This is a genomic window from Nitrospirota bacterium, from assembly GCA_016194305.1.
In the GTDB taxonomy this organism is placed as follows: Bacteria; Nitrospirota; Nitrospiria; order JACQBW01; family JACQBW01; genus JACQBW01.
This window is the reverse complement of record JACQBW010000035.1, coordinates 1-57,671: the sequence shown is the minus strand read 5'-3', so window position 1 is coordinate 57,671 and position 57,671 is coordinate 1. Positions and strand designations below refer to the sequence as shown.

Sequence of the window (57,671 nt, the reverse complement as noted above, 5' to 3'; positions counted from 1 at the left end):
GTTATTTGGATCTGAGTTGATGGCAATCGGGGCGCCGGTAGCGGGATCATAGATATATTGGCCGTTGGCATCCTTTGTATATTCGGTACAGAGCGGATTCGCGTAAGCATCGGTCGTCACCTGACCAAGAGAGTCATGAACAAGAACTTTAAAATGATCTGGAATTGGATTTCCCAAATTGTCGAGTGTCCGGAAAGGAACCCCTTCCGTCGCAACGTCCCATTCGGCGTTGAGTGCCCGATTGTCCCAGAAGACCTGAACGGTGATCTGACCTAATGGGAGAGGATTCTTATGAAGTTGTAGCTGTACCGGAACGGGCGATCCGCTGACATTAAAACGAGTACCATCCAATTTATAAGTTCCACCATTTCGAACCTGTTGTCTGAAATAAGGGCTGCTCGGATCACCTTCACCGGCATGGATTGTGACAAAATAGTTTCCCGGAGGAAGCTGAACCACATTGCTGACTCCAAAAGTTGCAGCAGTGACCATTCCCACTGCGGCGACAGGAGAATTACTTTCCCAAAGATGGGTTGAAGGACAAGGATCGCACGCGCCGGTATCGGGATCGACTTTAGACGTGTTATCGACATTGATGACAAATTGAAAAGTGGTCAGGGACGTGGCTGTATTCCCAAACTCAACCGCCGATAAAGTCACATTCTGGCAATCGGTTCTGTTGTCGCAGATCCCGCTCTGCACAACCGCCGGAGGAGATGAGGAGGTTATGGTTGCGGCGACGACCTGAGAAGCGATACCCCCTTTTCCATCGGTCGCCACAATATTAAAATTGTAAAGCCCGGCTGAAGAGGTGCTGGTATTCCACGTTAATGCTCCTGTCGATGGATTAATGCTCAATCCTGACATGCCCATGGTGGAAGAGAGCGCATAGGAGACCACATCGCTTGCGTCTGCGTCTGTTGCCGACGCATTGCCCGAATAGGTAGACCCTGCCGCAATAGAAACGCTACCGAGCGCGCCACCAAATGCGGGATTACTGTTCACATAAACATTAAAGGTCTGGCTAACCGGACCACCATAACTATCTGAAACCGAAAGCGTCATCGGATAAGATCCGTTTGTCGCAGAATTATCCGCAAGGATGGTCGGCCAGGTTATTCTTCCTGTCGACGGGTCCACGCTCACTGTCGCGGGCGTCAGAGAAGAGACTGTACTGGGTCCCGGCACAATGGTATAAATCAATGTTGCATCAAGATGGTCGGCGTCAATCGCCACCGTATCATAGGAATAGAGATTTTCCACAGTGACCATGCCAGGTGCCGTCGATAAAATCTGAAGACCTGTCAGGGTCGAATCAATGACCCGGAGCATTGAGATCATTCCACCCGGAAATTTATCTTTATTGGTAATATCGAGTCTTCGGTCAAACAATGAGAACGTCCCCATAGCAGAAGGGGTGATCATCAGATCCCGGGTCTCCCCTGGATTCACCAACGCCGTGTAAGTATCCTGGGGGTAATTTACAGGATATCCGTCATTAGCCACTTCATGCTGAGAAATACCCTGTATGACGATGACATGATCCTGAGCACCGGCATTGAGATAACGGAGTAACATTTTGTTGCCGCTTTTGGTAATGAGATCCTGGGTTTCAGGATAGGCCTTGCCATTCATTAACCAATATTTGGGATTAAAATAGATTCCATTATACTGCTGACCACCGGAAACCGCAGCATGCCAGTCCGGGTCGATTTCACTAAGAAGAAGGACTCTTTCCTGATTGAAAGTGCTGTTTGAATCGAAATCAATTAAATTCGAAGAAGAAAATCCCGCCGGGCGGACAATCAATGCGCCGTAAAGTCCCATTTGAACCTGTTTCGCATGATTCGATCCGCTTTCGTAAAGATGGGTTCCGGGACGGACATTACTAAAGGTATAGGAGGCTGTTCCCCCGCCAGATGCCGCTTCAACCGTAAAGGATTTTCCTGTCGGAGTCGGCTGAATGGTTTGACCCGGAATCATGATTGAAACCGGCTCTGGCAGGTCATTGGACAGGTTGATCGTCAATGATCCATCTGTCACCTCTAACTGAGGTCCAGGTAGAGTGGCCGGCCCGCACGATGTAAAGGTCTCATCCGTACAAGCCGCATATCCCCAGATCGGGATCACGGCACCGTCCGGCATGGTTGCCGTTCCGGTCGTGGCCTTAAGATTGTAGGCCGCCGCCCATCCTTTCCCAGAATTCAGAAGCACGAGGCTTAATAACAGAAGCCCGCAGAACATCATTGATCGTCTCAATCCACTTCTCTTAGCCATGGTTTCCATCCCTTTTTTTCGGTTAATTCCTAATTCCGTTTTCATGTTTCATTTCCAAGACTGTTTTTAATTATAGCGCCGATCCTTTTATTGACAAGCTTGAGCACCGGGAGCGCAGATCATAATCTGGGTCATCATCCCACCCGGAGTTTCATCGAAATTGGTTAGTTCTATTTCATGGTGGCTATGAAAAATCATATAATGCTCTCCGCCATGGTTCAGACTCACCGCCGTTTCTGCGACTGGAAGGTCACCGGTTTTCCCAAGATACGGGCTGCCGCTGTAAAATGGACCATGCACTAAAGCAAGGTCTTGCGGAATGGCAACCGGAATGAGGTTATTTTGATCGTTACCATAGATATCATATCCCAGCATCGTTTCATGACTTCCACCCATTTGAGGGGCACTCGGATCATTGGCATCCCAGGACCAGATCGAATCGGCGGTTTCACCGACCGGAACAGATTGTGAAAATTGAAGGACCGCGAGGTCGGCCAAGGGTGCCGAAGAAGCGCTCTGCAGGAGTTTGCCGTTCTTTGCCAGAACCAGCGCATGGACGCCGTGATGATGAAAGGGGTGAATGTCACGATCCAGCGTAATTGTTCTGAACAATAGTTTTTCTCCGGGATAGCTTTTTACCAGCGCATTCATCGGTTGACTTTGAAATTGGGCTGATTCCGGATAGGTCTCTTCAAGTGTATCGGGAAATGAACGCCCGTTGATAAACCAATATGAGGGCATATAAGAGGTGCTCTCGTATGGAAGGCCTGCTTCAACCCGGTTATGCTGGATGGAATCGACGGCACTCAAAAGAAAGAGAAATTCCCGGTCGTATCCGCAATTTGAACAATTGGCATAGGCAATCTTGTTCGTGGCGGCATTGTACCCTGTGGGTCGGACAATGATTCCGCCGAAAAGGCCCATATCAATCTGTTCGTCCGCATGAGTCCCGCTCTGATAGTAGTAGGTACCCGCTTTGCTTGCCGTAAAAGTATAGAGGATTTCAGCTCCACCCGGGAGCGCTTCCGCCGCCATCGACCTTAACGTCCGCTTATCGCCAGGTAACGTTGTGGTTAAACCGTCGTTGGTCACATAGACAGGATCCTGATTGGAAACGCCTTCCTGTCCAAAAAAGACAATCGAAACAGGTTCAGGAACATCAATGTTCTGCAGATAGACATTGACGACTTCATTTTGGTTGACCTCGATGGTCGGACCCGGGTAGCGAAAATTCCCATCCTGGGTAAATCCCCACATGGGAACCCCGTTTCCATCCGGCTCGGTAATGAACCCCTTTTTAGCCTTGAGATGAATGTCCTGAGCCATCGAAAGGGACTGCGCCCCCCCTACGATCAAGCAGGTTAAGAAAGCGGCAAGTACGATTCTTTTTGTCTTCGAAAAATCCATGGGTCTCTCCATCACCTTAATTTAATTAATGATAATCTGAGTCATCATCCCGCCGTTGTTTTCACTCTGCGGGGCGTTCGTCAAAATATCGGTCAGACTTAAATAGCCTTCCTGGTTAAGTTCTCTCGCGTACATGAAATAGGTCCCCTTTGCAACCCCAGCCGTATCCAGAAGTATATCAGCTGTTTTGCCTCCGGCAAGTTCGATCCCGGTTCTTGAATAGGAAAGATCAAGGCCGGTCGGACCCCGAAGAATTTTCGCGTCTTCACCGATAACACGCATTGTGATTCCGGGAATCGTCAAGGTATGGGTTTTATAACCAAGATTGACCATCCGCAGAAGAACTTTTTCTCCCTGATTTGCCGTGACAAGCGCGGAGGTACTTCCGATATAATCGTGGCCGCTTGTCATCGTAGAATCATTCGGAGCGAGGAGTGTGTCCGGATAGACCCTGCCGTTTAAAATATATTGATTGGGATGGTAGTCGTGCCATTCATTCTTGCTTTCCTGAATTGTTTCATCATTGTGGTGTTTCCGGGCATCGATATCATCGATGAGGAAGTTAAAGGCTCGATCAAAATAGGTCGTGGAGGTACCGGGAGTCGTTCCGCCGTCGTTATAGGCATATCCGTTTGATGCGAATTTGAAGTCGCCAATTCCTGCTTTTGCTTTGAGCGCGGCGAGTGCGGTCGTCTGATCCGGGTAGAGGCTAACGTCCTGTAACGGATGAACATTGATCAACGCGACCATGCCCATCTGGATATGCTCAACCGGTTCCTGATGACAATGATAGGGATAGGTCCCCGGGTCGTTGAGTTGATAAAAATAGGTAAAATCCTGCCCGTCGTTCACGGCAATCGAATTATCCGGAACCCCGTCGAAAATCGCCATCGCATGAGGGAAACCGTGAAAATGAAGCGTATGCGGATCAAACAGATCGATTCGGTTACTGAAGCCAAGGTTTGTCTCTGTAATATAGAGATGTTGGCCTTCCCAAACTTCAATCATCGGACCTGGAAGATGGGCCTGGCCCTTATAATTCACGATTTCATTTTCGGGAACGCCGGTCAGATCGACAAAACCGAAAATATAGAGATCTTCCCCATCGGCCCCTTTGGTATAACCATCGGTCGCACCCAACCGAATACAGACCGCCAAAGGATCATTGGCAGGGCATTGCACAATCGCTTGCGCAACAGGTATATTATAAACGATAAAAATCGATAATATCCCTAACAGGGCCAGGAAAATGTTTTTCAATCTATTCCGCATATCCGTTTCTCCTTGTTTCAATTTCAAGAATTTAAACCTCACGACGCTAAAACTAATGACCTCATAATTTCTTTCCTAGGCTTAAATGCAATAAAACTGCCAAAATTCAATCAAAATGCCAAATTATTATGTAATTGTCTAAATAATTAGACTTAGATATCGAATTTATCTGATGTCGTATTTGTAACTAATTGTAATTAAAATAATAATAATGAAATATATTAATAATAAATAATGAATAAATATTTTTAATTTTCATATTATTAATATTTATTTAATTTTAAAACATATTTAAATATTTTTAATGAAAATATATTTACCTAAAAATATAAAATATTATCTTTTTAGGATATTAAAAGTTATTTTAGTTACTTTATTTTATACTTATATTCCACTGTAAAATATTACCATAATCAGATACTTAATGACTTTATAGGACAACATAGGCCAGATGAAGGTGATAATCGGCTGTTTCCTACAATATCGTCGTTCCGAATAAGGTGAGAGTCGAAAAGATGTTGTCGTATTTATGGGAAGAAATTCACTGTATGTCCTATGGAAAAGACAAAAATGAATTTTGTGACAGGTATTGAACGAATTTGTATCACGAATTTGTATCAGATGAAGCTTGCCAGGAGTGTGGAAAAGGGGTTCGTAAAGGAGATTTTGGGGAAGGCGGCGATCGGAATCGAACCGATGAATCGCAGTTTTGCAGACTGCTCCCTTAGCCACTTGGGTACGCCGCCCAAATGCACGAAATTGAGCGAATAGAAGTTGAACATTCTAACAAGGAGGTGTAAGATATGTCAATTGAAACTTTACCCGCAACGCTTGTCGCTGAATCTTGTAATATAAATATTACTTTTGTTTTCAATATTTTATAAATTTGTGGGGCATTCTCATCATGTTTAATATTCTTCATCTCCATCCGATGTTGGTTCATTTTCCTATTGCGTTATTTTTCACCTCGTTCTTCTTTGATATTCTTTTTCGGTTTACCCGGAAAAAGGAGTTTCAAAAAATGGGCTATTATATCCTGATCCTCGCGGTCATCACGGGTGCTTTAGCCGCTGGCGCGGGCATCCTGATCGAAGATAAAATCGAGTCGTCCGGCATTAGCGAACGGCAAATCGATGACCATAAGGGATTTGCCATGGTCGCACTCGTCATTTTTGTCGTCCTTCTCGTCTTCCGATTCTTCAAAAAAGGCGATCTTTCGGGTCAGGTTTTTAACCTCTATATCCTCCTTAGTTTCGTCGCCATTCTCCTCTTAAGCTATGCCGCGTTTAAAGGGGGAAAACTGGTATACGAATATGGCGCGGCGGTTCAACAACTCCCCGTCCCGTCGCAGACGAAATAATGTTTCGAATCTTTAGAACCAACCTGCAGAACAAGATTACCCTCTCCATTTTGACAGTCGGCTTTATCTCAACCGTCCTCGGTCTTGCGCTTGTCTACACTTTTGGGAAATCCACGCTTAAACAGACCATTGGAAGAGGCTATGCTGAATTGGCCGAAGTCACCAGCAACCGGCTTGAAACGATGATCGATCATCACCTTGAAGAGGCGCATTTTCTCTCATCGACCCTCGACATTACGAATATCGTTGAAAAATCCAATCTGTCCGGACCTGTCCGCAATCAGAAACAGATTGAGGCAAATTGGGCAAAATATACCGAGACAGATCCTGTAATCCGAACGATCATTCAAAACGAAGCCTCCCTCTATTTCAGAGGGTATGAGGCTTTCGAAAACAAAGAGAAAGAGAATTCCGGAATTCATCGATTTATCTACGCGACCAATATTGAAGGAAATGTCATCGCGTCAGACAAGAAGACCCCTCTTTATAATTACAAAAAGGAGAAATGGTGGCAGACAGCCTATGCGGAAGGGAAAGGGAAAGTCTTTATCAGCGACATCGTCTTCGACCCGGCGGTGAATGACTACACCTTTAATATCGCATCCCCGATTTACAGGAACGGCTCGATCATCGGCATATTGAATATGGTTCATAATGCCGACATCTTCTTTAAATGGGTAACTTACATTAAATCCGGAAAGAGAGACCATACGATGCTGGCCAGTTCGGACGGCACGCTTCTTTTTTGTCCCATCTTTCCGACCAAAACACATCAGCTCACCGCTGAATTGCAAAAAAATATTTTTAAGTCCGAGGCAGGATGGAGTGTCAGCAACGCGGATGTCCACTATCCCGGCAGAGAAGCCTTGAACGGATTTGCGCCTCTCGATATTACCTTTCATTCCGGACCGGATAATTTTGGCGGGAAGTCCTGGTATGTCTTTACGAGTCAGGATCCGCTAGAAACATTTGCGCCAATCTACACTTTGCTAAAATGGATTCTTTCAGCGGGTGTTCTCGGTTTTGGCGTTCTGACCTTTTTGGGATGGATCGTCTCCAAGAATCTGGTCAAACCGATTCGAGATCTGCAAACTGGCATTCAATTGATCGGAGACGGCCAACTGGATCATCGCATCAACCTCAAGACCGGGGATGAAATCGAAGATGTCGGGAATGAATTCAACGAGATGGCGAAAAAGATGCAGACCTTCTATTTCGGTCTTGAGCAAAAGGTTTCAGAGCGCACCAAGGAGCTGGAAATTCGGACCCGTGAACTGGAGCTTAGAAACAATGAAATGTATACCCTCTTTTCCATGGGCGCCACGTTGAACGAATGTGAGACCCGGGAAGAGATCTTATCGGTGACCCCGGGAAAAGTCATGGGGATGATGAAAGCCGATGGCGTCATTATTTCTCTTATGGATTCCTCCGCTGATATTTTTCTGAAAGGGATTCCTTCTTCGCTCTTGAAACAGCCCGAAAGCAAGGTCTTTTTTGAAAAAATCATGCATGTCTTTCTTAATAAGAAAGATTTTTTTATCTGCCTGAATGCAGGAGTTGAAAACGGGTCCAACGAAGTTGCGATACCCGATTCATTTGATTTCTCCACCACGGCTTCTGTTCCGCTCTTTTCTAAGAAAGAGGTCACCGGCGGCCTTACACTTCTCTTCAAAAGGCCTCATCCCCTTTCGGGACAGGAAGAAGAGTTGTTAACCGCGATCGGGCATCAGGTGGGTAACGCCATTGAGAATGTACGCAAAATTCCACCGGTTAAGAAACTTTAAATTGTCTACGCTGAACCCGGCATGACGAACCCGCTTGATTCGGTCCACCCGGACCTCTATCCCCTTCTGACCGCCTTTTCTGAAGAGATGATTCCGCTCTTCAGGGAATCCCTTTCCTCTCTGATTCTTTATGGCAGCGGCGCAGGGGTCAACTATATACCGGGAAAATCCAATGTGAATCTTCTGATGGTCATGAAAGAGCTCAAGTTTTTTGATCTTCTAAAATATCAGAAGCGGGCCCACTATTGGAAAGAGCGCGGGATCACGCCTCCACTCTTCACCTCCCTCGATTTTCTCGAACAATCCCGGGACGTTTTCCCCATCGAATGGCAGGAGATTATTTCCCATCATATCCTGCTCTATGGCCAGAATCCTTTCACATTTTCCATTGACCGTCAGGACCTCCGGAGGGAATGTGAACGCGAAGTCAGGAAGATCCAGGTCCGGTTGCGGCAGGCATTTCTCGAAACGGAGAAGAAGCCTGCGGAGATAGAACATCTCGCCATGACCTCGCTCAATTCTGTTTTTCCTGTCCTCCGCTCTCTTTTGTTGATTCAACATGAATCTCCGCCCATCGAACGGGAAAAGCTTATTGAACTCTTTTTCAGGAAACATCACCTGTCACCCGCGCCTTTCCTGAAAATCTGGGCGATCAAAAAGGGAAAGCTCATTTCCAAAGAAGAATACCTCGGCTGGTTTGAGGATTATCTGAATCAGCTGGAGGAATTATCCAAACTTATCGATCAAATTCGCCTCACTTAAATCGGATGTTTTTCCTGCTGCTCTTTATTTTCTCCGTTCTACCGGCCCATGCGGAACTCAAACAGTCCTTTCCTGCCCCAATCGGATATGTCAACGATTTTGCCGGCATGCTCGACCCCGCTTCCACCTCCGAAATGGAAAGATTGATTTCCGATTTTGAAAAGAAGACGCGGATTGAAATTTCGGTCGTGACCATTTCGACTTTTGAACCGTTTGCCACGCTCGATGAATACGCCAACGAGTTATTCAAGAGCTGGAAAATCGGAAAGGAGAAGGAGGATAATGGAATTCTCCTGATTGCCGCCCAAAAGGAAAAACGGATTCGGATCGAAGTGGGTTACGGAATGGAAGAAATCATCCCTGACGGTCTCGCCGGAGAGGTCATCCGGAGTCAGATTCGTCCTCAGTTTAAAGAGGGGAAATATGGTGCCGGAATGATGCTTGGCGTCAATTCGATCATTCAGATCGTCGCCAGCAAGAAAGGAATTCCACTTGACGGGAAAAGACAAATAGGTAAGAAATCGATTCTCGATCACCCTCTTTTTTTTAACGGGGTGGTTTTGGTGCTGGTCATCCTGTTCTTGCTGAGCCGACTCCTCTTTTCTCCCTTTTCAAGACGAAACGGACCGGGTGGTTTCTGGGGAAGCGGAGGAGGAGGATTTGGCGGTGGATTCGGTGGATTTGGTGGCTCGGGTGGGGGTGGTTTTGGAGGATTTGGAGGGGGGGGGAGTGGGGGAGGAGGCGCATCCGGCGACTGGTAAACGTGCCGATTGCTGAAAAAGCCTCATTTGCTGCGTTCTCGAAGCTCGGCACTCCTCATGTACTGATCATGTACACTCCGGGTGCCTCGCTTCTGCGGCCTTGCAACTGAAGCTTTTTGAGCAATCCGAAATTTCGCTCGGTGCTCAATCACAAATTGAAAAGAGGAGAAATATGAAAAAGTTAGTGATCGTTCTGGGCGCAATTCTTCTAATCGGGCTGATTTTTCTTTCGTCCATATTTTCCACCTATAACCGTCTGGTCCAGATGAACGAGTCGATCAAAGGCTCCTGGGCTCAGGTCGACAATCAGCTTCAACGCCGATTTGACCTGATTCCCAACCTGGTCAACACGGTCAAGGGATATGCGGCCCACGAAAAGGAGATCCTGGAAGCGGTTGCCAACGCCAGGGCAAGGATAGGAAGCGCTCAGACGACGGAACAGAAGATCAACGCCAACCAGGAGATGACTTCGGCGCTCTCCAGACTTCTGGTCGTTGTTGAAAACTATCCCAATCTAAAAGCTGACCTGACTTTTCAGAGGCTAATGGACGAACTGGCAGGGACGGAGAACCGGATTTCTGTCGAAAGAAAACGGTATAACGATAACGTTCAGACCTTCAATCAGGAAATCAAGATGTTTCCATCCAGCATTGTTGCATCCTTCTTTAATTTTAAAGAGGCGCCCTATTTTAAGATTCAGGAAGAGGCCAAATCCGTGCCCAAGGTGGATTTTTCGAAACCATAACGATAAGGCGTTGGCCCCAGACCGGGAGGGGTGAATCGGACCTCTTTTGGCCGCCGCACCTATGGATTTAATGCCGCGGCGAGACAAAAGCGGAGGGCGTCGAGCACCGTAAGCGCAGACGCGCGTTCCGAAGAACCCTTCCCGGTGAGGCCAACGACGTGATGTCGAAATCTCGAGCGGGAAATAATTTAAACCATTCAATGACTAAGAAACAAAACAGGTTAAAACCGATTATTGGGATCACGATGGGTGATCCCTCCGGCATCGGCCCTGAAATCATCATCAAGGCTCTAGGCGATCCGGCTGTTTATAAAAAATGCCGGCCTTTTGTCATTGGAAACGAACTCATCCTGCGAAAGACCGCCGGTTCCCTTGGGATCGACATTGATATTGCAAAAAATCCGGACCTGAAACAATTTTCGCCTGACAAAGATCGTATCGCGCTTATCGATCCGGATTCTTCGACGCTTGAGTTCTCGCCGGGTGTTCCGACCATTACCGGCGGGAAATCTGTCGGCCGGTATATTGAAGAAGCGGCTAAAATGGCACTTCGGGGAGACATTGACGCTATCACAACGGCTCCGATCAATAAAGAAAACTTGAAAAGCGCGGGTTACTCCTTTCCCGGACATACTGAATTTCTTGCTTCGCTTTCCAAAACCAGGGAGTTTGCCATGATGCTGGTGGGGGGACCGTTAAGAATCATTTTCGTAACGATTCATGAACCGATTGCGAATGTGCCCGGATTAATCAAAAAAGAGAAAGTGCTCAGCTGTATTCGTCTTCTTTCCCGGGAAATGAAACAGCTGTTTGGAATCGATTCACCCCGTCTTGGCATTGCATCATTAAACCCCCATGGGGGTGAAAACGGTCTGTTTGGAAAAGAAGAACAAAATGAAATTCTACCCGCCATCCAAATGGCGAAACGCGAGGGAATTACCATTGACGATCTGAATTCTCCGGATGCCCTCTTCTACAAGGCCTATCAAGGCAAATACGACGCTGTTGTCGTGATGTATCATGATCAGGGCCTCATTCCCTTAAAAATGATCGCGTTTAAAAAATCAGTCAATTTGACGCTGGGTCTCCCCTTCATTCGGACCTCTGTGGACCATGGCACCGCCTACGATATAGCCGGAAAAGGGATCGCCGACCCTTCCAGTCTTAAGGAGGCGCTCTTTCTCGCCTCTGACCTCGCTCAGAAGAAAATCAAACATGATTATTCCTAAAAAATCCCTTGGTCAGCATTTCCTGAACGATTCCAACATTGTCAAAAAAATCATTCAAACGGCCGGGATCGTCCCCGAAGAGGACATCGTTGAAATTGGGCCGGGAAAAGGGATCCTGACCCGGCAGCTTTTGAATTGTTCCAGAAAAGTCTTTGCCGTTGAAATCGACCGTCAACTCGTCGCCTACTTAAAGAAAGAGTTTCTCTCTTTTCCCAATCTGGAAATCATTCAAGGGGATATTTTAAGAATCGATTGGAATCTTCTTCCTGCCCGATTTAAAGTGGTGGCCAATATTCCCTATCAGATTTCATCGCCCCTCCTCGGCCTTCTATTACAAGAGAGAAAAAGAATTTCATCCATGACTTTAATGGTTCAGAAAGAGGTCGCCATGAGGATGATTGCCGGCCCTGACACGAAAGAATATAGTCCCTTGTCTGTCTTCATTCAATACTACGCCACCGCCACCCCGGCATTTCATATCAAAAACAGTTCCTTTACACCGCCACCCCGTGTTGATTCGACTGTCGTCAAAATCACTCCCCTGTCCGAATCGAATTTGGAAACATTGAACGACGCCTATTTCTTCAAGGTGGTAAAGGGCGCATTTGCACACCGCAGGAAATCGATTCGAAACTCATTAAAAGACGAAGGATTTCATCAGAATGATCTGGATGAGGTCTTTAGGGAATTATCGCTTGATTCAAAGCGAAGGGGGGAGACATTTTCTCTGGTAGAATTCAGCCAATTGTCGAACCGGTTCTTTGAAATGGCTTCGAAGGGGTCTATTCTTCCATAAAGGATTTTACAAGATTTTTCCATTCAGCCAGAGAATGGCACTCTTGCTTCGAGACATGACAATAGAGGACGATCTCGACCTTGCTTTTTCGATCGAGTTGTAATAAAAAAGAACCAATTTTGGAGCTTGCGGTCACGTCATAAAAATCATAGGAGAGGTTTTCAGTTGGGGGGGGTTCCGGGATCGTTAAATCGGTCGATATTTTAATCATCATAAAACAGTTTTTTAAACTCAGATTGTAGTGACTGGAATAGGTCAGTTCCCGTTTATCGAGTTTCATTTTGCCGGTCTCTTTTTTGAAAAGTTCCTTCGCGTCATCCTCGCACAATTGTTTCAGACTATTGGATTCGACCGCAGGGGCACCCCAGCCTTCTCCTGCCATGAGAATGACCAGAATGACGAGCATCGCGGTTTTATTAAATATATTCAGGGGAGGACTCCTCAAATTCCTTTAATGTCTGTTCACTGAAACCACTGTCGGCACCCCGTATATTACCTGATGAAAGGTCGATCAGATAGAAAAAGCGCTCTTCGTTCAACTCGGAAAGGAAGGTGACTTGTACTACCCATAGTCCTTTTTTGAGCCTCCCGGCGTCCCAGGTTATATCCGTTTTGATATGGGCATCTCTTTTCTCTTCAAGCCATGACTTGAAATTGTCCCGATTTTTACCTGCACGGTAATTCTGAACCGAGTGGATCGCTTTTTGCTTGGCAAACAGGTCGCTGTAGGAATACGAAGCGACCACCACAATCAAAATGGATAACAGTAATCCGATCTTTTTCTTCATTTATTGGAACTTTGGCTGCCTTTTTTCAACGAAGGCTTTTACGCCTTCTTTCATATCGGCAGTTTCGCAGAGGAGACCAAAGTGTTTTGATTCCAGGCGAAGTCCCTCCTCCATCGATTTCTCTTCACCCGCCTGAATCGCTTCCATCGCCTTTTGAACTGCAATTTGTCCCTTGAGTGACAGCTTTTTTGCCAACCCTATCGACTGCTTTAAGAGGTCCCCTTCAGGAACGACTTTATTCACCAGTCCAATTCCCTTGGCTTCTGCGGCATTGATCATATCTCCCGTCAGGATGAGCTCGATCGCCAGAGCTTTTCCGACAATTTTCATCAGTCTCTGCGTTCCGCCGAAACCGGGAATAATTCCGAGGTTGATCTCGGGCTGGCCGAACCGGGCTCTCTCCGAGGCGATCCGGATATGGCAGGCCATTGCAAGTTCCAACCCACCGCCCAGACAGAATCCGTTAATCGCCGCAATCACCGGTTTGGTCATGTTTTCAATTTTATTTAAAATGGCCTGGCCCCGGGTGGTAACCTCCTCCCCCTTCTGAGCGCTGCTTAATGTTCCGATTTCCCGGATATCCGCTCCGGAAATAAATGCCGCGCCCGCGCCAGTAAAGACGATCACCTTCACATTCGGATCTTTTGACATTTCCGAAAAGAGCTGATCGATTTCCTCCATGACTTTCGATCCCAGAACATTCGCCGGAGGATTGTTAATGGTAACCACCGCGACATGATCTTCGACTTTGCTCGTTATGAATTGCGCCATTTTTTACTCCTCTATGTTTGGAAAGATAATATGTTGATTGAAGGTAGAGTCGGGAGAGTTCCCCGGAACGCGCGGCTGCATCATTGAAGATTAAAATGCCTTATGTCCGCTGTGGAAACGCTCCCAAAGTTAGCTCGGAGGCTCGACCGCCCTCCACTTTTGGTTCGCCGCGACATTAAATCCATCGATGCGGCGACCAAAAGAGGTCCGTGTCACCTCCCGCCTCCACCTTCTTTTTCTAAAATCCTTTTTTATGATTGCTCAAATGGGCTCATATGCCAGGCCGCAGCGACTGAGGAGACCGCAGTGTACATTATGCAGTACATGAGGATCTCCGAAGAAGCGAGAACGCCGCAGATGACCCATTTCAGCAATCACCTAATAATTGAAAAATCCCTTTCCGGATTTGACGCCCAGATACCCCGCACCCACCATCTTCTTCAATCGATAAGCGGGCCAGAAGCGGCTTCCCAATGTTTTGGAAAATTCGACTAATTTTGACAGGACGACATCGATTCCGATCTGATCGGCATAGTGGAGCGGTCCCCCCTTGTCCTGCGGAAATCCTACTCCTGCCAGCATCGCAATATCAATATCTGTGGCCGTTGCGATTCCCTCCTGCAGGGTCAGTACCGCTTCGTTGATCATAGGAAAGATCAACCGCTCCATCGTAATCGATGTTGCTTTTGAACCTGTACCCGCCTGGGCCTTCTTGATCAAATCTTCCAGTTCCTTTTCTTTCGCCGAATCCGCGCTGTAAAAACCGACGCCATTTTTCTGACCGAGTCGTTTACCCGAAACCATTTCATGAATCAGCGGGGCAGGCAACATTCTGGGGCCATAGGCATCATAAAGAATATCCGAAACCTTTTCAGAAATGTCAATACCGATCATATCCGAAAGAGTATAGGGACCCATCGGCATTCCAATCTTCATAATCATTTCATCTGCCTGTTTCATCGCCTGAATCGGCTGGGCACTTTCCCGAAGAGCAATTGCGGCTTCGTTGAGATAGGGCATCAAAAGACGGTTGACCAAAAATCCGGGGCATTCCTGCACTTTAATCGGAATTTTGCGAAGGCTCTCAGAGAGTGCCACAACGTCGTCTACGGTTTCATTAGACGTGGCTAAACCTGGAATCACCTCGACCAGCTTCATCACATGCGCGGGATTAAAAAAATGCATGCCGATCACTTTATCTTCTTTTTTTACCGCAGACGCGATGGCGGAAATTGAGAGAGAAGAGGTGTTCGTGGCAAATATCGTCCCTGCGGGACAGATTTTTTCCAACTCCTGAAAAAGTTTCTGTTTGACTTTCACGTCTTCAAAGATCGCTTCAATCACGATATCGACATCGGCAAAATCATCATAACCCGTCGCGCCGCTGACCAGAGCCATCTTTTGTTCCATTTCGCCCGACGTCATTTTTCCTTTTTCCACTCTTCCCTGGTAGATTTTCCGGATCGTGGCAATCCCTTTGTCGACCGCCTCCTGATTGACATCTTTCAGGATAACAGGAAGGCCCGAATAGGAAATGACCTGGGCGATTTGCGCGCCCATGGTGCCTGCCCCGATCACCGCCGCCTTATAAATATACATAGAGACCTCCGCTGGCTATCGATAAGGGGCAATTGGCTTCGTTCTCGAATCTCGACTTCGTCAACGTATACCCACATACGCCTCCGTCGTCTCGATTCTGCGGCCTAGCCACTTACCCCTTCTCACTCGCCAGAATTAGAAATTAGATTTTATTGAGCCCTTTTCAAAGGGTCACTTCCGTTCCAAAACCATGGCGGCGCCTTGGCCACCGCCCACACACAACGACGCAACGCCTATCGTGAGATTTCTTCTTTTCATCTCTCTTAAGAGATTGATAATCAAGCGGGCACCGCTTGTGCCAACCGGATGGCCCAATGCAATCGCGCCTCCATTCACATTCACGATTTCCCGATTCAGCTTCAATTCCCTTTCCACGGCTAGGTATTGCGCGGCAAATGCCTCGTTCACTTCAATCAGTTGGGCATCTTTTAGCGACAATCCTGCTTTCTTTAAGGCGAGTGGAATGGCAAATACAGGTCCGATCCCCATTCGCTCCGGCTCCACCCCTGAAAATGCAAAAGAGCGAATATACCCGAGAGGTTCGTAACCTAACGATTTGGCTTTTTCACCTGACATGACCAGCGCGGCTGCAGCGCCGTCATTTAACGGGCAGGCATTACCCGCCGTGACGGTTCCCCCTTCCTTGAAAATCGGGGGATAGAGCGCGAGTTGGGCCGCGGTCAATGCGACATTGGGTCCTTCATCCTGGGCAAAAAGTTCCGCCGTCACATCTCTCCCCGCCGCCTTCTTGGGAATCGAAACCGGCACGATCTCATCCTTGAATTTTCCTTCACGAATTGCCCGAAATGCCTTTTTATGGCTTTCGATTGCATACTTATCCTGTTCTTCCCTCGTAATTTTAAATTCCTCCGCCAGATTTTCAGCGGTCTGCCCCATCATCTGGCCGCAAAAAGAATCGGTCAAACCTTCCCAGAGCGCATCAATAAATACACCGGCCTTCATTCTTTTTCCCCATCTCATTTCGCGCGAAACATAGGGTGAATTGCTCATGCTCTCGGTACCGCCGATAATTTGAATGTCCGCATCGCCTGATCGGACATTCTGGTAGCCATTCGAAAACGCCTGAAGACCCGAGGCGCAGTTACGGGCAACCGTATACCCGGGTACGGTAATGGGAATCCCGGCCATCAGACCAATGACCCTTCCAATGTTTGTCGCATCACTGTACTGCCCGACACAACCAAAAATAACCTCCTCAATCGATTTCGGATCTATTTTTGTTCTGTTCATCAATTCCCGAACAGCAATTTCTCCCAGTTTCTGGGCGGTGACATCCCTTAATGCGCCTCCAAAAAGGCCCACGGGCGTTCGCACTCCGTCAACAATCGCTACCTCTTTCATAAAGATTTCCCCTGATTTAATTTTGTTTTCATAAGCTCTTCTTCCAGTAAAACCCGACGCAGGACTTTACCCACGATGGTCTTGGGGAGTTCCTTTCTGAATTCTACCATTTTTGGTACCTTAAATTTGGCGAGGTGTGTCCGGCAAAATGTGATGATTTCGTCTTCTGTCGCAGTTGTTCCTTCATTCAGCACGAGATAGGCCTTGATAATTTCGACACTGAACGAGTCCGGGAGACCCACAACAACCGCCTCCTTCACCTTGGGAAACTGAAAGAGGATCTCTTCCACTTCCCTGGGATAGACGTTTTCGCCAACTGTTTTAATCATATCTTTTTTCCGGTCGACGATGAAAAAGAAGCCTTCCTCATCCATCCTGGCCATATCTCCGGTGAAGAGCCAGCCATTTCGAAGGGTCTGGCGGGTTTCTTCCGGATGATTCCAGTACCCTTTCATAACCTGGGGCCCTTTCACAATCAATTCTCCAGCCTCGCCAACCGGCATCTCTTTTTCACCTGTTTCCAGGTCGACGATCCGGGCTTCGGTTAACGGAAGCGGAAGTCCGATTGCTCCCTTCTTGCGGATTCCGTTGATTGGATTGCAATGGGTGACCGGCGAAGCCTCCGTTAAACCGAAACCTTCCACCAATTTCCCCCCGGTCAGTGACTCAAACTGTTCCTGGACTTCAACATGGAGCGGTCCGCCTCCGCTGATGCAGACTTTAATGGAAGAGATATCACGTTTCTCAATTCCTTCAAAATGGTTGATGGCGACATACATCGCCTGGACACCGAGAAAGACCGTTGCCCTGCTTTTTTCGATATTCTTGATCACCTCTTCCGTTTTAAACTTCGGAATCAATATCATTTTAGCACCGAGAACAATGGCCAGATTCATACATGCGGTCATTCCGAATACATGAAAAAACGGAATGACGGCCAGAAAGGTCTCTTCCCCGGGTTTGAGATCCGGCATCCAGCTTCTGCATTGGAGCGTATTGGTCACGAGGTTCGAATGGGTCAACATGACGCCTTTGGCCGTGCCGGTGGTTCCGCCTGTATATTGGAGCAGTGCTATCTCATCAGGGGGAATCACCTGGTGATCCAGCAGATGAGAGGCTCCCCTGCTTAAAGGAATAAAATCGCCGATAAAGGACTCCTTGTCCACCTTAACCCGCTGACCTTCTTTCAATGCCTTGAGCGGATAAAGTAGTTTCAAAAGCGGGGGTAGAAAATCGGTGACGCGACAAATGATTATTTTTTTGAGACGGGTCCTCTCCATCACCCCTTTTATTCTGGGATAGAAGAGATCAAGGGCTACGATGATTTCTGAACCGCTATCTTTGAGTTGATGTTCGAGCTCCCGCTCCACGTAAAGGGGATTCGTCTGAACGACCACAGCACCTATTTTGAGTATGGCGTAGTAGGCGATCACACAGTGGGGCGTGTTGGGGAGCATGATCGTGACCCGATCTCCCCGTTTGACTCCAAAACTTTTGAGGACATTGCCAAAGCGATTGGATTGCTCGTCGAGTTCCGCATAGGTGACAGACTTTCCGTAGAAGTACATCGCCTGGTGGTTCGGAAACCGCTTGGCACTTTCCCGAAGAATCTCATGGAGAGGAATGGAAGGAATTTTGAGATCAGGGGAAACATCCGGATCATAGCGTTTAAGCCATCTTTCATTCATCATTTACCCTTCAGAACCTGTAAAAGGTTGATCTTTAACTGTTTTTATAATTTAGCAGAGAATGCCAACTTGTCAAATCCCGGGAAGGATACGCGGTCGCTTTACCTTGAATAGTGTTACTATATTAACTGAACTAATTAAAATTTTACAATAGAATTACCGAATGTTATAATCAGTGCGAAAAAAAATATCCCTTCTTTCCAAGGAGTCATCCATGTCATTTGTTTCAAAAATCACTTTCGCATTGCGACGCATCCCTTCGTTTTTAATCATTTTAGTTATCCCCTTTTCGGTTTATGCAAATGAAAATGAGGGGGGCATGTGGAAATCATGCAAGCCGGACGTGGAGAAGTTTTGCAAAGAAGTCAAACCGGGTGAAGGGAGAATACTTCGTTGTTTGAAGGAAAATCACGAGAACCTGTCCGGCGAATGCAAGCAGCAGATGGCCGCGGGTATGGAGAAGATGAAGGAAAAAATGGTTGACAAGATGAAAGAAGCACGAGAAACCTGTAAAGAAGATATTGAGGAGTTTTGCAAAGAGGTCCAGCCAGGCGAAGGAAGAATGATGCAATGTCTGAAGAAACATGAGGAACATATTTCCAAGAAATGTCAAAATGCTCTGCAGGAACATCAGGACAAAATGCATGACATGAAAGAAATGAAAGAACGCCAGGAAAAAGAATAATCGATTTAAATTAGAAAGGAACTGTTAAATGAAAAATAAAATAACCATCTTAACGACCTTGATTTTCGCCGGGTTGGCATTTTCTACACCTGTCCTGGCATGCAAATCGGCCGGTCCGAACAAACATGTCGGGGTCATTGTATCGATAAACGTCCTAGAACGCATCCTGGTCCTGAAAGATGCTGAAACCGGTGAAGAGATGACTTTTAAGGCGGCCGAACAACTTATCAAAACGGTTCATCCAAATCAGGAAGCGGTCATTACCTATGAAACAACAGACAAGGGAATGATCGCCACAAAAATAAAGGTGTAGGTTTCCAGGGGGTCTTTGGCTGACCCCCTTTTCTTTCTGCTCCAGCTCTCTCCGTCCGTCTTGACACACCCCAATTAAATGGTAAATTAAAATAGTATCTATCCAATTATCGTGCTTTAAAAAATGAGAGATCTCTTTCTAAAAACCGATTGAAAGGGGTCTGGTGTCGCTTCATTTTTTGGACCGGGATTTCTCATTGTTATTCGAAAGGAATGCCGACATGGAAATTGAACAAAAAAGGTGGGTGAAGGAAAAGGGATGGGAACCGCAGAGTAGAAGTAATCTCAACGAGTCCGCTCAGCTTGTTCTCGTTTTTGGTTCCAAATCCAGTCTGAAAGGGGACAAGGTATTTGACGAAATCAGAAGGTTTTACCCTAACGCCCATCTATTTGGATGTTCTACCGCCGGTGAAATTCATGACACGCATGTCTCTGACGGCTCCATTATTCTGACCGCAATGCGGTTTGACTACACCGAAGTCAAAACGGCATCGATCCATGTCCGGCAGGGGGAAAGTAGTTTTGATGCCGGCAAGAAACTTGCGGAAAGTCTCCCGACGAAAGGTCTCTCATATGTCTTCGTCCTTTCTGATGGCCTTACCGTAAACGGAAGTCAACTCGTTGAGGGACTGACGAGATATCTCCCCTCGCATACCACGCTGACCGGAGGCCTCTCCGGCGATGGCGAACTTTTTGAAGAAACCCTGGTCCTGATGGATTCTCCTGCAGAAAAAGATCGCGTGGGGGTTGTCGGATTTTACGGCGACCGGCTAAAAGTCGGCTGCGGCTCTTTGGGTGGGTGGGATCCATTTGGTCCGGAAAGACGGATTACCTCGTCCCATGGAAATATTTTGTACCAATTGGACGGAAAGTCTGCGCTGGAATTGTATAAGAAATATCTGGGAGAACATGCAAAAGGACTTCCCGCCTCAGGTCTCCTTTTTCCACTCTGTCTTCGGACAGAGAATGAAAATGTCGGCGTGGTTCGAACCATTTTGTCTGTCAATGAAAAGGACCAGAGTATGACCTTCGCCGGGGATCTTCCGCAGGGCGCCTATGTTCGACTGATGAAAGCCAACTTTGACCGATTGATTGACGGCTCTTTAGAAGCCGCCAAGATCAGTTGCGGGACGATCGGTCCGAACGCTCCAGATCTGGCGATCCTGATTAGCTGTGTCGGCAGAAAACTCGTCCTCAAACAGCGAATTGAGGAAGAAGTCGAGGGGGTTAGAGAAATCACAGGCGACAAGACCATTCTGACCGGTTTCTATTCCTATGGAGAAATTTCTCCTTTTACGCCCAATGCCAAATGCGAGCTTCACAATCAGACCATGACCATCACCACCTTTTCGGAGAGGTAATTTTCGGTGAAATTGCATAGTCTGCTCAATCGCCAGCTCAAACGTTTTTTTAACGGGATAGAATCCGTTCCAAAAGGATGCGGAGAATTGATTGAAGCGGTCAACAGCGCCTATTCCCAGTTCGATATCGACAGAGAAATGCTTGAACGATCGCTTGAACTCAGTTCGCAGGAGCTTATTCAGGCCAATTCTGACATTCGCGCGCTTTTTGAAAGGATTATCAATAGCAGTGGTGATGGCATCTTTGCCTTTGACCACGAATGCCATTGCACCGTCTGGAATCCCGGCATGGAAGCGATCACCGGTATCGGCAAAGACGAGGCCAGTAACAGGCTGATTTATGACCTCCTGCATCCGTTTCAGGAAATCGCCGGGCCGAGGATTTTTTCTGATATCATCGAAGGCAAGACCACAGTGACCATAGAGAAGTCATTCACCATTTCAAGAGACGGGAGAAAAAGACATTACGAAGCCCAGTTTTCTCCGCTGTATAACGAATCCCGCCAGGCAATCGGCGGATTTGCGATCATTCGTGATGTGACAAGCCGAATGCAGGCCGAGGAGATGATAAAATACCAGGCTTATCATGACTCCCTGACGGGACTCCCTAACCGCCTGCTTTTTGAAGACCGGCTCTCCATGGCGATTTCGCAGGCCCGGCGGACCGAAGCCATGCTGGCCATCCTCTTTATTGATCTGGATCGTTTTAAAGTGATTAACGACACACTGGGCCATAATATCGGAGATCAGTTATTAAAAGTGCTGGGAGAAAGATTGACTCATTGCATGCGGGACGGTGATACCGTTGCACGGATGGGCGGTGATGAGTTTACCGTCTTATTGCCTGTCATCGAATCAAAGTATGATGCGATCAGGGCTGCCGAACGAATATTCAATGTCCTCAGACCTGTGTTCAATCTCGAAAATCACGAATTGTACATCTCCGGAAGCATCGGCATTGCCATTTACCCCGAGTGCGGCGACGATCCGCAAACACTCTTGAAAAATGCCGACATCGCCCTCTATCAAGTCAAAGATCAGGGAGGCGACAATAATTCTCAGGTCTATTCCTCAACGATGGATCATTCGAGCGTTGAGCGCCTTTCCCTGGAAAGCGCGCTCCGACAGGCCATTACCCGGGATGAACTCATATTAAATTATCAGCCCACTTTTCATTTGCTGACCGGAGCGCTCACCGGCATGGAGGCACTTGTCCGGTGGAACCGTCCGCATGTGGGAACCGTTTCTCCAGGCGCATTCATTCCGATTGCAGAGGAGTCCGGCCTGATTCTTCCAATTGGAAAGTGGGTGCTGAATGCCGCTTGTCAACAGCTCAAATCATGGCAAGCCACCGGGGTCGAACCCCTTTCAGTCGCCGTCAACCTGTCAGCCAGACAGATTCATCAGGGGGATCTCCTGGAGGAGGTTACACGGGTGCTCAATACGACAGGACTTTCTCCTCGCTATCTTGAACTGGAACTGACCGAGAGCTTGCTTATGAAAAACACAGACGCCATTATCAGGCTTCTTCACCAGTTAAGCGACATGGGCATTCAACTTTCAATTGATGATTTTGGTACGGGCTACTCATCGCTGAGTTATTTGAAACGATTTCCCATTCACAAGCTCAAGATTGATCAATCCTTTGTCCGTAATATTACAACGGATACCAATGACGCGGTCATTGCACAGACCATTATTCGAATGGCGCACAGTCTTGGACTCCGGGCGGTGGCAGAAGGGGTAGAAACGTTGGACCAACTTAACCTTCTCCGGTCACTTGAATGTGACGAAGCGCAGGGATTCTATTTCAGCAAGCCGCTGCCTCATGAAGAATTCAAAAATCTCCTCACTCATAAATGGAACGGGGTCAAAACCTGATTCCTGATCAATCCTGCACTTCCTGATGTCTGAAGCAGGAAATCGTATGGTCGTTGACCATCCCTACGGCCTGCATATGGGCATAAATAATCGTCGAGCCGACAAACTTAAACCCTCTCTTTTTAAGATCTCCACTGAAGGCATCTGATTCCCTCGTGGTGACCGGAAAATCCTGGGTGGATTTTCGTCTGTTTTGAATCGGCTTTCCCCCAACAAACTCCCATTGGTACCGGCTAAAGCTTCCGAACTCCTCGATTATTTCCAGAAAACATCTGGCATTGTTCACGGCAGAACTTATTTTAAGCCGATTCCGGATGATTTTCGGATTATTCAGTAAATCTTCAATCTTTTTCGAATCAAAAGAAGAGACCTTTTTGGCATTAAATTGATCAAATGCCTCCCGGTAGCCTTCACGGCGCTTCAAGATCGTCATCCAGCTGAGTCCCGCCTGGGCACCCTCCAAAATCAGAAATTCGAAGAGGCGCCTGTCATCGTATACAGAAACGCCCCATTCGGTATCGTGATAGCGGACCATTTCAAAATCGGATCCGGCCCATTCACACCGCTTTGGCGTCAAAACCTTGCCTCACTCCATTTGTTTTCCATATTAAATAAAAAAGGGCGACCCAAAGGTCGCCCTGATCTCTCTATCCATATTCCCTGGTTTAAGAAAAGAGTCCGGCACCATGGCTAGAACTTGCCATGAAAAAGAGCATCGGAACCGAAAGCATGGTATTGGTCCTTGACGCAAGAAAAGCCATTCGAGCCGCTTTGGTCTTTTGCTCAGGCGTTGCGCTAACAAGTCCGAGAACCTTTTGCTGGTTCGGCCAAATAATCAGCCAAACGTTGAGGAACATGATCGTTCCGAGCCAGGCACCCATCCCGATAATTGCGGCACCCCCTTTTAACATAAAGGCATCCAGCAACATGCCTCTTCCTCCCAGGATCAACAGTCCGAATATCCAGGTCCAGAGTGCGGCATGACGGAACCAGAAAAGCGCTCTGGGAACAAGATGTTTGAAAGCTTCCGCTTTTGTTTCCGGAGTGGTCGCCTTGATAAAGGGAACCTGAACAAAATTAAAATAGTACAACAATCCGATCCAGGTAATGCCTGTCAAAAAATGTCCCCATCTGAAAAATAATTCAATTGATGTCATTGCGCTTCCTTTCAAATAATAAATTAGGTTTGTCCCGGTATCCTTAAATTAAAGCTTTGACGATCACAAAAAGGATCGCAGTTAAAATAAAACCAGAGATGATGGTGCCTGATATGGTATCGAGCGGATTTTTCATTATTTCTCCTTTCTACTCATGACATGGCTACGAATGATTTGGGTTAACGACCGATCAGAATCAGAGATATATATAACAGGAAAATTAACTGGAAACAAATAAAATCAAAGGGTTCTTGTTACACAACGTCGGAGATCTTCTTGCCTTCCACTTCCGCTTTGAGGGCCTGATTCATGATCTTTTCGGCGAGAGGCTGGGTGGCCTCTTCGAGCGCTTTCAATTCGTTTCGAATCAGGCGATGATCCTCTCCTTGAATGACTCCCTTCAATCGGGACACGGCCTTCGAAATTTTTTCCATTTCGGCAGAACTCAAACTGGCACGATGAAGGTCCATCGCGCGGTCGGTATGGCGAAGTACAGACTCGGCTTCGTTTCTCGACTCAATCACCTGACGGGATTTTAGATCCTCAGCGGCGTGAACCATGGAATCTTTGATCATCCGCTTGACCTCTTCCTCCTCAAGGCCATAAGTGGCCTTCACTTCAATCGTCTGTTCGATTCCCGTCCTGACCTCTTTCGCACTCACACTCAAGATTCCGTTGGCATCGATTTGAAATCTCACTTCAATCTTTGGAAGCCCCGCCTTCATCGGAGGGATTCCTTTCAAAGTGAAGCGGGCGAGACTCCGGACATCCTTGACCAGCTCTCTTTCTCCCTGGACGACATGGACCTGAACACCGGTCTGGTTATCAACGGACGTGGTAAATTGATCAACCGCAGAAGTGGGAATGGTCGTATTCCTCTCAATAATTCTGCTTACGACTCCTCCCATCGTTTCAATTCCCAACGAAAGCGGGGTCACATCCAGCAAAAGCATATCCTTGATATGTCCTCCCAGAATGTGGCCCTGAATTGCTGCTCCAAGTGCCACGACTTCATCCGGGTTTAATTCGGAATGGGCTTTTTTGCGAAAGAGATCTTCCACCAGTTTCCGAACCATCGGAACCCGGGTTGAACCTCCCACCAGAACGACTTCATCAATTGCTTCCGGAGTGAGCCCGGCATCGGAAAGGGCCTGGCGGCAGGGTTCTGCCGTGGATGTGACCAATGAAGAAATTACATTTTCAAATTCGGCGCGGGTCCATGGTCTTTCATATTTCTTCCCTGCGCCCAATTCAATTTCCATGAATGTCGAATTTTCTGTTGAAAGCCGGCATTTGGCCAATTCGGAAGCCGCTCTGATTTTTTCAAATAGCTCCGGATCTTTTTCACCGTCCATTCCACCCTTTTCGCGAACTTCCTGCAGGATGACTGAAATCATGGCATGGTCGAAGTCGTCCCCCCCGAGATGATTATTCCCGTTCGTCGAAAGGACCTCAAAAATCCCTTCCTTCAATTTCAGGATAGAAATGTCAAAAGTGCCCCCTCCCAGATCATAAACCGCGATGATCCCCTGTTTCCGCATGTCGAGGCCATACGCTAAAGAGGCGGCGGTCGGTTCGTTGATGATCCGAACGACCTCCAGGCCGGCAATTCTTCCGGCATCTTTCGTCGCTTGCCGTTGACTGTCGTTAAAATAGGCGGGGACCGTTATCACAGCCCGGTTGATCTCTTCTTTAAAATAGGATTCCGCCTGTTCCTTGAGCTGTCTTAATACCATTGCCGAGATTTCTGGAGGTGTAAAAGTTCTGTCTCCGACGTGAATCTTGATGACCCCTCCGGAGTCTCCTGAAAGTTTAAAGGGAATATAAGCAAGTTCTGATTGCACCTCAGCTAACCCTTTTCCCATCAACCGTTTGATCGAATAAAGGGTGTTTTCGATATCTTCTTTTCTTCTTTTTTTGGCCTTTTCTCCAACCCGTAACTGGTTCCCTTCAAACGAGACGATTGAAGGGACCATCCTGTTACCTTCCTGATCAGGAATTATTTTAGGCACCTTCCCGTCAACATAGGCGACGAGACTGTTGGTCGTTCCCAGATCAATTCCGACAATTCTATTGCTCATATGTCATGATTCCAAAATAAAAAAGAGGCGGCCTTCGTGAGAAAGCCCACCTCCGTATAGGTTTTAAGTTTCGAGTCTGTTAGACGGCAAAAGAAGTGCCGCATCCACAAGAGCCTGTGGCATTCGGGTTGTTAAATTTGAACCCTCCTCCTGTCAAAGCCCTTGAAAAATCAATGGTAATGCCATCCAGATAGATATAACTCTTGGCGTCCACGAGCATTTTGACTCCGTGCTCTTCAAAAAGTTCATCCCATTCTTCTCGATTGGAATCAAAGGAAAGATTGTATTCGAGTCCCGAACAACCTCCCCCTTTTACTCCCACTCGAAGGGCAAGATCCGGATTATTTTCTTTTGACATAATCTTCTTCACTTCTTGAGCGGCAGTTTCAGTTAAATGAATCATCTGAGCATCCCTTTCTTCAGTAAAACAATACCTTTACACTGTTATATTAACACAGCCTTCAACCTGGGTTCAACTCAAACAAAAGCTCAGGAATCAATGGCTCAGCTACAGTCTTGAAGCCGCGGCGGCATCCATCAAGAAGGTGATTTCTCCTGTGGATGGATGGATCCGTTGAATGGGCAGGAAGGGCTCGCTGTTGGACTCGATAGCTCTTTTCATGACTTCCGCCTTTTTCTCGCCCGAAGCCAGAACCAGTATCGAATGCCCCTCGTTTAACACCGGTAATGTGACTGTAATGCGCTGATTTTTAAGGCTTTTTACATGACTTGAGACGACCCATCTCTTCTTTTCGTCCAGCTCGGGTGAACCGGGAAAGAGCGAAGCGGTATGCCCATCTTCCCCGACTCCAAGCAAGATAAGACTAAATCGGGGAAACGCATTCTCGTCCAAATTGAAAAACGCTTTCAAATGATTCTCATATCTTATTGCCGCTTCCTGGGGCGTGACCCCATCTGTCGGAATCGGGTGAACATTTTCCGGAGGGATATTGATCCTGGAAATCAAACTCACCTTCAATGTACCGAAATTGCTTTCCGGATGGTTTGAAGGTACAAATCGTTCATCACCCCAGAACAAATGAATCTTATTCCAATCCACTCCTCCCTGATTCGAAGATTCGGCAAGAAGTGAATAAATGGTATCAGGCGTTTTCCCTCCGGAAAGGAGTACGGTAAAAATGGGTTCCCGCAAAAGGGTTTTGCGATAGAGGTCAAGAAATATTGTTACGGCGGTCTGACTGAGTGAAGCGACATCCTGACAAACGATCCACTTCGGTCCGGCTAAAGTCATAAAACTCGCCAATGACGATCATCTCTTTTCATGAGGTCGTCCGCCAAGGAGGGACCCCAGCTTTCGGCCTTGTAATTTGGAAAATCATTTGCAGGCTCTTTTTTCCAACCTTCAATGATCGGATCGATCAATCCCCATGCGGCCTCGATTCCGTCTCTTCGGGTAAAGAGCGTCTGGTCTCCCCTCATCGCATCGAGAAGAAGCCTTTCATAGGCCGAATCCTTGCGGACACCTGACGCGCCGTCAAAATGCACATTGAGTGTTTCGGATTTCAATTCTATTCCGGGCCCGGGACGTTTCGCCTCGAACTTCAGGGAGATTCCTTCATCGGGTTGAATCCGAAGTACAAGCAGGTTCGGTTCCTGACGATGATCCGACACTCTTCTGAAAAGGAGATGCGGCACCCTTTTGAACTGAATCGCAATTTCCGAAACTCTTTTGGGGAGCCGCTTTCCCGTTCGAAGGTAAAAGGGAAGCCCTTCCCAACGCCAATTGTCGATAAAAAACTTGACCGCGACATAGGTTTCGATGACGGAATGCGGATCAACCTTCTCTTCCTCGCGGTAACCTTTGACCTCGTTCCCTTTGAAGAAACTCCGCCGATATTGTCCCCGAACCGTAAACTGGTTGACCTGGTCCGGAGCAATCGGTCGAATCGACTTCCAAACCCGGATCTTCTCGTCCCGAATAGCGTCCGCATCTAGCGCGATCGGCGGCTCCATTGCGACCAGCGCCAAAAGCTGGAGGAGATGATTCTGAACCATGTCCCGAAGCGCACCCGCCTCTTCATAATAGGCCCCTCGTCCTTCAATCCCGATCCCTTCCGCGACCGTAATCTGGACATGATCGATAAATTGCCTGTTCCAGAGCGGTTCAAAAATCCCGTTGGCAAACCGGAATGCTAGGATGTTCTGGACCGTCTCTTTCCCGAGATAATGGTCAATTCGAAATATTTGCTTTTCCTCAAACGCTTGGTCCGCAAGATAGTTGAGGGCGGAGGCTGTATTCAGATCCCTGCCAAATGGTTTCTCGATGATAATCCGGGTCCAGCCCCTGGTCTCTCTCATCCTCCCTGAAAGTCCTGAATCCTTGAGGTTTTCAATAATGGTCGGATAAGCGGAAGGGGGCGTGGCAAGGTAAAAAAGAATATTGTCACACCAGGAATGGCCACTTCCTTTTGCAAGCAGAAACTCGCCTAATTGTTGATAATCTTCCTTCTTTCTAAAATCTCCGGGGAAATAGTGGAGGTGTTGGGAAAAACTCTCCCACTCCTTTTCCGATTCCGGACGAATGGCATCATACGATTTCTGACGGAATTCCGATTCCTCCATCGGGGTTCTGGCAAATCCAACAACCGCGAATTGATTGGGGAGGAGGCCCTGCAATGAAAGCGAATAAAGCGCGGGGATCAACTTCCGGTGGGTCAAGTCCCCGGACGCTCCAAAAATAACAATGCCACAGGCGTCTCCCCGATATCCTTTTGAACCCTCTCGTTCACTCATCTGTTTTCTTTACCTCATGTCCCCCGAATTCTTTTCTCAGGGCGGCAATCATTTTCGCGCTGAAGGATTCTTCTTGCCGCGACTGGAACCGGGCAAACAGGGATTGCGTGATGACCGGAAGCGGCACGCCGCAATCGACGCCTTCCTTGACAATCCATCTCCCTTCACCCGAGTCTTCAACGAACCCTTTCACCTTCGACAGATCAGAGTCCTTCTTCAATGCACTTGCCGTCAGTTCCAAAAGCCACGATCTGACCACGCTTCCTTTCTGCCAAAGTCGGGCAATCGATTCAAGATCAAATTTGAAGGAAGATCTCTTTAAAAGCTCGAATCCTTCCGCATAGGCTTGAAGCATGCCATATTCAATGCCATTATGAACCATTTTAGTAAAGTGTCCTGCTCCGCTGGATCCTGAATAGAGGTATCCTCCCTCTGGCGCCAGGGACTTAAATAAAGGTTCGCACCGAACAAAACTTTCTTCCCGTCCGCCCACCATCAGACAATATCCCTCTTTCAACCCCCAAATGCCTCCGCTGGTTCCCACATCAAGCCAGTGGATCTCCCGACTTTCCAACGCTTTGGAACGCCTCAATGCATCCTGGTAATATGAATTTCCCCCGTCGATCAGCGTGTCGCCTGAAGAAAGGTGCGGAAGGAGTTCTTCGACCGTCTGATCCACCGGAGAACCGGCGGGAACCATCATCCAGATAACTCGGGGAGGGGTTAATTTTTCAACCAATTCTTTCGTGGAATAAACCCGGGCGCCACCCAGAGGGATCAGTTCCTTTCCGACGGAACTGGACCGATCATAACCGATCACCTGATGCCCGCTTTTCAGCAACCGTTGAGACATATTGGCCCCCATCCGGCCCAGACCTATCATTCCCATCTGCATCCGTCACAAGCTCCTTCTCATCATTGTCGAAATGCCTTTTCCAGAATATCCATAACGTATTTCAATCCTTCACCGGGAGACCGGGTCAAATGAAGCTGCAGAACGGGTAACCCTCTCTTCTTCAAAGAGTCCAGATCACCAAGCGCCTGCGATCTGTTCAGGGTGTTAAAAGTATAGCCTTTTCCCGGCACCGCAATATCCTCCGAAGGTTCAGTGGTGATCTGAACATACGCTCCCTCCTTTGGTCCCCCCTTATGAAGCTGGCCGGTTGAGTGCAGAAATCGGGGACCATATCCTACCGTTGTGGCAATACGAAAATGATCGCGGATGAGAAGTCTCAGTTCCTGCAACAACATCTCATTTTCATCGGAAGAATCCAGGTAGGCCATAAGAACCAGATAGTGTGTTTCCGGAATCTCGCTAAAAAACCGGATCAAATTTTGAACCAGGGAGGCTGCTTCGCCCGACTTCGATTCTCCGAACAGCGTCACGCCCTGCTCCGTCAATAAGGGAACGGAAACCGGAAGACTCCCCGAATTCTTGTATATCTCCAAAATTTTCGCGGTGTTTTCCTTGCTCTCCGTGACGTTCGGTTCGTCAAACGGATTGATCTCCCACGGAATACCCGTTATCGCGGTAGCCATTTCCCACCTGAAAAACTCACCTGCCAAATCATAGGTTTCTTCAATTTCAATCACGACGACGGGCTGTCCCGCATCGACCAACCGCTCAATTTGACGTTCCAGCGGGGCATTCTGATCCGAACGGATTGTGTAAAAGATAAAGAGGCGGTCCGTCCCGTAGCTTTCCGGTTTGCCAATCGTCTCGCCTTCTACGGGAACCAGTCCCTTCCCCTCTTTCCCGGTCGATTCGGCAATAAGCTGTTCCAGCCAGATTCCAAAGCTCAAGAGAGGAGGAGGAAGCACAAAAGTAATTTTGTTCCGTCCAGCCCTGCCAAAAGTGGCCAGCACCGCTCCGAGGAGGACTCCCGGGTTTCTCTCGGCTGAAATTTCAGACCGGCATTTTCCAGACATTTCAAGGGCCTTTCCAAGAAACAGTTTCAGATCGATACCCATGAGAAGCGCAGGAACCAGACCAAAATAGGAAAGCGCTGAATATCGGCCTCCTATGTCGGGGGGATTCGTAAAAACCTTGCGAAACATCTTGTCACGGGCCAACCGTTCCAGTGACGTTCCAGGGTCGGTAATGGCCATGAAGTACTCTCCCGCTCCGCCGGGATGTAACATCTCCACTTTTTCCAAGAAATAGCGATAGAGAGAGTCGACTTCCAGAGTCGATCCCGATTTGCTGGCAAGAATATAAAGGGTTTTCTCCGAACGCAGTTTTTTTTCTGTCCGGAGTATGGTCGCGGGACTGGTGGTATCCAGAACGTAAAATCCCGGAGATCCGGAAGAAATTCCAAATATTTTTCTGCAGACCTCCGGACAGAGGCTGCTCCCTCCCATACCAAGAAGGACGATGTTTTTATAACCCGCCTGGATGATGTCGTTCCGGAATTCAATGAGTTCGGGAATCCGGCTTTTCATCTTTTCAGGAACGTCCAACCAGCCCAAACGATCGACAATTTTACGACGAATGGCCGAATCCCTTTTCCAGAGAGATGCATCTTTGTTCCAGAGGCGGGACGCGACATTCTCCCCCTCGAATTTCGCCAGGAGTTTTCTGACTTCGCCAGACTCTTTTCTAAGAAGAGATAATGAACTTTCAGAGAATTTCATTTTTGTTCCTGTAATACCCGAAATCGATTGTCTCGACACTATCTTAGCTCTTAAAAAGAATATCGTTCAAGTTTTTTTGCTTTCCTTCATCCCTGCCTGAAGATGGTAGAGTCGAGAACGGTTCTCGGAAAGTTTGGGAAGCTGATATTTTTCATCAATGCGGACGACTTTTTCAAGGCAAAGGATTGCATGGGTCACATCTCCACGCTTCTCAAAAAGATCCGCCTGGTGAAACAGGGTGGAAGCCATTCCCATTTCATCGTGAAGGTGCTCAAAGATTCCGAGTGCGGATTGACTCAATGAGAGCGCTTCGCGAAAATCTCCGAGTGACTGCTTAACTTTGGCAAGCCGATGAGAGGCATGAGCAATCTGAACCGGTTGATTTAACCGTTTTGCAAAGGTGATTCCTTTTTGTGCGTATTCCAGAGCGGATTGAAGATCCGATTGCTTTAGACAGAGCAGGGAAAGGTTTCCGTATAGGGTGCTCAGCCCATCGAAATCCCCTTCCTGTTCCAAAAGAAGCGCTCCCTGTTTGTAATGTGTGACCGCCTTGGCGCTTTCACCCTGATCGGCATAGAGATTTCCAATATTGACGAATGTCACGCCGAGTCTTGAGTAGGCCTCTTCTCTCCGCAAGATCTGGAGACTTTTACGATACCACTTTATGGCCGGACCTTCCTGTCCTGTCGCCGCATAGACATTCCCGATATTGCCATATAAATCCGCTACCCATAAGGGATCCCCGCGGCCTTCTTCCAGGGCTTTCTGGTAATGAGCCAGGGCTTTCGGATAGTTCCGTTCCGAAAATGCCTTATTTCCAAGATTGAGGTAGGTGAGGCTATCCATGATGAGAAGCGGACTCCAGTAACCAGGCAATCGATTATACCATGTTTAGGGTACAGGAGACACAAGGGTAAAACCCGATTTTAGTTCATCGAGCGAAAGGACTTTGTCAAAATCCAGAATAAGGATAAAATTTTTATCTCTTTTTATGAGGCCCCCAATGTAGTCGTTCTGAACGGGAGTTCCAAATGTGGGAGGGGGTTCGATTTCCGACGGCAGGAGATCCATGACCTGATTTACGCGATCCACGATGACTCCAACGAGATTTTTTCTGCCATCATGTTCGACTTCGGCAATCACAATACAAGTTCTTTTGGTCACCTGCGATTCAGGAAAACCAAACTTTTTGGCAAAATCAATGACTGGAACGACGCTCCCTCTGAGATTAATCACTCCCCGGATAAACGGAGGAGAGGCGGGGATTTTGGTCATCGTGGCATATTCAATGATTTCCTTGACCGCTTTAATATTTACGCCATATTCTTCTTCCGACAGGAAAAAAGTCAGGATTTGGATTTCGGGAGAAGCCTCATCGAGTGGTTCCATGTCAATTCTATGCCTTTCTGTGTTTAAAATTTTTTGAATTCACGATCGACATCCGAAGACTCCCGAGAAACGCCATTTGCACTCTCAGGAGTTCCTGTTCCCCGGCTTAACTCCTTCACCAAAGGTTTTTCTCCATGGCCCGAATAGATTGAACTTGAAAACGCTTTAACCTCCCTGTCTTCGTCGACAGCGGGCTGATCGGCAGTGTCTTCCACTCTGAAATAGGATACCAGATTTTTCAAACTCACGGCCTGGGCGGTCATATCTTCCGCAGTTCTGGAAAGTTCCTCAGCCGCCGTCGCATTGCGTTGAGTGACCTGATCTACCTGATTCATCGCTTTATTGATTTGTGCCACTCCCGTAGACTGTTCCTGGGACGCCACTGCAACCGCCTGAACCATGTTTGCCGTCTTCTGAATTGAGGGAACAAGAGCCATGAGGAGCGTTCCTGTTTCCTCTGCCAATCGAACACTTGAGCGGGCGACATCCCTGATTTCCTTTGCCGCGGCCTGGCTTCTCTCAGCCAGTTTTCTGACTTCAGTCGCTACCACGGAAAATCCTTTGCCGTGTGCCCCGGCCCGTGCGGCCTCAATGGTCGCATTTAATGCGAGAAGATTGGTCTGATAGGCAATTTCTTCAATGATGGAAACCCTCTCGGAAATCAGTTTCATCGCTTCCACCGTCTCCATGACTTTTCTGCCGTTTTCTTCGGCATCGCGAGCTCCGTTTAGTGCCATCTGCTCCATCTGGCGGCTGTTTTCAGCATTCTGAGTTATCGTAGAATGCATCTGTTCCAGACTGGAGCTGGTCTCTTCGATGGAAGCGGCTTGTTCGCTTGTCCCTTCTGACAGGGATTGCGATGAAATTGAAAGTTGCGTCGCCGCTGAAGAAACCATCAACGCTCCTGTTCGAACGTCGCCGATCATCTTTGAAAGTTTGAGAACCATATCTCTCAACGCAATACCCAGTACATCCTGATCCGAACGGGGGACGATTTTTGTCGTTAAATCTCCTCCGGCAACACCCACCACCTTTGAAGCCAGTTCGCGATTGGAAGCAATAATTCTTTTCATGGAAGTGAGGAGCTGTCCGATTTCATCGTGGGTATTGACTTTAATGGGAATATTCAAATCTCCTGAAGCAGTCCTTTCAGCTATTTCAACTGCTTTTTCCAGCGGCTTTGTGATGCCATCGGCCATTTTAAAACTAATTCCGATTCCAATCAGCATGACCATCAGCGTAATCAGAAGTCCTTTCCAGCCATATTCCATGATTTTTTGATTGGAAGTGACTTTGAGCCTGTCCATGTTTTGCAGATTCTTATTGGAAATATCCACAAGCACATTTTCAACGTCTTGAATCCTGCTCTTGAACGGGTTTAGCGCATCATTGGCCTGCTGAGGTGTCTTGATTTTGCCTTCCGAAATGTTTCTGACAATTTCACGGAATCCCCTTTCGTACTCTGCGTCATTCCGGCGCGCTTCGTTTAAAAAGGCAAGTTCGTCTTTCTTTTGGGTAAGGCTTTCGAGCTCCGTCAGACGGGTCCCTAATAATTTTTCCTGTTCTTCCCACTTCTCCAGATTCTCTTTCATGACTTTCGGAGAGGAAATGTTGAGAAATACATCCTTTTCAAAGCGCCTCTCATTGGATAGCGTGGCATTGACCTGTTCGGAGACTTTTATTTCTCTGGCGTTCAATTCTGAATTCCGGTAGATATTTTCTGATATCGATTTGAGGCCCCAGAAACCAAAAATAAAGAAATTAATCAGTAGAAAAAGAATCAGGCCATAGGCGATTCCAAATCTCTTTCTTAATTTAAAATTACTGAAGTGAAACACTTTCATCATGTCCGGATCTCCCTGTCCTTCTCTTTCTTCTCATTTGACTAACAGAGAATGATTCTGAACCTCAATGTTCTTGATCAATGAGGCGACTTCCAGAATCAATCCCACCTTTCCGTTGCCTAATATCGTTGAACCTGTAACGCCCGGCAATTCCTTAAAAAGTTCACCCAATGGCTTTACGACGGCCTGTATTTCCCCATAGATCGAGTCGACCACCAATGCGGCCTTCATGTCATGATGCTGGATGACAACCGCGTTCTCTCTGGTCCCGGCCTTGCCCCCTAACTGAAAATGCTCCCTGAGCCGGCAATAGGGAAGCGCCTTTCCTCTCAGATCGATAAATCCGCTTCCCTTTTCCTTTTCATCCTTTCGGCCGGAACCGGCCCTGTGAACCGACGAAACCACTCTGTTCCCGAAATCACGAGCTTCGCTCAAATCGAGACATTCAACAACCGAATCCAGAGGGATCACATAGCGTTCTTCACCGACCCCCACGACAAAGCCACTGATAATCGCCATGGTCAGGGGCAGACGGATCGTAAAAATCGTACCTTTTTTCTCCTGGCTTCTGATTTCGATCGTTCCCCTGAGCGAATCAATCCCCTTTTGAACAACATCCATCCCGACCCCTCTTCCGGAGATATCCGTTATTTTTTCACTGGTAGAAAAGCCGGGCTCAAAAATAAATCTGTAAATGTCCTGATCGGATAATCTGTTTGACTCTTTTGCCAATCCCAGTGCCACGGCTTTTTGGAGAATCTCTTTTTTCCGGAGACCTGCACCGTCATCCTGAAGCTGAATGACAATTGAACCCGAATCGTGGTATACCCGCAAGGTTAACAAGCCGCAGGGGTTTTTCCCTCCCCCACGTCTCAGTTCGGGAGACTCAATACCATGGTCGACGGCATTTCGAATCATGTGAGTCAGGGGATCTCGCAGCGCTTCAATAAAGGTCGAGTCAATTTCCGCCTCTTCCCCCTCAATGACCAGCTTCGCGAGCTTGTCGTGAGATTTCGCAATATCCCGCACAACTCTGATAAAATGCCGAAGCGATGGACCGACCGGAACCATTCTCAACTTCATGATCTGATCCTGCAATTCCGTCAAAAGCGGATCGGTATCGGTATAAATATCCTGGAGGAAACTATCTTTTTTTAAATCATTCCTTATTTTCAGCTCTTCTTTAATTCTCCCCTGAGAAAGGGTAATTTCTCCCATCAAATTGAGAAGCCGATCGAGTTTTTCACTTCCCACCCGGATACTTCTGGTTTTATCGATCAGTTCGTGGATATCTTCCCGGCGTCTTCCCCAGGGCCTTCGTCGTTTTTCCGCTCCCTGAGGCAAGCCTCCTGTCTGAGGCTGGGAAGTCTCTTCCGATTTCAATCCGTTCGCCGCGCTTTCGATCTGCCTGATCAATTCCAGGTGAGCCGGCTGCATCACAAAGACGCCGGCTACTCCGTCCGGGATCATATGACGCAGCATATCGATGGACTGGAGCAGGAGCGTCACGATTTCACCGGTCACTTCAACTTCGCGAATGCGAAGCTTTTGAAGGAGGTTCTCCGTTCCATGAATAAATTTTCCAATTTCATCGAACTCCAGACTCAGGGAATTCCCTTTTAAGGTATGTGCGGAACGAAAGATTTTATCCAGGATTTCCAAATTATCCGGCGAAGCTTCGAATTCAACCAGAGCCTCTTCCATTTCAGATAATCGTTCACCCGATTCGATAAGGAAAGTTTTTAATACGAGCTGCCTCTCTTCGGCGTTGATATCCATTTTTTGACGGGTCCTGTATTCCAATAAGGCTGTGGGGCGAAAAAAAGAAGAATTTTCCCCTTCTATTAAATCTACCCATTTTTCGCTCCTTGTCAAGGATTGAAGGGTCAAAAATTGCCATTTCTGTTAAAACTCCTTGACAGAAGAGATCCGATCTCTTAAAACCTTTGAATGGAACGGGAAAGATCTTAAAGGAGACGTGTCAATGAGTTTTTATCTATCGATGCTGATCGTCGGAATCGGAGCAGCAAGCGGTGCATGGCTTCGTTGGGGATTGAGCCTCTGGCTAAATCCCCTTTTTCCAACGCTCCCGATGGGAACGCTGGCCTCCAACTTAATCGGCGGCTTTTTCATGGGAATCGTGATGGTTCTCATTGACCGGAACGGTTCTTTTCCTCCTGAAATCCGACTCGCGATCGTAACGGGATTTCTGGGGGGTTTGACGACTTTTTCAACATTTTCAGGGGAAACGGTTTCCCTCTTGGCACGAGCGGAATATTTTTGGGGAGGGCTATTGATTCTCAGTCACTTAATCGGATCTCTCAGTATGACTGCACTGGGCATCTTGACAGTTAAATGGATTTCGAGCTATTCCTCGTCCTGATTCGCGCGGGTGACTTTCGCACGCATTGATTTTTGTGCCGAAATCCGATGTTTTGTTTCCAGAATTTTTTCCTGAGCCCGGCGTGATCTTTTTCTTTTCTGCCGTCGAATTTTTTCAATACGTTTTTTTTCAGAACTCTCTCTTCCTTTCAACTCTATTTCGATTTTATCCAGAAGAATTTTTCGAGCCAAATATCGGTTGAGCGCCTGGGACCGTTCCTTCTGACATTTGACCCGGATACCACTCGGAAGGTGGTGCAGAAGAACGCAGGAGGACGTTTTATTGACATTTTGCCCTCCGGCACCCGAGGATCGGATGAAGCTTTCTTCTAAATCTTCTTCCCGAATATTTAATCTTTCCATTTTATCTTTCAATGCCTTCTCTTTTCGATCTGACACGGGAAACATGGTCACCTCCAGGTTCTGCTTACAGATTTAAATTGCAGAACTCTCTTTTTTGATGTTAGACTTTCCTAAACAATCGTTCACATTTCATCATTTCTTTTCAAAACCCTCATCGCACACAGGAGGAATCAGCTACGATGGTCAATCCATACCAATTTGTATTCACCTTTCTCATGACACTTCTATCCCTTGGACTTATTTCCATGCCGGGAAACGCTGCGGAATATACCGTGGACAAAGATCATTCCCATGCCGGATTTCAGGTTAGACATATGGTGACGAAACTTCAGGGAGAGTTCAAGGATTTCGAAGGATCGTTTAGTTTTGATGAAAAGAGCCCGGATCACTCGGCCGGAAAGTTCACGATCCTTGCCTCGAGCATCAATACGAATCATGTCAAACGGGATACTCATTTAAGATCTGCGGATTTCTTTGATGTTGATAAATTTACCTCTCTCATATTTGAAAGCAAAAAAGTTACTCCTTCCGGCGACAAGAAATTCCTTCTCTCCGGGGATCTGACCATTCATGGCGTAACCCGTCCTGCCACTTTTGAGGTGGAATATCTCGGAAGCGCAAAATCACCCTGGGGCGACATCCGCGCCGGATTTTCGGCGACCAGTAAAATAAACAGAAAAGACTATGGCATCGTCTGGAACAAAGTACTCGATAGCGGGGGATTCCTGGTTGGAGAGGATGTGGATATTTTGATTCAAGTGGAAGCGGTCGAGAAACAGGCCAAAAAGTAATTTCGTTTACCGGCGGGACCCCTGCGCCGGAATCTTATGCGGCGGGTCTTTCTCCGAGAACAAGGGCAACCGCTTCCAGCATACTGTGGACATGCAGTTTTTTCAGTATTCTCTGAACATGAGTCCTGACCGTCGTGGGACTGAGGTGGAGGATTTCTGCTATTTCCAGGGTTCCGTGGCCCTGGACCAGATTTTGAAAAACTTCGATTTCTCGAGGACTCAGATAGAATTTTTTTGCTATCCCAACCCATCTGTTACCCTTTTGGGTTAACTGAATCATTTCCTGATCTTTTAATGACGTATCCACCCAATCTTTGATGTTTTGTTTAAAATAATTCTCCAAAGCGACTGGAGAAGCGGTCTGTCGGAAAATATGAACGATGTTGGAACCGACCGGACAGGAAGAATCATTTTCCAGAAGGGTCGTGACATTCAACCAGAGTTTCTTTCCCTTCCGATTGACCAGCTGAATATCGAAATTCTGCACGAGCTCGTCTCTCCTGGCCATTTCGAGTACGGAGCAGTTCGCAAAGCAATACCGGTTTCCGGATAGATCGTGCCCTGGGCAGGTTTCAAAACAGAACTTTCCCTTCATCTCCCCGTCGGAAAACCCAAGTAACTCTTCGATGTAGGAATTGGCAAACAAAACTTTCCCTGAGGAGTCCATCACCACGACTCCTTCGGCCGTTTTGTAAGAAAAACTCGCCGCAGGACCCACCCGATTTTCGTTTAACATATCCATTTCCTTAAATCAGAAGACAAGGCATTTTAACATACATTATCACTCTACTTAATTTATATTACAGTTAAACCATGTTGTCAACGAACAGTTCTGTTATTCCAAGAAAAAAGGGATGGTTGAAGCAAACAAACCGTTAATCTTCATGCGGGAAGTTCAACTGAATTTTGAATCAAAACGGCGTGATCCGGGAATTTACAGGAAAATATTTTTTATTTTTCAAATGATTGTTATCTTGTTATATTGGTATGTCTATCGAAAATTCAGACCACCTGCGGAGACAGTTTTTCCGAAATGGCCGGAAAATCCGATATTCGGCGAAAGGTATGAATTATTTAAACCACAATAGCTTCCGGTGCCAAAAATCAAACCGAATTTCCTAATTTTGCCAGGAATGATTTTCCTCTTGCTCCTGCATGCGAGCTCGCTTCAATCTAAAACATTCCAGATCAGGGAGGAACCCCCTTCCCCCTATGAATGCGGATACCAGGATGGACCGGCCCGTCAGGCGAAATTTTGTAATCCATTCGATATCGTATCAGACGGGAAGGCGCTCTATGTTACCGATGCCTTTAATCATGTCATCAGGAAAATCGTCATCTCCTCCGGTGTCGTCTCGACGCTGGTCGGCTCCGGAGGGAGTTTTGGATCAATCGACGAGACAGGCCAGGACGCCCGATTCCGGGCTCCTCATGGGCTGACGATTGATCATCAAGGGACAACCCTTTATCTTTGTGATTCCGGAAATCACACGATTCGGAAAATTGACCTGGCAAACCGGCGGGTTTCCACCCTCGCGGGAAAACCAGGTTATTTCGGCCTCGAAAACGGCGCGGGTCATTCCGCGAGATTCAATGAACCTTCCGGAATTACGATCGATCCCACCGATGTCTGGCTTTATATTGCCGATACCGCAAACCATATGATCAGAAAGATCGAAATATCAACAGGTTCGGTGACAACGATTGCCGGACGGCCCGGTTATCTTGGATTTCAAAATGGTATTGGAGAAAAAGCCCGTTTTGATCATCCTGCCGGGATCACAATCGATCCCTCAGGGCGTTCTCTCTATGTTACCGATAGCTCGAATCAGGCGATCCGGAAAGTCATCGTTGAAACCGCGGAAGTGACGACGATTACGTTTCCTTCGGGTCAAAGTCTGTTTTTCCCGCTGGGAATCACTGTCAATCAGATCAATACCTTACTCTTTATTGCAGATACGGCAAATCATGTCCTTAACCAATTTGGACTGTCAACGGGAGAACTCCGGGTTTATCCCCTCACCTCTGCCGGTTCCCTGCTTTCCCCGATTCCCCAGGGAGTCACTTTCGATCCTTCCGGGAAGGACATCTACTTTACCGACAAGAAAACAAACACGATCAACAAATTGAATCTCTTTTCAAAGGTCATCTCCACCTTTGCCGGACCACCGTTTTCATTCCCCTCGCTCCCCTAAAATTTCAAAGAGTTGCTTTCAATTTGCCCCTGACGCCAAAGAGATTGACAAAGTGCGCGTCAACAGAGTAGAAGTGAATGATTTGACTCTTCCCCAAAGATTGATAGAATTAAGAAAATGAGATAAAAAGGAGCCAAGGAATGGTCATACTTGCAACGCTAATTTCAGGAATTCTCGCATTCTGGATTCTTGCGGCCATCGGGGTCTCGGGATTTGTCTGGACCATCTGCCTGGGGATCGCGTTCGTTTTCTGGACGATTTTTGGTTCTCCTTCCTCGACGGCTGAAATGATTTTCTGGGGACTTTTTGCAGCTATTTTCATCCCGTTAAACGTTCCATTTTTCCGGAAGCTATTGATCAGCAATCCTCTCCTGAACCTCTTCCGAAGAATCGTTCCTCACATGTCGCAAACCGAAAAAGAGGCTCTCGAGGCCGGAACCGTCTGGTGGGACGCTGATCTATTCAGCGGGCGCCCTGACTGGAAGAAACTCCTCTCATTTCCCCGTCCGAAATTAACAGCGGAAGAAGAGGCCTTTTTAAATGGTCCGGTAGAAGAACTCTGCCAGCTGGTTGACGACTGGAAAATTAATGAGGTGTACCACGACCTTCCGCCTGAAGTCTGGAAATTTTTGAAAGAAAAGGGCTTCTTCGGAATGATTATTCCAAAGAAATATGGCGGGCTTGAATTCTCTGCATTAGCCCACTCTTCGGTGATCATGAAGATTTCAAGCCGGAGTCTGTCTGTCGGTGTAACCACAATGGTTCCCAATTCTCTCGGTCCTGCCGAGATACTCCTCCACTATGGAACCGAAGAACAGAAAAATTATTACCTTCCGCGCCTCGCAAATGGTTCGGAGATTCCCTGTTTTGCACTGACCAGCACCACTGCAGGCAGCGATGCCGCTTCGATCACCGATTCCGGCATTCTCTGCAGAGGAGAATTCGAAGGAAAAAAAGATGTCCTGGGAATCCGGTTAAACTGGGAAAAAAGATATATCACGCTGGGACCGATTGCTTCCCTCCTGGGACTTGCCTTTAAACTTTATGATCCCGACCATCTTATCGGTGAAAAAGAAGAACTGGGCATTACCGTCGCCCTTATACCGACCCAACTCCCGGGCATTACGATCGGGAACCGTCATGTTCCCATGAATCTCACATTTCAGAATGGTCCAAATTTCGGAAAAGATGTATTTATACCGGTTGAATTTATTGTCGGAGGCATTCAACGCGCAGGCCAGGGATGGCGAATGCTGATGGAGTGCCTGGCTGCCGGACGCGCTATTTCTCTTCCTGCTCTCTCAACGGGCGCCGGCAAGCTGGCCTCCCGGGCGACCGGTGCTTATGCGGCAATTCGAAAGCAATTTAAGACCCCCATCGGCCACTTTGAAGGAATCGAAGAACCCCTTGCAAGAATTGGCGGTATGACCTATCTCATGGATGCGGCCCGCGTCATGACGCTTGGAGCGGTTGATTCGGGAGAAAAACCATCTGTTATTTCTGCCATGATTAAATACCACCTCACCGAGCTGATGCGAAGAGTCATCAATGACGCGATGGATATACAGGGTGGAAGCGGAATTTGTCTGGGGCCGCGCAATTTTATGGGGCGGGTCTACCAGGGGATACCGATCAGCATTACTGTAGAGGGGGCCAATATTCTGACCCGAAACCTGATTATCTTCGGACAAGGGGCAATCCGCTGCCACCCTTTTATCTTGAAAGAACTGGAGTCGACTCAGGATCCGGATCCAAAACGGGCCTGTAACAATTTTGACCGGCTTTTTTTCAGTCATATTCGATTTACACTTTCAAACGCTGCCCGGGCTTTATTCATGGGATTAACCGGCGCTCGATTCGTGAAAGTTCCGGTCAGCGGACCGGTTAGCCGTTATTACCAGATGCTGACTCGAACCAGCGCGGGGTTCGCCCTGACCGCTGACCTCTCCATGCTCATTTTGGGAGGATCACTGAAATTTCGCGAAAAGCTGTCAGCCCGGCTTGGGGATATATTAAGCTACCTCTATATCGCTTCTGCCATTCTAAAACGATATGAGGACGACGGGCGCCGCGAAGAAGATCTCCCTTTGGTCTTTTGGAGCCTCGAATATTCGCTCCATCAAATCCAACAGCGCTTTTTTGAAGTCATTAAGAATTTTCCGAGCCGTTGGATCGCCTCTCTTTTAAAACTGATCCTCTTTCCGGACGGAAGGCCTTTTAAAATGCCCGTAGACGAACTGGGCCACCAAATCGCGAGAATTCTTCTGAGGCCGAGCTCGATGAGAGACCGGCTGACTCAGGGAATCTATATTCCGAAGTCTCCGGAAGATTCCATCGGACGACTTGAATTTGCTCTTGAAAAGATCGTGGCGGCCGAAGTTCCTGAACGAAAGATATCCTCGGCACTTCATAAACGGCTTCTCCACCCGGGTTCCGAAGAATCGGTCATTGAAGAAGGCCTCAAAAAGGGTGTCCTCTCGCGGGAAGAGGGGGAATTGTTAAAGTCTGCGGCGGCGGCGAGACGGGATGCGGTGACAGTCGACAATTTCTCGCCCGAATTCTGGAAAAGGTAACCTGTTATTTGCCGGACTGCGCTGTCAATCATATTCGAGATCTGGTCTCTCTGGCCATCGGGCACACCTCGGCACAACAGGCTCTTCTGGTATTCGACGAACAGTCCCCGCTTGCCATTCAGATTGCTCATGCTTATACCCAGGCCCTTCCAGACGCGGTCCTGATCAATTTCGACCAGGTTTCCCCCGAAGAGATTTTAGAAGCGATTGACCGGCTTTCTGCCGGTGACCTGGTAATCCTGATCCAGTCCACCAGCTTCAGGTTGAACCAGTTTCGGATTCGGCTTGAGCTATTTAATCGAAAACTTAAAGTCATCGAACACCCGCATCTTTCCCGAATACGTCCCGAAGAAATGTCAATCTATATTGACGCCCTGGCGTACGATTCTGACTATTATCGAACGTTCGGTCCGGCGCTCAAAGAAAAGATCGATGCCTGCGAGAAAATTGAAATCTTCTCGGACCAGAATGTCCTGACCTACTCTTCTCCCTTTGAAAATGCCAAACTCAATATTGGAGATTATTCCAAAATGCGAAATGTCGGGGGACAATTTCCTATCGGAGAGGTTTTTTCGGAGCCCAAGGAAATCTCGCGCGTCAATGGGAAGATCGCCCTGTTTGCCTTTGGAAATACCGACTTTACAGTCTTTTTCGTTGAAAAGCCTTTTTCAGCACTGATTGAAAACGGGGTTCTGGTCGACGCGCCGGACGCGCCTTCAGCCTTTCATGCGGTTTTAGATGAAATTCGAAATGACGAATCGAAGGTCTGGTTAAGGGAATTGGGATTCGGATTGAATCGGGCAATGAACCGTAAGAGACGGGTCAGTGATATCTCTGCCTACGAAAGGATGTGTGGCATTCACCTTTCACTCGGGGGAAAACATTCGATTTATACCAAACCCGGTTTTCCCAAGAGCAATCGATTCCATGTTGACGTCTTTGCCGCCGCAGATCGTGTCGATGTTGACGGCATGACTGTATTTCAAAACAATCGTTATGTGATCTAGGTTTTGTATTTTTAACAAAACTTTTTATCTTTCGGACAGGACATGATAAACTATTTGACAGACTTACGCCTGCAATCCGATGACTTTGACAAATCTTTTACTCAAGAAATATAGCAGACCCGGACCGCGCTATACCTCCTATCCGACCGCACCCCATTTTTCAAATCTATTCGGTGAAAAAGAATGGAGGGAAGAGCTCTGCCGAAACCAGAACAGCGACCGGGACCTTTCACTCTATTTCCATATTCCGTTTTGCGATTCCTTATGCTATTACTGCGGCTGTCACATGTTCGCAACAAAGCGCTACAGTCACGCGGCAGAATACGTGGCGTTATTAAGAAAGGAAATTTCCCTTATTGCGGGATTGGCCCCTTCCAAAAAAAGAGTGCAACAGATCCATTGGGGAGGCGGCACGCCCACTTTTCTTCAGCCATCCGATATCCGAAATCTGTTCTCATCCATACAAAATGAGTTCCTGATCGCTCCCGGTGCGGAAATTGCCTGTGAAGTCGATCCCAGGGAATTAACCCGGGATCATATTGCCGCGTTAAAAGAGAGCGGCTTTAACAGAATGAGCCTGGGCGTTCAGGATCTTGACAATCAGGTTCAAACAAGCGTCAATCGCGTCCAGCCTGAAAATATTGTTTACGAAGTGTACGGCTGGATGCGGAATGCCGGGTTTAAAAGTATTAATTTCGATTTGATGCTCGGATTGCCGCACCAGCGTGTAGAAACCTTTTCCCGGACCCTGGATAAAATTATCTCCTGGTCGCCCGACCGTCTGGCCATTTTCAGTTACGCCCACCTTCCGAACCTGCTGAAACACCAAAAGCTGATACGTGTGAAAGACCTCCCTGATTTTCAGACTCGTCTGGCGCTGCGCCTTCTGGTCATTGAAAAGCTGAATTCAGCCGGTTATGTCAATATTGGAATGGATCACTATTCGAAACCCAACGACGATCTGGTGAAGGCCAGGGAGAACCAAACGCTCTGGAGGAATTTTCAAGGTTACTCGACACATGGAGAGAGCGACCTATATGGTTTCGGGGTTTCCGGTATCAGCCAGACGGAGGAGATTTACGCGCAAAATGTCAAAGAGATTGACGAGTACAGCAAAAGAATCCAGCAGGGCAGACTGGCGACCGAACGCGGAATGAACATCTCCCTGGATGATAAGATCCGACGCGAGGTCATCATGCGGATTATGTGCGGCTCGGAGATAGACCTCCCGATGCTTTCGCAAAAATGGAAAATTGATTTCAACGATTACTTTGCCGATGCCCTCGCCGAATTAAGCAAGATGGAGGAAGACGGTTTGGTTGAGGTCTCTGCTGAAAACATTAGGGTGACAGAAACCGGAAATCTTTTTCTTCGCAATATCGCCATGCCGTTCGATGCCTATCTAGAACCTCATCCATCCGGAAATGCCCTCTACTCACAGACTTTATAGGCTTATCCACCTGCGATCGCCTCGATTCCCTGAGTTGACCATTCAATCTTCGCGATGGTGCCTTTGAGCTCGGCTCTTGCTCTTGGCACTTGAAGTTAGGTAAACTTCCAGAGAGTATTTCATAAAAACAGTCACCTTCTAATTCGGTTCGGGAGATCAGGAAAATGAGTGACTATCAGAAATCAGATGAAGAGTGGAAAGCCATGCTCACGCCGGAACAGTATCGGGTCTTAAGGAAGGAGGGAACGGAACCTCCCTTTAAAAACAGCTTTCATGAAAACAAGGCAAAGGGAAACTATCACTGCGCCGGATGCGACCTGCCTCTTTTCTCATCCGAGACCAAATTTGATAGCGGAACCGGCTGGCCCAGTTTCTGGCAACCTCTGGAAGAATCAGCCATTGAGACAAGAACGGACTGGAAATTAATTTATCCCCGATCGGAAGTCCACTGCCGAAGATGCGGCGGACATCAGGGACACGTTTTCAAGGACGGACCGGAACCGACAGGATTGAGGTACTGCATTAACTCGGCGGCATTAAAATTTATTCCAACTGGAAACGATTCTAAATAATGGCTTCAATTTGCTTTGGCGTTCGCTTTTGCACAAGCTCTTTGAGCTGTTCCGGATCTGTGGCAGTTTCGTGAGGTGCGACTCCCGGATTTTTTGAATAACCCCAGGCGCACCAGATCGTGACGGCGCCAAAGGCACGCCCCATCTGAATATCCCCGGACGTATCTCCAATCATAAAGGAAATGCCTGAGTCGGATGAATAACCCGCCAGGCGGGCCGCCTCTTGTAAAAGAGCTGGATCAGGTTTTATTTTTCCAATCGTATCCCCTCCAACAAGACCGGAGATCCAATGGTCTATTTTCAACTCCTTCAGTAATCGCTTCGAGATCTTTTCAGGTTTGTTTGTGACGACAACCAGACGGCCGACAAGCGACAGTCCTGAAAGTGCTTCGGAGATGCCTGGATACAGGCGGGTTTCAGTTGCAACTTGGCCGAGATAATCAAGTTCATACGCGTTCCGAACGATATTCATTCGTTCGGGATAAATTCCCTTTTCGAGATAGTCGTCGAAACAGTTCAGGTAAAGTCGTTCCATTCCCTGATTGACCCAGGGAGCAATCCGGTCATCTGACCGTCTGGAAAGTGAAAAACCGGCCCGCACCCGATGTACGGAAGAAATCATATCCCGACGGCTGTCTTCAAGCGTTCCATCGAGATCAATCGCAATAAGATTCATTTCATTTTTGCAGAGGCGCGACGAGCTGCGAGATCTTCGACACTTCCTACTCCATTTGCATACTCTGTGACCTTCCGTTCACCACTTTTGGATCCTTTGTATGCCGAGAAAGGGCTCCCGTTGTGGCTGATGACCTCATGAGGAATCCCGCCCGGAATCATTAAAATATCTCCCGCTTCGAGGGTAACGGGAAACTCATCAAAGTGAAAGGTAATGACCCCCGAAATGGCTCCTCGAATCTCCGCCTCATCATGTCCATGCCGGCTTCGTTCAAACCAGGGGGCCACCGTCTGCTGGTCGTAAACCGTGTATCCGTATTTTTTCATTTCCTGTGCCACATTCTCCGCAGTCGGTTCTTCTTTTCTCGGCCATTTCGCAAGCGTCACCCCGTTAGGATAAATTGCGACTCCATCCCGTTTCGTCATTTTCATTCTCCTTTCATCTGTTTACCAAGAGCTGTTCAGCAGCCCTTCGGTCTATCTCAGCCTCAACCGGATCAAACGGAGGCATAATGGTCTTAACTTTCTCAAGCTCTATCCGTGCTTCTTTCGTTTTGTCCATGGCAAGGTAAGTCTTGGCCAGATCGAGATGATAAAGCGTATTCGCGCTATTCAGATCAATCGATTTTTGAAGCTCCTCGACCGATTTCTTGTTGGAACCTCCCTTAAACCAGGGGAGTTTTCTGTACATCACGCCGAGAAGATGATGCGCTCCGGCATGATTTGGATTGAGTTTCAAGACTTCATCCATTTCATGACGAATCGGTTCGATCAGAGAAAATGATTTAAAGATTCCCTGAGTTTCCCCGATTCTGCCATAAGCAACTCCTAACCAGAAATGGGTTTCGGCATTTCCAGAATTGGCTTCAATCCCCTTTTCGGCCCACCCTTTTGCATTATTAAAAAGTTTCAGTTTATCGGGCGCTTCTTTCGCAATGGCTCCTTCCCACGCCTTAAAACGGGCCATTCTCCAGTAGATATCGTCTTTAGCTGTCACTTTGGCAAGCGCTTCCTCGCACATCTGCTCGCCATCGACTAACTGGTTACCCAGATTTCTTTCAAAATAAGCCTGATCAATCCTTTGCAAGAGAAGTGAAAGGTCACTCTCGTCGCCCAATCCGATCTGGGAAAACAAAAAGCAGATACCTAACCCTAAAACAACAGGTGAAGCAATACTTTTGAACATTGATGCGGCTCCAGTTACCGCCGCTAGCGTATCAAATAACGAGTCATTTTTCAATTCAAGGATATTCGATCGTTCTCTGTCATTCGATGCGATAAAAGAATAAATAAGGGATTGATTAACCCTTGTTTTCATTTTAAAATCGATTGAGCGATCCAATATTCAAGTGATCTTTTTGGGGAGGGGCGGCTATGATCAAGGCACATTTCATGAGTAGAGTCGAATTCGTGAGAAAAAAAACAACGTTAAACATTGAATATGGAATACACCCTACCCCGTTAGGCCAGTGTTTGATCGCTCTCTCTGATGGGAAGATTTCTTTTTTTAGTTTCATAAGAAAAGGCGATGAAAATTATGCGATCGAGGAAATGAAGCAGGACCTGGACGGATCCCTGTTTTTGGAATCACCTGAAAAAACGCGGCTATTTAAAAACAGGATTTTCCCTTCCCGCAAGAATATCGACCCCTCCCCCATCGAATTAACAGTGATGGGCACCCCATTTCAGATCAAAGTCTGGAAGGAGCTCCTTCGGATCCCTTATGGATCTCAAACCTCCTATCAGGAGATCGCAAAGAGAGTCGGATTCCCTCGTGCCGCGCGCGCAGTGGGCAACGCGATCGGACAAAACCGGATTTCCTATCTCATTCCCTGTCATCGCGTGATTCGAAAATCGGGCGATCCTGGAAAGTACCGATGGGGCGAAGATCAGAAGAAAAAACTTCTTTTTCTGGAATCCAGATCGATAAAATCCTGAATTGGCTACTGGTCTATCTGATTTTGATGAATTTGCTGGAATGGTCTGCTTTGGGAATTATTGATGATATCGTGAATAGACAGGAGACTATCCTGAGAAATCTGGGTAAAACGAAGGCCGCATCTTGACTGGATCGATTCGCCTATAAGCACTTCCTCCGCCCAGACAATTTCGGCAGTGAATTCGATCACCCGCGCATAATGGTTTATTTTCGCGTGAAGAAGGGCCCCAACCGGAAGCAAAACAGGCGAAATGACCGATATACCTCCTCCACCCAGGATATTTGTTTTTGTAGATACCCAATTTTCCTCTGATTCAGGATGGACGACGCGAAAAGAGAACGGGAGTTCCTGACGGACTCTCGGATATTTTCTTTTAGTTTCAATCGGTTCTTGCGTTGTTTCCATCCCATAATTATACCAGAGTTTCCCTTTTTAGCCCCGGGTATCCCTACCTTTCCCTAAAGTGAATGCTTTTTCGTTTCGTGAGGTGATAGAAACCAAATTCGGAGAGGGTAGCGGCAATTCCGCTGTCTTTCATTCCGGTCCAGGGGAGAGCCGGGTCGAGGTAATCGCAGCGGTTCTGGTATAGGGTGCCTGTTTCCAGATTTTGGGCAAAATATTCCGCCCTTTCACGGTCCCTGGTCCAGACAGACGCCGTCAATCCGTATCTTGAGTCCGACATGCACTTCAATGCTTCCTCGTCATCCGCAACGGACATGACCGGGACAATAGGACCAAAACTCTCTTCCTGCATCAATTCAGCACGATTAGGCAGATCTGCAATCAGAGTGGGTAAAAAGAAATTTCCCTCCGAATCCGGAAGGCGCTTCCCTCCCATAATTAATCTTCCTCCCCGGGTGATTCCGTCCCTGACCTGATTTTCCAGCAGTTCAAGCGCGGATCGGCTGACCAGTGGGCCCATCGTCGTTCCCGGTTCCAACGGGTTACCCAGCTGATAAGCCTCCAGGACTTTTTTTGCCTTAATGAGAAAAGGTTCGTAAAGTGTATGATGGACATATACCCGCTCGACTGCGCAACAAGATTGTCCCGCGTTATAACAGGCACCATCGATGATATTTTCAACTGCAAAGTCGAGATCGGTGTCTTCAGCGACATAGGCCGGGTCTTTCCCTCCCAGTTCCAAACCAACGTCGATAAATCGTTTGGCCGAATGCCGGTAAATTTGACTTCCACCCGGCACCGATCCGGTAAAAGCGACGTAATGTATCCTCGAATCTTCGATAACACTCAGGGTCTGCTGGTGTGTCAACACCAGATTCGTCACCAGACCGGGTATTTCAAGTTCTCCGAACGCCGTTTCGAAGGCTTTCCCGCATAGCGGCGTCCTCGCGCTATGTTTCAGGACAACGGTATTACCCGCGAGAAGCGCCGGAACGATTACATTGACAGGTATTAACAATGGATAATTCCAGGCGGCGATATTAAAAACGACCCCCAGAGGAAGATGTTCGATGCGGCGATGGAATCCTTTCTTTTCGGGAAGGACAATCGGTGAGAGCGACTTCCCTGCGATAGAAATCATATAGTCCGCCCGGTCAAAAAACGTTTCCATTTCTCTTTTGGACTGTGCGATCGGTTTCCCCATCTGAAGGGTAATCTCCCTGGCAATGGCCTCTGACCGGGAACGAAATCGTTCCAGCCCGATTTTGACCTGCTTTGTCCGCTCATCCAGAGAGAGGTGCCGCCATTGACCCCAGGCCTGGTGGGCTTCTCCTATTTTTTTATTGAGTGTCGTCTCCTCTTCCCAGGGAAGTTCGCAGACGATTTTCTGATCGAAAGGGTTAATGACTTTTAGTACGGATGATTTCATTCGACTCTCCAAATTGGCCTTATACCTGGTTCAAATTCACTGAGGTGTGACATAGGCGGCCGTGATCCCGCCATCCACCATGAACGACGTTCCCGTCATATAGGACGACTCGTCCGATGCCAGAAAAAGGGCTGCTTTTGCAATTTCCCTTGCTTCCCCAAATCGGCCCATCGGAATGTGGACCAGGCGTCTCTGCTTCTTCTCTTCCGTATCGAGGAATTTCATCAAGAGCTCTGTCCTCAGCGGACCGGGACAGAGCGCGTTCACCCGGATATTTTCTCGTGCGTGGATCACCGCGAGTTCTCGCGTAAAAGAGAGGACTCCTCCCTTGCTTGCCGTATAGGCCACCTGAGGTGTCGCCGCTCCCAAATGAGCCACAAATGAAGCGGTATTGATAATCGATCCGCCCCCGGATCTTCGAAGGGCCGGAATTCCAAATTTGCATCCGAGAAACACCCCTTTTAGATTAATGTTCATCGTCAGGTCCCAAACCTCTTCCTCGGTCTTGATCGCGTCGTCGTCGTTTCCATGCATGATTCCCGCGTTATTAAACAGGATATTCAGATGTTGATACGCCTTTTCGGCCTTCGCAACCATTTCTTCGGCCTCCGCCTTTTTGGACACATCCGCCTGAACAAATATCGCTTTCCCTCCTGAAGACTTAATCAACGCCACCGTTTGATTTCCTCCGGGCGCATCTTTATCCACCACCACAACCGATGCCCCTTCGGCAGAAAAAAGAAGCGCTGTCTCCCGTCCGATCCCGCTTCCACCTCCTGTGATGAGAGCTACTTTATCTTTCAATCTCATATTGAATTCAACCTCCCGATGATCTATTTCAAATTACGACCTGTAAAATCATATCGTCTGCCAATTCCAGGAACGGCGTTCCGGAGATCCCGTTCATGGATTTGGCTGATTCAATCACTCCATGCCCTTAAATTCGTTCGAAATATCTGATTCTTTCCCAATCCGTCACCGCCCTGTCAAACGCTTCCTGTTCCGAACGGTAAAAATGGAGATAATGTTCTGCCACCTCGTCCCCAAACGTTTGTTTAACCACGTCACTTTGACCGAAAATCTCTGTCGCTTCGCGAAGCGTGGAAGGAACCCGGGGTAGATCTTCGGCAGAATAGATATCCCCCTCAAAAACCGGAGGCGGCTCCATTTTTTTTTCGATTCCATCTAGACCTGAAGCAAGGGCCGCCGCAAAGGCAAGGTAGGGATTGCAGTCGGCTCCCGGAATCCGGCACTCGATTCTGAGACTCTCGTCTTTGCCCACAACACGGAAGCCACCTGTCCTGTTGTCGTAGCTCCAGGCCAGCCGGGTTGGAGCCCATGAGCCGCTCTGATACCGCTTATAGGAATTAATGGTCGGCGCATAAAAAACCATAAAATCAGGGACGTGGGCGATCCATCCCCCGAGAAACCAGCGAAAAACATCGGAACATTGAAGAGGGCCCAATCGTTTTTTTCCTGGAAATACATTCTTACCGTTTTTTCGAAGGCTTAAATGAATATGGGAACTTGATCCGGCCTGCACGGACGAAAATTTTGCCATGAATGTCACGCTGATTCCCATTTTCTCCGCAACTTCTTTCAAGCACTCTTTATAAATCACATGACGGTCTGCCATTTCCAGGATCTTGTCATAACGGACGTTTAACTCGTGCTGTCCCAGCCCCCATTCCCCTTTCGAGTTTTCGACCGGAATTCCGGACTGCTTCAGATGTTTGCGTACCGCGCTATGGAATTCCTCTTCGCGGGTCCCTTGCAGAATATGATAGTCTTCCAGATACCATCCCACGGACTCAAGATTTTGATACTGTTTTTCCCAGGCCTCTTTATAGGAAGTCCGGAACAGGTAATATTCCAACTCCGATGCGGCCATGACAGTATAGCCCAGCTTTGAAGCCCTTTGAACCTGTTTCTTCAATATTGTACGGGGGGCCTGTTGAACAGCACCCCCCCTCTTTTCATCTTCCAGATCGCAGATGACGATCGCACTCTTGTCCAGCCAGCTTGCCATTCTTAAGGTGGCAAGGTCCGGGACCATGTGAAAATCTCCGTAACCTTTTTCCCAATTCGCAAAGCGATAGCCACGAACCGGTTCGTTTTCCATATCCACAGTCAAAAGATAATCGCAAGCGTGAGTACCCTGCTTCACTCCAACTTCCAGAAAGAATTCCGCATCAAGACGTTTCCCCATCAGCCTGCCGTAGTGGTCGGTAAAGGAAAGAATGACGGTTTCAATCTCCCCTTTCTTCACCATTTTGGCGAGCTCTCCCACAGTCAACATTCCTCTCATCACCTTGTCCATTCCGACACTTCTCCTATTCGTTGTTTTGATGATCGCGGCGGGTTAAAGCTCTCTTGACCCGGTAAACGAGTCCGAAAGCAATCAAAAATGAAATGGGAAGACAAACGGCTGTGGCCAGACCGGGAGATTGAATCAACCCCCACTCGCTGACTCCTTTGAAAAAATAATTGGCGATCCCGGTAATATAATAGGTGAGCACGATGACAGAGAGTCCTTCCACCGTCTGCTGAAGATGGACCTGATTCTTGGTTGTTTCGTCGACGCTCTTGAGCAGGGAGAGATTCTGCTCTTCCATCGCCAAATCGACCCGCGTTCTCAGTACGGCAACGGTCCCTTCCAACGCCTTGTTCAGCGCATCGATTCTTTCGATGAGTCGGAGATAACCGTCTGCGATTCCCCGGACTTTTCGTTTGATAAAATAGCCCAACGGCTGAAAACCGATCTCCCCGGTCTCTTTCAGCTCTTCCAGTGTCGCATTGAGAATGCTGTCATAAGGGACAGCAGATGCGAGATGATATCGGACATTGTCTCCTATCCGGTTGACTTCCGAGAGCGTCCGGGTGAGCAGGATCAGCCACTCCTTAAATTGCTTCGGACTCGAGGTTTCCAAACCCCGGGAAATTTCTTCCCTTTTTACCACCTGGTCTTTTTCGAGTTGATAAAAGCGATCCATATGCTGGTTAAATTCATCAAGCGGAAAAAGAATCAAGTGCCTGTAATTTTCGAGAAATGAGAGAGATTCCAGGATAAACGGCGCCTTTTCTTTAAGTGACCGGACATCGGCAGAACGGACGAGGAACCGAACCTTTTCATGCTCATCAGGAGCAAAATCGGTATAAAGTGAAATGGCCTCGATCACGCGGCTTCCAAATATCTCAGGACCTCTGAACACCTCTTGCAGTTCCTGTTTTGAAACCGGATCATTCCCTGATTGAACCAGAATATCCATCCAGGAGATTCGGGTACCCAGTGGACAGGATTGGAAAAGATATCCCGGCAGATCAATCGGGCCAAAAGTGAGGACTCGGGAAGGATTGGATGGGAGATGCCATGTTTGATAACTGTAATATTCCGTATGGAGCCTCCATAAAATGAGGAGCTGATCCCCATTGGGATATTTTTTAATGCCAAGTCCCATCTTCTTTTCTTCAAAGCAGTGCTCCGGTTCGATCTGAAACCAGGAAATGAGCTGCCGAAACTCCGCTTTCGCGAGAGGAGCGTCATGAGGGGGATCTTTCATTAAATAGGCGACATGATGAATATGGAGAGGAAGGGAGAGATGGGACTTGAACTGGCTCATAATGGAAAAGTCCATGACCGGATTCTATCATAGCCGCAAAAGAAAGTTAAGAAGTCCCTGACACGGGTTGACTTTACTTTCAAACATAGTATGATTACGTCGATTTTATTGACTTATGGGAGCGATTCCAGAAATGACCCTCGTGAATGAAAACCTGATCATTGCCCTCGATGTCGAAACTGCCGAAGAAGCCACGGAATGGGTCATTCGGTTAAAGCCCTTCGTTCAATGGTTCAAAGTCGGAAACCAGCTTTTCCTGGCCGATGGACGCCGAATCGTGGAAAAGATCAATCAGCTGGGATGTCGCGTATTCCTTGATTTAAAATTTTATGACATTCCGACGACGGTCGCCAAAGCAGGCATAGAAGCTACCCGGCTGCAGGTGGGGATGTTTAACGTCCACGCATTAGGCGGAATCGACATGATGAAATCCTGCATCGATGCTTCCGCAAATTTTGCAATACAACATCAATTGACTCGACCCAAGATCCTGGCGGTGACGCTATTGACCAGTCACAGCAAAACCATGGTTGAAAGGGAGGTGGGCTTGCCGGGTCCTTTGATCTCCCACTCCATTCGTCTTGGACGACTTGCCAGAGAAGCCAAACTCGATGGTATTATTTCTTCGGGGATGGAACTGCCGGTCTTAAGGAAAGAACTGGGTCGCGAACTTATTTATGTCGTTCCCGGAATCCGGCCCGCGTGGTCACAACACGATGACCAGAAAAGAGTGGAAACCCCTGCCGAGGCGCTTGAACATGGCGCCACGTTTCTCGTCATGGGGAGACCGATTTTAGCGGCCGCAAATCCGGAAGAAGCCGTACAAAAAGTCATTCAGGAAATGTCTCTGGTTAACTAAGTTTACCGATGGGAACTGTTTTTCAACCTCTAGTCAGATCCATTCCTTACGAGTCTCCCCTCATCACATTCAAGAAAATCTATCAATCTCCTCCCGCTTTCCTGCTCGAAAGCAGCAGAGAGAGTGGCGCAACGGGAAGATACTCTTTTATTGGGACGGACCCTTACATGACATTTCTCTTTGACGGAACTCAGGGAGTGATCACTCGGAAAGGCAAGCCGCCCGAAGGGACCGGTTCTGATCCCTTTCATACTCTTCAAGAACTCCTCGCGGGATTTCAATTGGATAGGGCACCCGATCTGCCTCCATTTTTTGGCGGAGCTGCCGGTTTTTTCGGCTACGATGTCGTCCGTTATTTTGAAAAACTTCCCGGTCGCAAAAAGAAAACCGAGACCTTTCCGGAAATCTACCTTTTTTTTATCGACACGGTGATCGCATTCGATCATTTGGAACGGCGAGCGGAGATTATTTATCACCCCTCGCCGGAAGACCTCAACGGAATCGATTGGGAAACGCTGAAATCCCGGGGCGAGATAAAAATTGCCGCATACCTGGACATTTTGAACGGACCTTTTCCGGCTCCTTCCCCTTCGTCATCGGCCTCCCGGGATCGGAACCTCGTCTTCGAATCCTCGTTATCCCGGAATGAATTTGAAAACATCGTTCTTCAATGCCAGGAATATATTCGATGCGGCGATATTTTTCAGGCGAACCTTTCACTCCGCTTTTCATTTGATCGACCTGGGGTTCATCCTCTCGTCCTTTACGAACGCCTGCAAAAGATTAATCCGTCCCCGTTTTCCTCTTTCCTGGATGGCGGGTCTTTTCAAATTGTCTCGTCCTCTCCTGAAAGACTCGTCAGTCTCTCCCATGGCATACTTTCAACACGGCCGATTGCAGGAACCCGTCCCCGCGGTACAAGTGAGACTGAACAGATTCAGATGCGATCCGATCTGATTGCAAGCACAAAAGAACGCGCCGAACATTTGATGATGATTGATCTTGAGCGGAACGATCTCGGGAAGGTGACCCGCTTTGGGTCAGTCAAAGTGGACGAATTCATGAGAATCGAAAGCTATTCTCATGTCATTCATATCGTTTCCAATATTATTGGGAACATCAAGCCAGGAGTGGACTGGCAAGATATATTGAAAGCGCTCTTTCCGGGAGGGACGATTTCGGGAGTTCCGAAAATCAGGGCGATGGAAATTATTGACGAACTGGAACCGGTCAAACGGGGACCTTATACCGGTTCTCTTGGATACATCAGTTTTTCAGGAGAACTTGACCTGAATATTCTGATCCGGAGCTTATTTTTGAATCAGGATCGGGGTTTTATTCAAACAGGCGCCGGCATCGTCTCTGACTCGATTCCTCGAAAGGAATACGAGGAGACCCTTCACAAAGCCGAAGCACTTATTCGGACGCTTCTTGGGAATCGATGAGAGATAACCCGATTATTTTTTTCAATGGGCGATGGATCCGATTGAAATCGGCCCGTATTTCTCCCCTTGATCGGGGATTTCTCTATGGAGATGGCGTTTTTGAAACGCTTCGGGCCTATGACGGAAAGATTTTCAAATTAGAATTGCACCTTCAGAGACTCTTTTGTTCTGCGAAACGGATTGCCCTGTCCTTTCCAATGACGGCTCACAAATTTGGATCGATCGCCAGAAGCATATTGATAAAAAATAGCTTAAAAAACGGCATCGTCAGAATTACTTGTTCTCGCGGAGTGACTCCTTTAGGCAAGGACCGTGTTCGATCTATCCCCCCTACCTTGATTGTCACCGCTTTTCCGGTCATTCCATCTGCCGATTCTCTTTACAGGAAAGGGATCTCTCTCGCCCTCGTCAAAACAATTCGAAATCATCCGGCAGCTATCCCGAACGAAATTAAATCCGCGAATTTCCTTAATAACATCCTGGCAAAAAGAGAAGCCACGCTCTCAGGCGCGGATGAAGGCATCCTGTTAAATTATCGAGGATATTTATCCGAAGGGACGATCAGCAATCTTTTCTTTGTTCGACAAGGCAAACTGTATACGCCTTCCTTAAAATCCGGAATCCTCGAAGGGATCACTCGAAACTGCGTCATCGAGATCGCGAAACAAAGCGGAATGCCGGTCATTGAAAGGCTGATCAGACCGGATGAACTTAAAAATGCGGAAGAATGCTTTGTCACCAGTACCGGGTATGAGATTATGCCTGCGACAAAATTAAATGGAAAAGTCATTGGAAAAGGGAAACCGGGTAAAACCACCCAAAGATTGATGGCCCTTTTCAGAACTTATCGTTCTCGATCCCTTGAATCTTAATTTAACGGAGTTCTCATTGGATATTTGAATTTTGTCTTCGCAGGTTTGTTACTATCAATTTTCTTAACTAAAATCGAGTCAGGCCTATTGTCTTGTCATAGATTTATTTCTGGTTCATCAACCGGCTTATCGAGATAAAGTGTAAACTCAATTAGTCGGCGATGTCTCTCTGCATTTGACCATGTTTCTCGACCTCTTCAACAATCTGATGATTCCGTCTTTCTTGAACCTGAATGATTTCTTGAGGATGTCAACTAAATAGACCTGATAGCATTAGAGCGGAGAGGAGAATAGAGATCCCTCGGAGGTTATTCAAAAGGGGCTATAATAGCCTCTTCAAATATGACTTAACCAAGGAGGGATCCGATGAAATTATATTGCGGAATAGATTTACATT

General features: G+C 47.5%; 53 protein-coding genes and 1 tRNA gene (1 of these 54 running past the window's edge). 22 read left to right on the top strand and 32 right to left on the bottom strand.

The genetic code is table 11. From position 1 onward, the window contains the following. From HY200_10675 to HY200_10660, 4 genes are all read right to left on the bottom strand, one after another. On the bottom strand, positions 1-2,322 hold the start of the coding sequence (locus tag HY200_10675; protein MBI3595408.1) for a multicopper oxidase domain-containing protein. Its footprint begins 4,893 nt before the window's first position; the window shows 2,322 of its 7,215 coding nt (coding positions 1-2,322); the start codon lies at positions 2,320-2,322; the stop codon falls past the left edge of the window. A 42-nt stretch (positions 2,323-2,364) separates the two neighbouring features. Then, positions 2,365-3,684: a multicopper oxidase domain-containing protein gene (locus tag HY200_10670; protein MBI3595407.1), complete on the bottom strand. Its 1,320-nt coding sequence runs from the start codon at positions 3,682-3,684 to the stop codon at positions 2,365-2,367. Between the two features lie 21 nt (positions 3,685-3,705). Next, complete coding sequence (locus HY200_10665; GenBank protein ID MBI3595406.1) at positions 3,706-4,956, bottom strand: multicopper oxidase domain-containing protein; 1,251 nt, start codon at positions 4,954-4,956, stop codon at positions 3,706-3,708. 673 nt (positions 4,957-5,629) lie between these two features. Next, positions 5,630-5,702, bottom strand: a tRNA-Cys gene (locus tag HY200_10660). Between the two features lie 158 nt (positions 5,703-5,860). Here HY200_10660 and HY200_10655 point away from each other — a divergent pair. From HY200_10655 to rsmA, 7 genes are all read left to right on the top strand, one after another. Continuing rightward, positions 5,861-6,316, top strand: a complete 456-nt coding sequence (locus tag HY200_10655; protein MBI3595405.1) for a DUF2231 domain-containing protein — start codon at positions 5,861-5,863, stop codon at positions 6,314-6,316. After that, positions 6,316-8,100 (top strand): HAMP domain-containing protein, encoded by a 1,785-nt coding sequence (locus HY200_10650; protein ID MBI3595404.1) that lies wholly within the window; start codon positions 6,316-6,318, stop codon positions 8,098-8,100. The genes HY200_10655 and HY200_10650 overlap by 1 nt, the downstream gene beginning before the upstream one ends. 21 nt (positions 8,101-8,121) lie before the next feature. After that, entirely contained in the window at positions 8,122-8,862 is a 741-nt protein-coding gene (locus tag HY200_10645) for a hypothetical protein (protein ID MBI3595403.1), read from the top strand. A gap of 5 nt (positions 8,863-8,867) precedes the next feature. Further along, the gene (locus HY200_10640; GenBank protein ID MBI3595402.1) at positions 8,868-9,623 is read left to right on the top strand and encodes a TPM domain-containing protein; all 756 of its coding nucleotides are present in this window, start codon (positions 8,868-8,870) and stop codon (positions 9,621-9,623) included. A 172-nt stretch (positions 9,624-9,795) separates the two neighbouring features. After that, positions 9,796-10,368, top strand: coding sequence for a LemA family protein (locus HY200_10635; protein ID MBI3595401.1), 573 nt, complete (start codon positions 9,796-9,798; stop codon positions 10,366-10,368). 161 nt (positions 10,369-10,529) lie between these two features. Then, positions 10,530-11,597: a 4-hydroxythreonine-4-phosphate dehydrogenase PdxA gene (gene pdxA, locus HY200_10630; GenBank protein ID MBI3595400.1), complete on the top strand. Its 1,068-nt coding sequence runs from the start codon at positions 10,530-10,532 to the stop codon at positions 11,595-11,597. Then, positions 11,584-12,393: a ribosomal RNA small subunit methyltransferase A gene (gene rsmA, locus HY200_10625; protein ID MBI3595399.1), complete on the top strand. Its 810-nt coding sequence runs from the start codon at positions 11,584-11,586 to the stop codon at positions 12,391-12,393. Before pdxA ends, rsmA begins: the two co-directional genes overlap by 14 nt. Here rsmA and HY200_10620 read toward each other — a convergent pair. The 6 genes from HY200_10620 to HY200_10595 form a co-directional block, all read right to left on the bottom strand. Then, positions 12,380-12,838, bottom strand: a complete 459-nt coding sequence (locus HY200_10620) for a hypothetical protein (protein MBI3595398.1) — start codon at positions 12,836-12,838, stop codon at positions 12,380-12,382. The two genes, rsmA and HY200_10620, sit on opposite strands and share 14 nt — an antisense overlap. Next, complete coding sequence (locus HY200_10615) at positions 12,810-13,181, bottom strand: hypothetical protein (protein ID MBI3595397.1); 372 nt, start codon at positions 13,179-13,181, stop codon at positions 12,810-12,812. The genes HY200_10620 and HY200_10615 overlap by 29 nt, the downstream gene beginning before the upstream one ends. After that, positions 13,182-13,952: an enoyl-CoA hydratase/isomerase family protein gene (locus HY200_10610; GenBank protein MBI3595396.1), complete on the bottom strand. Its 771-nt coding sequence runs from the start codon at positions 13,950-13,952 to the stop codon at positions 13,182-13,184. It abuts the gene before it with no gap. A 378-nt stretch (positions 13,953-14,330) separates the two neighbouring features. Next, complete coding sequence (locus tag HY200_10605; protein MBI3595395.1) at positions 14,331-15,551, bottom strand: 3-hydroxyacyl-CoA dehydrogenase; 1,221 nt, start codon at positions 15,549-15,551, stop codon at positions 14,331-14,333. Positions 15,552-15,722: 171 nt separating this feature from the next. Further along, positions 15,723-16,913, bottom strand: coding sequence for a thiolase family protein (locus HY200_10600; GenBank protein MBI3595394.1), 1,191 nt, complete (start codon positions 16,911-16,913; stop codon positions 15,723-15,725). Next, positions 16,910-18,604, bottom strand: a complete 1,695-nt coding sequence (locus HY200_10595; GenBank protein MBI3595393.1) for a long-chain fatty acid--CoA ligase — start codon at positions 18,602-18,604, stop codon at positions 16,910-16,912. Before HY200_10595 ends, HY200_10600 begins: the two co-directional genes overlap by 4 nt. A gap of 316 nt (positions 18,605-18,920) precedes the next feature. On the opposite strand from HY200_10595, the gene HY200_10590 reads away from it, so the two are divergent. The 4 genes from HY200_10590 (at position 18,921) to HY200_10575 (ending at position 22,840) form a co-directional block, all read left to right on the top strand. Further along, positions 18,921-19,286 carry a hypothetical protein gene (locus HY200_10590; protein ID MBI3595392.1) on the top strand — a complete coding sequence of 122 codons (366 nt, stop codon included), beginning with the start codon at positions 18,921-18,923 and terminating at the stop codon, positions 19,284-19,286. A 28-nt stretch (positions 19,287-19,314) separates the two neighbouring features. Beyond that, on the top strand, positions 19,315-19,599 hold the full coding sequence (locus tag HY200_10585; protein MBI3595391.1) for a hypothetical protein: 285 nt from the start codon (positions 19,315-19,317) through the stop codon (positions 19,597-19,599). Between the two features lie 220 nt (positions 19,600-19,819). Then, on the top strand, positions 19,820-20,959 hold the full coding sequence (locus HY200_10580) for an FIST C-terminal domain-containing protein (GenBank protein ID MBI3595390.1): 1,140 nt from the start codon (positions 19,820-19,822) through the stop codon (positions 20,957-20,959). Between the two features lie 6 nt (positions 20,960-20,965). Further along, positions 20,966-22,840: an EAL domain-containing protein gene (locus tag HY200_10575; GenBank protein ID MBI3595389.1), complete on the top strand. Its 1,875-nt coding sequence runs from the start codon at positions 20,966-20,968 to the stop codon at positions 22,838-22,840. Between the two features lie 7 nt (positions 22,841-22,847). Here HY200_10575 and HY200_10570 read toward each other — a convergent pair whose 3' ends face one another. From HY200_10570 to HY200_10515, 12 genes are all read right to left on the bottom strand, one after another. Next, positions 22,848-23,375, bottom strand: coding sequence for a DNA-3-methyladenine glycosylase I (locus tag HY200_10570; protein MBI3595388.1), 528 nt, complete (start codon positions 23,373-23,375; stop codon positions 22,848-22,850). Between the two features lie 130 nt (positions 23,376-23,505). Beyond that, positions 23,506-23,997: a urate hydroxylase PuuD gene (locus tag HY200_10565; GenBank protein ID MBI3595387.1), complete on the bottom strand. Its 492-nt coding sequence runs from the start codon at positions 23,995-23,997 to the stop codon at positions 23,506-23,508. A gap of 254 nt (positions 23,998-24,251) precedes the next feature. Continuing rightward, positions 24,252-26,078 carry a Fe-S protein assembly chaperone HscA gene (gene hscA / locus HY200_10560; protein MBI3595386.1) on the bottom strand — a complete coding sequence of 609 codons (1,827 nt, stop codon included), beginning with the start codon at positions 26,076-26,078 and terminating at the stop codon, positions 24,252-24,254. A gap of 79 nt (positions 26,079-26,157) precedes the next feature. After that, the gene (gene erpA / locus HY200_10555; GenBank protein MBI3595385.1) at positions 26,158-26,481 is read right to left on the bottom strand and encodes an iron-sulfur cluster insertion protein ErpA; all 324 of its coding nucleotides are present in this window, start codon (positions 26,479-26,481) and stop codon (positions 26,158-26,160) included. A gap of 105 nt (positions 26,482-26,586) precedes the next feature. Then, positions 26,587-27,330 carry a 6-phosphogluconolactonase gene (gene pgl, locus HY200_10550; GenBank protein ID MBI3595384.1) on the bottom strand — a complete coding sequence of 248 codons (744 nt, stop codon included), beginning with the start codon at positions 27,328-27,330 and terminating at the stop codon, positions 26,587-26,589. Beyond that, positions 27,327-28,832: a glucose-6-phosphate dehydrogenase gene (gene zwf / locus HY200_10545; GenBank protein ID MBI3595383.1), complete on the bottom strand. Its 1,506-nt coding sequence runs from the start codon at positions 28,830-28,832 to the stop codon at positions 27,327-27,329. The genes pgl and zwf overlap by 4 nt, the downstream gene beginning before the upstream one ends. After that, on the bottom strand, positions 28,825-29,727 hold the full coding sequence (gene gnd / locus HY200_10540) for a decarboxylating 6-phosphogluconate dehydrogenase (protein MBI3595382.1): 903 nt from the start codon (positions 29,725-29,727) through the stop codon (positions 28,825-28,827). Before gnd ends, zwf begins: the two co-directional genes overlap by 8 nt. A 20-nt stretch (positions 29,728-29,747) precedes the next feature. Further along, positions 29,748-31,466: a glucose-6-phosphate isomerase gene (locus HY200_10535; protein MBI3595381.1), complete on the bottom strand. Its 1,719-nt coding sequence runs from the start codon at positions 31,464-31,466 to the stop codon at positions 29,748-29,750. A gap of 66 nt (positions 31,467-31,532) precedes the next feature. Further along, entirely contained in the window at positions 31,533-32,312 is a 780-nt protein-coding gene (locus HY200_10530) for a tetratricopeptide repeat protein (protein ID MBI3595380.1), read from the bottom strand. Positions 32,313-32,357: 45 nt separating this feature from the next. Next, positions 32,358-32,855 (bottom strand): purine-binding chemotaxis protein CheW, encoded by a 498-nt coding sequence (locus tag HY200_10525; protein ID MBI3595379.1) that lies wholly within the window; start codon positions 32,853-32,855, stop codon positions 32,358-32,360. A 23-nt stretch (positions 32,856-32,878) separates the two neighbouring features. Beyond that, positions 32,879-34,447 (bottom strand): HAMP domain-containing protein, encoded by a 1,569-nt coding sequence (locus HY200_10520; GenBank protein ID MBI3595378.1) that lies wholly within the window; start codon positions 34,445-34,447, stop codon positions 32,879-32,881. Positions 34,448-34,732: 285 nt separating this feature from the next. Continuing rightward, positions 34,733-36,478: a chemotaxis protein CheA gene (locus HY200_10515; GenBank protein MBI3595377.1), complete on the bottom strand. Its 1,746-nt coding sequence runs from the start codon at positions 36,476-36,478 to the stop codon at positions 34,733-34,735. A 205-nt stretch (positions 36,479-36,683) separates the two neighbouring features. Here HY200_10515 and crcB point away from each other — a divergent pair, with 205 nt between their 5' ends. Then, a complete protein-coding gene (crcB, locus tag HY200_10510) occupies positions 36,684-37,082 on the top strand; it encodes a fluoride efflux transporter CrcB (protein ID MBI3595376.1) in 399 nt (132 codons plus the stop codon). Here crcB and HY200_10505 read toward each other — a convergent pair. Beyond that, positions 37,067-37,489, bottom strand: a complete 423-nt coding sequence (locus HY200_10505) for a peptide chain release factor-like protein (GenBank protein MBI3595375.1) — start codon at positions 37,487-37,489, stop codon at positions 37,067-37,069. The two genes, crcB and HY200_10505, sit on opposite strands and share 16 nt — an antisense overlap. A 200-nt stretch (positions 37,490-37,689) precedes the next feature. On the opposite strand from HY200_10505, the gene HY200_10500 reads away from it, so the two are divergent. Continuing rightward, on the top strand, positions 37,690-38,235 hold the full coding sequence (locus HY200_10500) for a YceI family protein (GenBank protein ID MBI3595374.1): 546 nt from the start codon (positions 37,690-37,692) through the stop codon (positions 38,233-38,235). Between the two features lie 34 nt (positions 38,236-38,269). On the opposite strand, the gene HY200_10495 is transcribed toward HY200_10500, so the two are convergent. After that, on the bottom strand, positions 38,270-38,971 hold the full coding sequence (locus tag HY200_10495) for a PAS and helix-turn-helix domain-containing protein (GenBank protein MBI3595373.1): 702 nt from the start codon (positions 38,969-38,971) through the stop codon (positions 38,270-38,272). 409 nt (positions 38,972-39,380) lie between these two features. Here HY200_10495 and HY200_10490 point away from each other — a divergent pair, with 409 nt between their 5' ends. From HY200_10490 to msrB, 5 genes are all read left to right on the top strand, one after another. Continuing rightward, complete coding sequence (locus HY200_10490; GenBank protein ID MBI3595372.1) at positions 39,381-40,430, top strand: hypothetical protein; 1,050 nt, start codon at positions 39,381-39,383, stop codon at positions 40,428-40,430. Between the two features lie 140 nt (positions 40,431-40,570). Then, positions 40,571-43,003 carry an acyl-CoA dehydrogenase gene (locus tag HY200_10485; GenBank protein MBI3595371.1) on the top strand — a complete coding sequence of 811 codons (2,433 nt, stop codon included), beginning with the start codon at positions 40,571-40,573 and terminating at the stop codon, positions 43,001-43,003. Further along, entirely contained in the window at positions 42,988-44,010 is a 1,023-nt protein-coding gene (locus HY200_10480) for a hypothetical protein (GenBank protein ID MBI3595370.1), read from the top strand. Before HY200_10485 ends, HY200_10480 begins: the two co-directional genes overlap by 16 nt. Positions 44,011-44,089: 79 nt before the next feature. Further along, positions 44,090-45,460, top strand: a complete 1,371-nt coding sequence (gene hemN / locus HY200_10475) for an oxygen-independent coproporphyrinogen III oxidase (protein ID MBI3595369.1) — start codon at positions 44,090-44,092, stop codon at positions 45,458-45,460. A 164-nt stretch (positions 45,461-45,624) separates the two neighbouring features. After that, positions 45,625-46,032, top strand: coding sequence for a peptide-methionine (R)-S-oxide reductase MsrB (msrB, locus tag HY200_10470; GenBank protein MBI3595368.1), 408 nt, complete (start codon positions 45,625-45,627; stop codon positions 46,030-46,032). On the opposite strand, the gene HY200_10465 is transcribed toward msrB, so the two are convergent. Genes HY200_10465 through HY200_10455 form a run of 3 tightly spaced genes read right to left on the bottom strand, consistent with a single transcriptional unit; the run spans position 46,025 to position 48,025 of the window. After that, the gene (locus tag HY200_10465) at positions 46,025-46,708 is read right to left on the bottom strand and encodes an HAD-IA family hydrolase (GenBank protein MBI3595367.1); all 684 of its coding nucleotides are present in this window, start codon (positions 46,706-46,708) and stop codon (positions 46,025-46,027) included. The two genes, msrB and HY200_10465, sit on opposite strands and share 8 nt — an antisense overlap. Continuing rightward, positions 46,705-47,133 carry an AraC family ligand binding domain-containing protein gene (locus HY200_10460; protein MBI3595366.1) on the bottom strand — a complete coding sequence of 143 codons (429 nt, stop codon included), beginning with the start codon at positions 47,131-47,133 and terminating at the stop codon, positions 46,705-46,707. Before HY200_10460 ends, HY200_10465 begins: the two co-directional genes overlap by 4 nt. A 13-nt stretch (positions 47,134-47,146) precedes the next feature. Next, positions 47,147-48,025, bottom strand: a complete 879-nt coding sequence (locus HY200_10455) for a hypothetical protein (GenBank protein ID MBI3595365.1) — start codon at positions 48,023-48,025, stop codon at positions 47,147-47,149. 74 nt (positions 48,026-48,099) lie between these two features. Here HY200_10455 and HY200_10450 point away from each other — a divergent pair, with 74 nt between their 5' ends. Then, positions 48,100-48,645 (top strand): methylated-DNA--[protein]-cysteine S-methyltransferase, encoded by a 546-nt coding sequence (locus HY200_10450; GenBank protein MBI3595364.1) that lies wholly within the window; start codon positions 48,100-48,102, stop codon positions 48,643-48,645. Positions 48,646-48,650: 5 nt separating this feature from the next. Here HY200_10450 and HY200_10445 read toward each other — a convergent pair whose 3' ends face one another. The 5 genes from HY200_10445 to HY200_10425 all read right to left on the bottom strand — a co-directional run bounded on the left by HY200_10445 (position 48,651) and on the right by HY200_10425 (position 54,113). Beyond that, the gene (locus HY200_10445) at positions 48,651-49,052 is read right to left on the bottom strand and encodes a PilZ domain-containing protein (GenBank protein MBI3595363.1); all 402 of its coding nucleotides are present in this window, start codon (positions 49,050-49,052) and stop codon (positions 48,651-48,653) included. A 43-nt stretch (positions 49,053-49,095) separates the two neighbouring features. Next, complete coding sequence (locus HY200_10440; protein ID MBI3595362.1) at positions 49,096-50,478, bottom strand: aldehyde dehydrogenase family protein; 1,383 nt, start codon at positions 50,476-50,478, stop codon at positions 49,096-49,098. 36 nt (positions 50,479-50,514) lie between these two features. Next, on the bottom strand, positions 50,515-51,288 hold the full coding sequence (locus tag HY200_10435; GenBank protein MBI3595361.1) for a glucose 1-dehydrogenase: 774 nt from the start codon (positions 51,286-51,288) through the stop codon (positions 50,515-50,517). Positions 51,289-51,415: 127 nt separating this feature from the next. Beyond that, the gene (locus tag HY200_10430) at positions 51,416-52,798 is read right to left on the bottom strand and encodes a glutamine synthetase (GenBank protein MBI3595360.1); all 1,383 of its coding nucleotides are present in this window, start codon (positions 52,796-52,798) and stop codon (positions 51,416-51,418) included. A 13-nt stretch (positions 52,799-52,811) separates the two neighbouring features. Next, positions 52,812-54,113 carry a DUF3422 family protein gene (locus HY200_10425; GenBank protein ID MBI3595359.1) on the bottom strand — a complete coding sequence of 434 codons (1,302 nt, stop codon included), beginning with the start codon at positions 54,111-54,113 and terminating at the stop codon, positions 52,812-52,814. A 118-nt stretch (positions 54,114-54,231) separates the two neighbouring features. On the opposite strand from HY200_10425, the gene pyrF reads away from it, so the two are divergent. Genes pyrF through HY200_10410 form a run of 3 tightly spaced genes read left to right on the top strand, consistent with a single transcriptional unit; the run spans position 54,232 to position 57,274 of the window. After that, on the top strand, positions 54,232-54,957 hold the full coding sequence (gene pyrF, locus HY200_10420; GenBank protein MBI3595358.1) for an orotidine-5'-phosphate decarboxylase: 726 nt from the start codon (positions 54,232-54,234) through the stop codon (positions 54,955-54,957). An 8-nt stretch (positions 54,958-54,965) separates the two neighbouring features. Then, positions 54,966-56,402, top strand: coding sequence for an anthranilate synthase component I family protein (locus tag HY200_10415; GenBank protein ID MBI3595357.1), 1,437 nt, complete (start codon positions 54,966-54,968; stop codon positions 56,400-56,402). Beyond that, positions 56,399-57,274 (top strand): aminotransferase class IV, encoded by an 876-nt coding sequence (locus tag HY200_10410; GenBank protein MBI3595356.1) that lies wholly within the window; start codon positions 56,399-56,401, stop codon positions 57,272-57,274. The genes HY200_10415 and HY200_10410 overlap by 4 nt, the downstream gene beginning before the upstream one ends. Positions 57,275-57,671: the final 397 nt, after the last annotated feature.

Bases quoted from the DNA above. Each gene is read 5' to 3' on its own strand.
- HY200_10670 (MBI3595407.1), bottom strand. From the start codon at position 3,684: ATGGATTTTTCGAAGACAAAAAGAATCGTACTTGCCGCTTTCTTAACC.
- HY200_10665 (MBI3595406.1), bottom strand. From the start codon at position 4,956: ATGCGGAATAGATTGAAAAACATTTTCCTGGCCCTGTTAGGGATATTA.
- HY200_10655 (MBI3595405.1), top strand. From the start codon at position 5,861: ATGTTTAATATTCTTCATCTCCATCCGATGTTGGTTCATTTTCCTATT.
- HY200_10650 (MBI3595404.1), top strand. From the start codon at position 6,316: ATGTTTCGAATCTTTAGAACCAACCTGCAGAACAAGATTACCCTCTCC.
- HY200_10645 (MBI3595403.1), top strand. From the start codon at position 8,122: ATGACGAACCCGCTTGATTCGGTCCACCCGGACCTCTATCCCCTTCTG.
- HY200_10640 (MBI3595402.1), top strand. From the start codon at position 8,868: ATGTTTTTCCTGCTGCTCTTTATTTTCTCCGTTCTACCGGCCCATGCG.
- HY200_10635 (MBI3595401.1), top strand. From the start codon at position 9,796: ATGAAAAAGTTAGTGATCGTTCTGGGCGCAATTCTTCTAATCGGGCTG.
- pdxA (MBI3595400.1), top strand. From the start codon at position 10,530: ATGTCGAAATCTCGAGCGGGAAATAATTTAAACCATTCAATGACTAAG.
- rsmA (MBI3595399.1), top strand. From the start codon at position 11,584: ATGATTATTCCTAAAAAATCCCTTGGTCAGCATTTCCTGAACGATTCC.
- HY200_10615 (MBI3595397.1), bottom strand. From the start codon at position 13,181: ATGAAGAAAAAGATCGGATTACTGTTATCCATTTTGATTGTGGTGGTC.
- HY200_10610 (MBI3595396.1), bottom strand. From the start codon at position 13,952: ATGGCGCAATTCATAACGAGCAAAGTCGAAGATCATGTCGCGGTGGTT.
- HY200_10605 (MBI3595395.1), bottom strand. From the start codon at position 15,551: ATGTATATTTATAAGGCGGCGGTGATCGGGGCAGGCACCATGGGCGCG.
- HY200_10600 (MBI3595394.1), bottom strand. From the start codon at position 16,913: ATGAAAGAGGTAGCGATTGTTGACGGAGTGCGAACGCCCGTGGGCCTT.
- HY200_10595 (MBI3595393.1), bottom strand. From the start codon at position 18,604: ATGATGAATGAAAGATGGCTTAAACGCTATGATCCGGATGTTTCCCCT.
- HY200_10590 (MBI3595392.1), top strand. From the start codon at position 18,921: ATGTGGAAATCATGCAAGCCGGACGTGGAGAAGTTTTGCAAAGAAGTC.
- HY200_10585 (MBI3595391.1), top strand. From the start codon at position 19,315: ATGAAAAATAAAATAACCATCTTAACGACCTTGATTTTCGCCGGGTTG.
- HY200_10580 (MBI3595390.1), top strand. From the start codon at position 19,820: ATGGAAATTGAACAAAAAAGGTGGGTGAAGGAAAAGGGATGGGAACCG.
- HY200_10570 (MBI3595388.1), bottom strand. From the start codon at position 23,375: ATGGTCCGCTATCACGATACCGAATGGGGCGTTTCTGTATACGATGAC.
- HY200_10565 (MBI3595387.1), bottom strand. From the start codon at position 23,997: ATGACATCAATTGAATTATTTTTCAGATGGGGACATTTTTTGACAGGC.
- hscA (MBI3595386.1), bottom strand. From the start codon at position 26,078: ATGAGCAATAGAATTGTCGGAATTGATCTGGGAACGACCAACAGTCTC.
- erpA (MBI3595385.1), bottom strand. From the start codon at position 26,481: ATGATTCATTTAACTGAAACTGCCGCTCAAGAAGTGAAGAAGATTATG.
- pgl (MBI3595384.1), bottom strand. From the start codon at position 27,330: ATGACTTTAGCCGGACCGAAGTGGATCGTTTGTCAGGATGTCGCTTCA.
- zwf (MBI3595383.1), bottom strand. From the start codon at position 28,832: ATGAGTGAACGAGAGGGTTCAAAAGGATATCGGGGAGACGCCTGTGGC.
- gnd (MBI3595382.1), bottom strand. From the start codon at position 29,727: ATGCAGATGGGAATGATAGGTCTGGGCCGGATGGGGGCCAATATGTCT.
- HY200_10535 (MBI3595381.1), bottom strand. From the start codon at position 31,466: ATGAAATTCTCTGAAAGTTCATTATCTCTTCTTAGAAAAGAGTCTGGC.
- HY200_10530 (MBI3595380.1), bottom strand. From the start codon at position 32,312: ATGGATAGCCTCACCTACCTCAATCTTGGAAATAAGGCATTTTCGGAA.
- HY200_10525 (MBI3595379.1), bottom strand. From the start codon at position 32,855: ATGGAACCACTCGATGAGGCTTCTCCCGAAATCCAAATCCTGACTTTT.
- HY200_10520 (MBI3595378.1), bottom strand. From the start codon at position 34,447: ATGAAAGAGAATCTGGAGAAGTGGGAAGAACAGGAAAAATTATTAGGG.
- HY200_10515 (MBI3595377.1), bottom strand. From the start codon at position 36,478: ATGGATATCAACGCCGAAGAGAGGCAGCTCGTATTAAAAACTTTCCTT.
- crcB (MBI3595376.1), top strand. From the start codon at position 36,684: ATGAGTTTTTATCTATCGATGCTGATCGTCGGAATCGGAGCAGCAAGC.
- HY200_10505 (MBI3595375.1), bottom strand. From the start codon at position 37,489: ATGTTTCCCGTGTCAGATCGAAAAGAGAAGGCATTGAAAGATAAAATG.
- HY200_10500 (MBI3595374.1), top strand. From the start codon at position 37,690: ATGCCGGGAAACGCTGCGGAATATACCGTGGACAAAGATCATTCCCAT.
- HY200_10495 (MBI3595373.1), bottom strand. From the start codon at position 38,971: ATGTTAAACGAAAATCGGGTGGGTCCTGCGGCGAGTTTTTCTTACAAA.
- HY200_10485 (MBI3595371.1), top strand. From the start codon at position 40,571: ATGGTCATACTTGCAACGCTAATTTCAGGAATTCTCGCATTCTGGATT.
- hemN (MBI3595369.1), top strand. From the start codon at position 44,090: ATGACTTTGACAAATCTTTTACTCAAGAAATATAGCAGACCCGGACCG.
- msrB (MBI3595368.1), top strand. From the start codon at position 45,625: ATGAGTGACTATCAGAAATCAGATGAAGAGTGGAAAGCCATGCTCACG.
- HY200_10465 (MBI3595367.1), bottom strand. From the start codon at position 46,708: ATGAATCTTATTGCGATTGATCTCGATGGAACGCTTGAAGACAGCCGT.
- HY200_10460 (MBI3595366.1), bottom strand. From the start codon at position 47,133: ATGACGAAACGGGATGGAGTCGCAATTTATCCTAACGGGGTGACGCTT.
- HY200_10455 (MBI3595365.1), bottom strand. From the start codon at position 48,025: ATGAAAACAAGGGTTAATCAATCCCTTATTTATTCTTTTATCGCATCG.
- HY200_10450 (MBI3595364.1), top strand. From the start codon at position 48,100: ATGAGTAGAGTCGAATTCGTGAGAAAAAAAACAACGTTAAACATTGAA.
- HY200_10445 (MBI3595363.1), bottom strand. From the start codon at position 49,052: ATGGAAACAACGCAAGAACCGATTGAAACTAAAAGAAAATATCCGAGA.
- HY200_10440 (MBI3595362.1), bottom strand. From the start codon at position 50,478: ATGAAATCATCCGTACTAAAAGTCATTAACCCTTTCGATCAGAAAATC.
- HY200_10435 (MBI3595361.1), bottom strand. From the start codon at position 51,288: ATGAGATTGAAAGATAAAGTAGCTCTCATCACAGGAGGTGGAAGCGGG.
- HY200_10430 (MBI3595360.1), bottom strand. From the start codon at position 52,798: ATGGACAAGGTGATGAGAGGAATGTTGACTGTGGGAGAGCTCGCCAAA.
- HY200_10425 (MBI3595359.1), bottom strand. From the start codon at position 54,113: ATGGACTTTTCCATTATGAGCCAGTTCAAGTCCCATCTCTCCCTTCCT.
- pyrF (MBI3595358.1), top strand. From the start codon at position 54,232: ATGACCCTCGTGAATGAAAACCTGATCATTGCCCTCGATGTCGAAACT.
- HY200_10415 (MBI3595357.1), top strand. From the start codon at position 54,966: ATGGGAACTGTTTTTCAACCTCTAGTCAGATCCATTCCTTACGAGTCT.
- HY200_10410 (MBI3595356.1), top strand. From the start codon at position 56,399: ATGAGAGATAACCCGATTATTTTTTTCAATGGGCGATGGATCCGATTG.